This window comes from Nonomuraea dietziae, from assembly GCF_014195505.1.
Classification (GTDB): Bacteria; Actinomycetota; Actinomycetes; order Streptosporangiales; family Streptosporangiaceae; genus Nonomuraea; species Nonomuraea roseola.
Window position 1 is genome coordinate 7,866,404 of record NZ_JACIBV010000001.1, and the last position, 57,671, is coordinate 7,924,074.

Genomic DNA, 57,671 nt, shown 5'->3' on the forward strand with positions numbered 1-57,671 from the left:
ACGAGGTCCGCCGGCGGCGCCCGGCGGCTCGCCGAGGCGGGCGCCGTACCCGTGGTGGCGGACATGATGGACCGCGAGGCGCTGCTGGCCGCGCTCGACGGCCGGCAGGCGGACGCGGTCGTCCACGAGGCCACCGCGATCACCGGGCTGCCGCTGTTCCACCGGGCCCTCTACGCCACCGACGCCCTGCGCGACCGCGGCACCGCCCACCTCATCGAGGCGGCGAAGCTGGTGGGCGCGCACAGGTTCGTCACCCAGTCGTTCTTCCTGGGGTACGGCTACCGCGACCACGGCGAGGCCCCCGTCACCGAGGAGCGCCCCTTCGCCGAGCTCGGCCAGGGCGCCTTCGACCCTCACATGCGCTCGATGCGCGCCAACGAGGAGCAGGTGTTCGGCGCACCGGGCATCGAGGGGATCTCCCTGCGCTACGGGATGTTCTACGGTCCCGAGGCGTCGACCAGGAAGCTCATGGACATGACCAGGAAGCGGATGCTTCCCGTTCCTGACCCTGCGGGCACCGTCTCGCTCATCCACATCGAGGACGCCGCCTCCGCCACGGTGGCCGCCCTCGAACGCGGCGTGGCAGGCCGGGCGTACAACGTCGCCGACGACCATCCCGTCCGTTTCGACGACTACGTCAGGGCCCTCGCGGCGGCGGCCGGCGCGCCCGCTCCGCTACGGTTGCCCAGCGCCCTGCTGCGCCCGATGCCGTACATGTACGCGCTGATGGTGGGCACGCGCATCCGGCTGAGCTCCGAGCGGGCGAAGCGCGAGCTGGGATGGGCGCCCGCCTACCCCTCCTACCGCGAAGGGCTCGCGTTCGCGACGTAGCCGCATGTGTTCATCTCTCCGTGACGGGAGCGCGCCCGGCATTCGATCGCGGGATGCCTGGCGCGCCCAGCGGTGCCGTCCGCGTACTTCGCGATCGTTTCGGTCAGGTCGCCCTCGCGCTGCACGATCCCGCGCAGGCGCCGACGCGCCCCATGACGGCCCGCCGTCCGGGTGGGCTCGGCGAAGATGGAAAACTGGGTTGTCATGGACATCTGCCGCAGGAACAACGTAACGGTGACCGGCCGCTCCGACGGGCCGGTGGTCGTGCTGGCACACGGATTCGGCTGTGACCAGAACATGTGGCGCCTGATCGTCCCCGCCTTGACCGAGCGCTACCGGGTGGTGCTCTTCGACTACGTGGGCTCCGGCGGTTCGGAGCTGTCGGCGTGGAGCGAGGACCGCTACGCGTCGCTGGACGGCTACGCCCAGGACGTGGTGGATGTCTGCGACGAGCTGGATCTTGAGCGGGCCGTGTTCGTGGGCCACTCGGTCAGCGCCATGATCGGTGTGCTGGCCGCGCAGGCCGCCCCGGAGCGGATCGGGGCGCTGGTGATGGTGACCCCCTCACCGTGCTACATCGACGACGACGGCTACCTCGGCGGGTTCACCGCACACGACATCGACGAGCTGCTGGCCGCGCTGGAAGCGAACTACCTGGGCTGGTCATCCACGATGGCCCCGGTCATCATGGGCAACCCCGAGCGCCCCGAGCTGGGGGAGGAGCTGACCAACAGTTTCTGCGCGACCGATCCCGACATCGCGCGGGTCTTCGCCCGCACGACGTTCCTGTCCGACAGCCGTCAGGACCTGAAGAGCGTGCACGTGCCGACGCTGGTGCTGGAATGCGTCCAGGACGTCATCGCCCCGCGCGAGGTCGGCGCGTTCGTGCACGCCGCGATCCCCTCCTCCCGCCTGGTCAGCTTGGACGCCACGGGTCACTGCCCTCAGCTGAGCGCGCCGGAGGCCACCGCGCGGGCCATCCTGGACTTCCTGGAGTCCCTGTGATGTGCCGGACGGGGCAGGACCCCGAATCGTCCGAGACCGAGGACGAGGCCGACACGGACGCGCTGTTCATCGCGCTGCTGGAGGACAGCGCCGAGGAGCTGTACGAGTCGGCGCCCTGCGGGTATCTGTCCACGCTGATGGACGGCACCATCGCCAAGATCAATGCCACGCTGCTGCGCTGGCTGGGCATGGAGCGCGAGGCGGTCGTGGGGCGTAGACGTTTCACCGACCTGCTCACTGTCGGCGGCAAGCTGTACCACGAGACCCACTTCGCGCCGCTGCTGCGGATGAAGGGCGAGCTCAGCGGCATCGCCCTGGAGATGAAGACCGCCGACGGCGGCCGGCTGCCCGTGCTGGTCTCCTCCACCGTCAAGCACAGCGGTGAAGGCGAGCCGCTGCTGATCCGCACCACCGTCTTCGACGCCTCCGACCGCCGCACCTACGAAGAGGAACTCCTGCATCGCAAGCGGGAGGCGGAACAGGCCAGGGCGGAAGCCGAGCAGGCACGCGCGGAGGCGGAAGAGGCGCGGCGGCAGGCCGAGGCCGACCGCGTCCGGCTGGCCGACGCCCTGGCCGTGCTGCAGCAGTCGCTGCTGCCGGCATCGCTGCCGGCCGCGCCGGGGCTGGAAACGGCCGTCTACTACCACACGGCCTCCCCCGACCGGCTGGGCGGCGACTTCTACGACCTGTTCCCCATCGACGGCGCCCGCTGGGGCTTCTTCCTCGGCGACGTGTGCGGCAAGGGTCCCGAGGCCGCGGCCCTGACCTCCCTGGTCCGCTACACCCTGCGCGCCGCCGCCCTCCACGACCCTGAGCCGGCTACCGCCCTGGCCACGCTGAACGCCGTCCTGCACGAGCGGTACGCCGCCAGCGGCGACGTCCGCTACTGCACCGCCATCTTCGGCGTCGTCGACACCGGCTCCCGCCCTGGCCACGCCACTGTCCGCCTCGCTTCCGGCGGGCATCCCTCGGCCCTGATCCTGCGGGCAGGCGGCCACGCCGAGTTCCTGCCCACCCCCGGCGGCCTGCTCGTCGGTATCCTGCCCAGCGCGCCCGCCACCACCGCCGAGACCGTCCTCGAGCCCGGAGACACCCTCCTGCTCTACACCGACGGCCTGACCGAGGCGCGCACCGGGCCCACCCACAACAGCCTGTACGGCGAGGACGCCCTGCACGCCTTCGCCACCGCGCATGCTCCCTGCACCCCCCAGGAGGCGATCGGAGCGCTGAGCGAGTTGCTGGACAGCTTCGGCGACGGTCTCGACGACGACACCGCCCTGCTCGCCCTCGGCGTTCCCGCCGTTCCTCCGCACCCTCTCCCGGCAACGAAACACGACCGATGAGCTCGCTGACCATCACCGACAGAGACGCCGCCGCCGGACCCGTCGTGGAGGTCACCGGCGACCTCGACTACACCCACGCCGCCGCCCTGCGCCGACAGGTCGAGCGCCTCACGCTCCGACCAGGCCAGTGCCTGGTCATCGACCTGGCCGGCCTGAGGTTCTGCGACTCCAGCGGTATCACCGCACTGCTCGCGGCCCGCCAGCACGCCCTGGCCGCCGGCGCCGACATCGCTCTGGCCGCCGTTCCCGCCAACACCCTGCGCATCCTGACCGTCATCGGCCTCGACCGGATCTTCACCCTCCACCCCGCCGCCAGCACCGCCTGACCGTCATCCCGCGCACCCCACGGAAGCGAAGGTCGCGGCTGCTAGCATCGATATATCCAAATATTTAGATGGATGTATGGAGGCGCGCGATGTCCAAGGTGCTGGTGGTCGGGGCGGGGGCGCTCGGGCAGGTCTTCGGCTCCTGGCTGGCCGAGGGGGGAGCCGAGGTCAGCTTCCTGGTGCGGCAGGGCAGGGAGGGCTGGGCCGAGGACGGGGTGGAGCTGTTCCGGCTGAGGAAGGGCCGGCCGGCGGTCGGGAGGCGGCTGGTGCCGCACCAGGTGACCAGCCGGCCGCCGCGAGAAGCGTGGGACATGGTGTGGCTCTGCGTCGACTCTCCCGCGCTGCGCGGAGACTGGACGCGTGAGCTGCGCGCGGCGGCCGGTGCGGCGACCGTGGTCACCATCGGCCAGGACCCGCACGACCTGGACACCCTGGCCGGGGTCTGGCCGCGGGAGTCGATCGTCCAGGTGACGCCGACACTGCTCGCCTATCAGGCGCCGCTGAAGGCGGAGGCGCCAGGCCAGGGCGTGGCCTACTGGGTGCCGCCCGGCTCGGCGATGGGGGTCGCGGGGGCGCGCGCCCCGCAGATCATCGACGCGCTGCGGCGCGGCGGCGCGCGGGTGAGGCGGGTGCGCAAGGCCGGGTCCGGCGAGGTCACCGCCGCCAGGATGGTTCCTTACATCGCCGCGATCGAGAGCGCGGGCTGGTCGTTGCGGGCCGTACGGAGGCGGTTGGGAGGTGCGGCGGCGGCCAGCCGCGAGGCGGTCGCCGTGACGGCGGCTCAGCACGGAGGGCGCCCTCCGTTGTCCGTGCCGGCCCTGGGCCGTGGGAATGGCCCTGCGCGCGCTGCCGTTGCTGACCCCCTTCGACCTGCAGCGCTATCTGGAAGCGCACTTCACCAAGGTCGGCGCGCAGACCCGGCTGATGCTGGACGGCTGGATCACCGAGGGCGCCGCCCGCGCGCTCCCCGTGACCCACCTCGCCGCCCTTCGCGGCTCCCTTCCCGAAGGAGCGCCGGCGTGAGCGGCCCGGTGGCGGCTCGGGACGTTCTCGCCCTCTTCTCGCAGACCAGGCCGCTGTTCACCGCGCTGGGCGACGAGCGCAGGCAGGAGATCATCGTCTTCCTCCTGGAGTCGACCGATCCGCGCAGCGTCGGAGAGATCGCCGCCCACCTGAACCTGTCCCAGCCCGCGGCCTCCCACCACCTGAAGATCCTGCGCGACGCGAGGCTCGTGACGGTACGGCGCAGCGGCACCCAGCGCCTGTACGCCCTCAACGCCGCGGACTACCCGCAGCTGCTGACGCCGATGCGCGACCTCGTCACGCTGATCGTCTCGTGCGCCATGGCATCACCTCCGCAATGACGCGCTGAAGGGGATCTGGTAAGCCAGCGTTCCATGGTTACCCGAGACGAAGGAAAGTTTCTAGAGGGTAGCCACTAGGGAAAATTTCTTCCCCGAACTTATTGACCTTGGGCCTGACCAATCGCAAAGCTCTTGGCATGACGGTCACTGTCCGCGCGTTCGCCCCCGGTGACGAGCACTCTCTGATCGAATCCTGGAACCGGAGCCTGCCGGCCGACCCCACGACCGCGGCGTGGTTTCGCGACTGCGTCCTGCTCGACCCCAACTTCGAGCCTGAAGGCCTGCGCGTGGCCGTGGCGGAGGGCCGCGTGGTGGGGTGCGCCTACGCCGTCCGCCGGTTGACGCCGCTCGCGCCGGGCACGGACCTGGAGCCCGAGGCCGGCTGGATCCCTTTCTTCTTCGTCGCGCCGGACCACCGGGGTGGCGGGCTCGGACGGCGCCTGCTCACCGAGGCGCTGGAGTTCCTGCGGGCCAGGGGCAGGACGCGTGTCGACTTCGCCTCCTACACGCCCAACTACGTGCTGCCCGGCGCAGATCCCGAGCTCTACCCCGACGGGTTCGCCCTGCTGACCGATCTCGGGTTCGCCACCCTCTACTCGCCGGTCGCGATGGACCGCACGCTGGTCGGCTACCTGACACCGCACGACGTGCACGAGCTGCGCGCCAAGCGGGAGAGCGAGGGGTACGGCTTCCGCAGCCCGGCCGACGGTGAACTGCCCGAGCTGATCAGGTTCGCGGCCGACGAGTTCAACCCCGACTGGGGCGAGGCGATCCGCCACCACAGGGACCCCACCCGCATGGTCATCGCCAAGAAGCGGGACCGGCTGGTGGGGTTCGCGCTGTATGCCGCCTACCGCGGCATCCCCGAGCGGTTCGGCCCCTTCGGCGTGGACGAGGGCGAGCGGGGCACCGGGCTCGGCAAGATCCTGCTCCACCTCACGATGACGAGGATGCGGGCCGAGGGCCTGCACTCCTCGTGGTTCCTCTGGACCGGAGTGGCCAGCCCCGCAGGACACCTGTACGCCAGGGCGGGATACCAGGTCACCCGCCGCTTCCACGTCATGAGGTGGACGGCATGACACATGGCCGCCGGACTCCGCACAACCGAGCCGCAAGCGGTCCCAAGTGATCCGCAGTTCGGCCGCGATGAACTCTCTCGTGTCCCTACGAAAGAGAAGGAGTCATGCGATGTCGCGTTCTTCCAGGGTCGGCAGGCGGCTCACGGCCGTCGTGCTCGGCGTCCTCGCCGCCGGCGTGATCGGCGGTGCCACCGCCGCTCCGGCCCAGGCGCAGGACATGGAGTGGGTGTGGGACTGGTGCTTCGACTGGGAGGGCGGCGGCTACGGCATGTGCTGGCGTCACCTCTGAGGCGGGCTCAGAAGTAGCGCGGAGTGAGGTCCGTCGTCGGCCACGACGTGATGCCCATGGCGGCGTCGTACAGCTCGTCCAGCAGCGCGTCGTAGTCGGCGGCGCCCTCCTCCTCCCGCCGGTTGAACGTCGCGCAGTAGGTGACTCCGTTGTGCATGCGGGACAGGATCGCGAACGTGCCGGGCAGCGAGCCGGTGTGCCAGGTGTTGAGGCCTGAGCCCATGGTGCGCACCCACCAGCCGCCCGCGTACCACGAGCCGTGCTGGTTGAGGCCGGTCTCGGGCTTGGCCAGCAGTTTGGCGACCGAGGCGGAGCTCAGCACGCCGCCACCGCCCGTGAAGATCGTGGAGAGTCTGACCAGGTCGACCGCCGAGGCCAGCCAGCCTCCCGCCGAGTCGAGGTTGGCGTAGTTGGCGCCGCCGTACGGGTGGGGGACCACGGCGCCCGAGTCGTCCAGCACCGTCTTGGCCGTGTACTTCGAGTGGTAGGGCAGGCCCTCCTCGACGCTCCTGCTCAGCCGCATCCTGGTGATGCCGACAGGGGCGAGCACCTTCTGCTTGACGTACGACTCGTAGCTCTGGCCCGAGACCTTCTCGATGATCCGGCCCAGCAGCAGGAAGTTGTAGTTGTTGTACGACATGCGGGTGCCGGGGGCGAAGTCGAGCGGCCGCTGGGTGGCGTACGTGAGGATGTGAGCGTGCGTGATGGGCAGCGGCACGTCCAGGGTCGCCGAGATGGCGTGGTCGGAGAACAGGTAGTCGCGCTTGGACACCTCCTTGTCCCAGCCGCCGAGGTTCTGCATCAGGCGCAGGACGGTCACCTTGGCGAGGCGCGCGTCGGCCGCGGCCGACAGGCCGAGCAGCGTGGTCACGGAGGCGCCGAGCGAGAGCTTGCCGTCCTGGACGAGTCGCATGATCGCGGCGCTGGTGATGTGCTTGCTCAGGCTGGCGATCCGGAACAGCGAGGTCGGCTGCACCAGTGCGAGGCCGGCGGTGTTCCCCCGCCAGATGAGAGGCCCAGCGGTGGGGGAGGCGCTCGGGCTGGGGCTCGGGCTGACGCTGGGGCTCGGGGTCGCGGTGGGCGTCGGCGTCGGAGACGGGCTGGGCGAGGGAGCGCGGGTGAAGGAGTAGTGCCCGTAGCCGCGGGCCAGCACGATCTTGCCGTTCCTCGAGACCGCGAGCTGGGCGCAGCTGATCGAGCGCGCCTGGACGAAGGTCTTCAGCATGGTGTCGAGGCGGGCGAGCTGGGCGGGAACGATGCCCGTGGTGGTCAGCTCGCTCGCGGCCGCCGCCGGACGCAGGCCGAGGGTGAGAGCGGGTACGGCTCCCGCGCTCGCTGTGAGAAGGTTCCTGCGGCTGATCCTCGTCACTGCTGACTCCCTAGTTCCAGATATGTCAGGCAGCACCGTATATTACGGACATCTCGTAGGTGGGGTTTGTGGTCGAATAATGGTGGCGTCCCCGAAAGCCACCGACTTGGATGTCCCTATGGAGCTGCGGCGGTTGCGGTACTTCCGCGCGGTGGCCGAGGAGGCCAACCTCACCAGGGCGGCGGAGTGGCTCGGCATCCGCGCGACCTCGCTCAGCTCGCAGATCATCGCGTTGGAGCGCGAGCTCGGCGCCGCGCTGTTTCGGCGGACACCCGCAGGGATGGAGCTCACGGCGGCGGGGAGAGCGCTGTTCGCCCACGCCACAGGGGTGCTGGAGGCGGCGGAGTCGGCCGAGCGCGCCGTGCGCGACGCCGCGGACGACGAGCGGGCGCTGCGCATCGGTGTGACGCCCGGCAGTCCGCCATGGGCGGTGCGGGCGTTGTGGCGGGGCGCGAACGTGGAGGCGCGTGACCTCTCCGTGGCACGCCAGCTCACCTCGCTGCGCGCGGGGGAGCTGGACGGCGGGTTGCTCGTGCTTCCCGCCGACACGTCAGGGCTCGGCTCCGCGCTGGTCAGCGAGGCGCGGCTGGGCGTGCTCGTGTCCCGCGACCACCCCTTGGCGGCTCGGCCCCGCGCGAGCTGGGCCGACCTGGACGGCCAGGAGCTGTTGTGGTTCGACAGGCGGCTGGCTCCCGGCTACCACGAGGCGGTGCTGAGCGCGTGCCGCCAGGCGGGCTGGCGGCCCGTCCGGGTGCGGGAGGGCGCCGCCAGGCACGGCCTGCTCGCGGCCGAGCTGTCGCACGGGGGCGCTCTGGTGGCTCTTCGCCCCCGGTGGGACATGCGCGAGGGTGACGGGCTGACGTGGCTCCCGCTGTGCGGCGGCCCGTCGGTCCGGCACGCGCTGGTCTGGGATCCCGCGCGGGAGCACGCTGGTCGCCTCCATGATCTGGCCGCCCACCTGGCACGTGAGGCGCCGCCTCACGGTCATGAGGAGACACCTCGTGGACGGGGATGACAGCCCCGCCTAGCTTGCCTGACATGGCACTTTCTCACTGGGGATTCATCTACATGGCCGACGGCTGCGACCCCGATCGCGACGTCTCGATCATCGAGACCGGCGCCAGCAGCACCGTTCTGGTCGGGATCGGACGGCACGACCAGCTCGTGGAGGCGGCCGTCAGGCTGGTCGCCGACGGCGCCCAGCTCGTGGAGCTGTGCGGGGCCTTCGGCCCGACCTGGACGGCGCGCGTGATCGAGGCGGTGGGCGGCGCCGTACCGGTGGGAGCGGTCGGTTACGGCCCCGAAGCGGTCGACCAGCTGCACGCGATCTTCTCCTGACGACCGAGGGTCAGCGCACCTCCTTGCGGACCACGCGCAGGACGCCCGCGGCCATCGGCAGGACGATGCAGAGGAGCACGGACACGGCCAGCCGAGTCGCGTCGCCACCGGTCAGTGCGCCGTCCATCAGGGGACCGGTGGTGGCGCCCAGGTCGAACCACTCGGCCAGGAAACTGCCGGTGGGACCGGACCGTCCGACGGCGCTCCACAACACCGGCGCCGCCAGGCAGATCACGATCGCGGCCGGGGCGTTGAGGAGCAACATGCCCAGGGCGAGCCCCTGTGCGACCACGAGCACACCCGTGACGGCCCACCCCAGCAGGGCCAGGGGGTCGGCATCCCAGACGGCGGGGACGTCCTGCACGTCGGCGACCACAGCCGTCACGGGCACCGCGACCAGCACCGCGAACAGGCTCGCCACCACTGCCGTGATCAACGGGGGCAGGCACTTGGCCAGCAGCACCCGACGGCGTCGGGGTTCGAGCGCGAACGTGGTCAGGACGGTGCGATGACTCCACTCACCCGTCACGGAGAGGATGCCGAGCACGGGGAGCAACGTCCCGTACCCGATCCCCGCGGTGGTGGCCAGGACGTCCAGCCGCGGACCCGAGGTGAGGCCGCGACCGACGATGGAGGCGAGGGTCAGCGCGATCAGGACGGCGGTCATGATCTTGCCGCTGCGGGTGTCGAAGAGCTTGCGTGTCTCGGCCCGCAGCAGCCGGTGGAACGGGGTCGGGATCGTGGGGTGGGTCATGCCGTGCTCCGTCCGGAATGCGCGGTGAGGTCGAGGAAGGCCTGTTCGAGACCGCGGCCCCCGCTGAGCTCGCCGACGGTGCCCTGCGCGAGGACGCGTCCGCGGCCGATCATCACGATGCGGTCGGCGACCTGCTCCACCTCGTGCAGGAGGTGCGAGCTGAGCAGCACCGAGCAACCCGAGCCCGCGAGGTCGCGCAGCAGCCCGCGCATCCACTGGATGCCGTGGGGGTCGAGTCCGTTGGCGGGCTCGTCAAGGACGAGCGCCTCAGGCCGGCCGAGGAGGGCGTGACCGAGGCCGAGCCGCTGCCTCATGCCGAGCGAGTAGCCGCCGACGGTCTGCCGTCCCTGCCTGGCGGTGAGCCCGACCAGGTCGAGGATGTCGTCGACGCGTGACCTCGGCAGGCCGAGGACGATCGCGCCGAGGGTCAGGATCTCCCGCCCCGTGCGGCCCGGATGCTGGGCGCCGGCGTCGAGCAGCGTGCCGACCCGGTAGGCGGGGCGGTCCAGCTGTCCGTACGGCCGGCCGAGCACGGTGGCCGAGCCCGAGGTGGGACGGGACAGGCCGGTCAGGATACGCATGGCCGTCGACTTGCCCGCGCCGTTGGGGCCGAGGAAGCCGGTGACGGATCCCGGTTCGACGGTGAAGGACACGTCGTCGAGCGCCTTCACCTCTTTGTAGACCTTGCTGACGTTGTTGAACTCGATCACGCATCAAGTCCAGCGGACGCGCGGCCGAGCGTCATCGCCCCCAGGTAGCGCGCTGCCGCCTGCGATGTAGACCTGCGGCCAGGCAGGTGTCGACCTGGGTCGCTGAGCGCGGCTGCCCGCGGTACCTAGGCTGAGGGCGTGCACGATCCCACGGAGTACCAGCCGCCCTTGGACCGGCTCGGCATGGCGCTGCGCTACCTGTTCGCCGCGCTGCCATTGCTGTTCTACGGCATCCTCCTGGTCTCGATGACCGACCGCGCCCCCTCCGCCCTGGACGTGCCGAGGTCGCTGCTGCTCGACATGGGGCTCGGAGCGATCGCCCTGGTCCTGATGCGATGGCGGCGCCGGTGGCCATGGCAGGTCGCCCTGGCCACGGCCCTGCTGACCGTCATCTCCTTCACCGCGACCGCTCCGGCGTGCGTCGCGTACGGGTCCCTGTGCACGCATCGCCGGTGGCGGCAGCTGGTGCCGGTCGCGGTCGTGTTCTGGCTGTGCCTGGTGGCCTCCACCAGGTGGCAGGGCACCGGCCAGCTGACCGTCTTCTACGGGGTCGTCGGGGCCCTCGCGCTGGGAGGGTTGACCGTCCTCGGCCTCTACCTGCGCGGACGCCGTGACCTTGCCGCCTCGCAGCGAGCGGCGGAGCGGACCGCGCACCTCCAGCGCGTCGAGCAGGCGCAGATGGCCGAGCGGCTCGCGATCGCGCAGGAGATGCACGACGTTCTCGCCCACCGGATCTCCCTGCTGTCGATGCTCGCCGGCGGCCTGGCGTACAGGAAGGACCTCACCGCCGAGCAGACCCGGGAGGTGGCGTCGGCGATCCAGGAGAACGCGCACCAGTCGCTGAACGAACTGCGCGCCGTCCTCGGCACGCTCAGGCGCGACAGCGTCGCGGAGGCCCCGCAGCCGACCCTGGCCCACCTGGACGCCCTGTTGGACGAGGTGCGCGCGGCCGGACAGCAGGTCGAGGTGGACGACGCGATTCACGACAGGGACCTGCTTCCTGCCCAGACCGCGCGGCACACCTACCGGATCGTGCAGGAGGCCCTGACCAACGCCCGCAAGCACGCGCCGGGCAGCACGGTGACGGCCGAGCTGCGCGGGCGGCCGGGTGGCGGCCTGCGGATCACGGTGAGCAACCCCGTGCCCGCGGGGACGCCCGCGGGTCCCGGCGGCAAGCTGGGGCTGGTCGGCCTGGCCGAACGCGCCAGGATGGCCGGCGGCACCTTGAGCCATGCCGTCAGGAACGGACGCTTCGTCCTCGACGCCCGGCTGCCGTGGAAGGCTTGACACCGTGACTCGACTGGTGCTCGTGGATGACGACCCGATGGTGCGGACAGGGCTGCGCCTGATCCTCGGTGGCGATCCAGGCCTCGAGATCGTCGGCGAAGCGGGCGACGGCCTGCGGGCCATGGCGGTGGTGCGCGACCTCAGGCCCGACGTCGTGCTGATGGACATCAGGATGCCCGTCCAGGACGGGCTGACCACCACGGAGCTGATGCTGGCCAGGCCGCATCCGCCCAGGATCCTCATCCTCACCACCTTCGACGCCGACGACATGGTGCTGCGCGCCCTCGAGCTCGGCGCGAGCGGCTTCCTGCTCAAGGACACCCCGCCGCCGAAGATGATCGAGGCGGTCCACGCCGTGGCGAACGGCGAGCCGGTGCTGTCCCCCAGCGTCGTCCACCAGGTGATCGCCGCGGCCACCGGCAGGCACGAGCCGCGGCGCCCCGAAGCGCGGCGGGAGCTGGCCAGGCTCACCGAACGCGAGCGCGAGGTCGCGATCGAGGTGGCCAGGGGCAGCTCGAACGCCGAGATCGCCGAACGTCTGCACATGAGCGTCGCGACGGTGAAGGCGAACGTGACGCGGATCTTCGCCAAGCTGGAGACCGACAACCGCGTCCACGTCGCCATGAGGGTGCGCGACGCGGGCCTGCTGTGAACGGGCGCAGGGGCCGGCAGCGAGGCGGCGGGTCAGACGCGAGCTCGGAGCCGCCCGCGCAGCGGCGGCGGCTGGCGCGGAGGTCAGGGTCGATGCCGGGTGGCCGAGGACGCACGCGCGCCGCGGCCCAGCACGGGGACGAGCACGGCCGCGACCGCCAGATGCATGAGGGACAGCATGACCTTGGCCCCCGTCGTGGCTCCGGCGCCGAGTATCGGCACGAAGGACAGCACAAGGACCGCGACGGCCAGCACCGTCCAGACGAGCCCGGCGCGACGCGGCGCGCGGCGTTCCAGTACGGCGAGCACTCCCCAGCCGAGCAGCGACAGGATCAGCGTGAAGCCGGCCACCATCGGCAGGCCGACGACCATGGGCGGCCGGCCGTCGCGCTGATCGACCGTGAGGTCGATGCCCAAGGCGAGGGCGAGGAGCCAGAGCAGGCTGGTGGCCAGGACGGCGCCCGCCACCGCGACGGGTCGTGACCGGCGGCGTCCGAGTCGGGCGCCGCCGGTGGTGGTGGCCATGTCGGCCATGGGGTCCTCCTTCAGTGGCGGATAACTGATCCTCAAATGTAGGAGGGAAGCTGAAGATGACGAATGCTTCACAGTCGCAGATTCATACGTCATCGTCTTCTGCTAGCGTCGCCGCATGGATGTGCTCAGCGATGTGATCGCCATCATGCGCTCCGGGCGGCCCCGCTCGGCAAGGGTCGCGTGGCACGGTCCGTGGGGGCAGCGCTTCCCCTCGGTGCCGGGCTCGGCCGGGTTCCAGGTCGTCCTGCAGGGGTCCTGCTGGCTCATCCCGCCGACCGGCGACCCTGTCGCGCTCGGCGTGGGCGACGTGGTGTTCTTCCCTCACGGCCACGGTTACGGCCTGGCCGACAGCCCTGCGGCGTCGCTGGCCGAGCCCGCCTGCGACCCGATGGAGGACACCGAGCTGTTCGTCTCCGACCTCGTCGGGCGGAGCGGGCCCGTCACGGTGACACTGTGCGGCGGCTACCAGCTCGACCCCGCCAGGGCCCACCCTCTCCTGCGCGACCTGCCCGAGGTCATCCACCTGCCCGCCAGGGTCGGCCGGCACCCCGAGCTGCGCGCGGCGGTCGACCTGCTCGGCGCCGAGGTCGACCGTCCAGGCCTGGGCGCCGACACCCTCGTGCTCGCCCTGCTGGACATGCTGCTGGTGTACATCCTGCGCGCCTGGTTCGCCGACCGGCCCGCGGGGAGCCAGGCCGCCGGCTGGTCGGCCGCCCTGGCCGACCCTGCGGTCAACGCCGCCCTGCACGCCATCCACCAGGACCCCGCCCAGCCCTGGACGGTCCAGACCCTCGCCGACCGGGCGCGCCTGTCGCGGGCCGCCTTCTCCAAGCGCTTCACCGCCCTGGCAGGCCAGCCGCCCCTCACCTACCTGACCTGGTGGCGCCTGGCCGTCGCGGCGCGGATGCTGCGAGAGTCCGACGCCCAGCTCGGCGAGGTCGCCACGCGCGTCGGCTACACCTCCGAGTTCGCCTTCGCCAACGCCTTCAAGCGCGAGTACGGTCTCGCGCCGGGCCGGTACCGCCGTCAGGGCGGAGAGGCGGCCTCCGCCTCCGCCGCGACGTAGGTCATGCGGGCGGCGCTAGATCGACGAGCGGTTGACCGAGCGTGGCAGCAGTGCGAGCAGGACGACCAGCGCGGCGGCCACCGGCACCCCCCAGAAGAGCACCTCGGGGACGGCGGCGGCCGTCGCCTCGGCGGTCTGGGCGCCGCTGCCCTGCAGTTCCCTGGTCAGCAGGCTGCCGAAGCTCGCCACGCCGAGCGACATGCCGAGGCCGCGCACCGACAGCGTGGCGGAGGTGACGGCCGCGAGATCGGCGGGCGAGGCGGCGTTCTGCGCGACGACCACCAGGTTCTGCATCAGGAGCCCGAACCCGACGCCCAGCACGCCGAGTTCGAGGGCGAGCACGGCGTAGGCGGTCCCCGGTCCGATCTGGCTGACCAGCGCGAAGCCCAGCACCACGACGAGCGAGCCGGCGACGAGCGAGGACTTGTACCCGCCGCTCCTGCCGACGCGGGCGCCGGCGAGGAACGACACCGCCATGAAGGTGACGACGTACGGGTTGAGCGCGAGGCCCGCCTGCGTGGCGCCCATGCCGTACGCGCCCTGCAGATAGGTGGGCAGGTAGACGACCGAGCCGCCGAGCAGCGCACCGAGGAGCACGGTGGCGGGCAGGGCGACCCGCAGCGCGGGGTCGGCGAACAGCCTCGGCGGAAGCAGCGGGTTGACCGCCCGCCGCTCCCACCACACGAAAGCCGTCAGAAGGACGGCGAAGGCGCCGACCAGCCCGAGGATCACGGCCGAGGTCCACGCGTGGGCGCGACCGCCCCACTCGGCCACCAGCAGCAGGCTCACCGTCGCCCCGACGAGCAGCACGGACCCCGTGACGTCGACCCTGCCGCCCCCTCCTGCCCTCGGCAGCCGCAGCGCGAACGCGACCATGGCGATGCTGAGCAGGCCGAGCGGCAGGTTGATGTAGAAGATCCAGCGCCAGCCCACGGCGTCGGTGATCGCCCCGCCGGCCAGCGGCCCGCCCACGCTGGCGACGGCGAAGACACCGCCGGTGAGGCCCTGCACCCTGCCGCGCAGGCGCTGCGGGTAGAGCTCGGACAGCGCGATCGTGGGCAGGACGAACAGCGCGCCCGCGCCGATGCCCTGCAGCGTCCTGGCGGCGATCAGCTGGGGTGTCGACTGCGCCAGGCCGCACAGCACGGAGCCCGCGATGAAGACGGCGACCGCGGTGACGAAGACGGCGCGCCGTCCGAATCTGTCGCTGAAGCGGCCGTAGAGCGCGCCGGTGGTGGTCGAGGCCAGCACGTAGGAGGTCACGATCCAGCCGATGGCGTCCATGCCGCCCAGGTCGGCGGCGATGTCGGGCAGCGCGATGGCCACCACCGTCTGGTCCAGGACCGACAGCAGCATGCCGATCAGGAGCCCGGCCGTGGCCAGCGGAACCCGGCTCGCGCCGGCCGGGGCGTCGGATGCGGTCTGGACGGACTGCGTGGACACGACGCTCAACCCCCGGCCCTGGCGAACGGGTGGGGCAGGGCGAAGTCGGCGCTGAGCAGGTCCTGGTCGATGACCGCCGCCGCGACGGTGCCGCCCGCCGCGGCGGCGACGACGGCGGCCATCGGCATCGGCACGGTCGCCCTTCGCGCCATGTCGCCTGCCGCGTAGACGCCCGGCACGCTGGTCTGGCCGAACTCGTTCACCTCCACGCAGCCGTCGGAGAAGGCCCTGCAGCCCAGCCGGGCGGCCAGACCTGAGCGCTGGCGTGGCGCGTTGACGACGAAGACCGCCTCCCTGTCCAGCGGCGGGCCGCTCTCGAACACGATCTGCTCGAGGCGGTCGCCCGTCGCCTCCAGCCGGGCGACGGGCTCGCATCGCACCGTGACGCCGTTCGATTCGAGCGTCGCGCGCGAGGCCGGATCGAGCGCTCCGCCGTCCGTGCAGAGCGCGACGTCGGAGGCGAAGCGGCTCAGCTGCAGCGCCAGCCGTACACGGGGTGGCTCGGAGCCCATCACCGCGACGGCCTTGCCGGTGCACTCGTAGCCATGGCAGTAGGGGCAGTGGAAGGCGGAGCGGCCCCACAGCGGGCCGGCTCCGCGCGGGCCTGGCAGCTCGTCGGCCAGTCCGGTGGCGAGCAGGAGCCGCCGCGCGACGGCGGTGTCGCCGCCTGACAGAGACAGGCGGAAGCCGCCCCGATCGGCGAAGTCCACGGCGGTGACGGCTTCCTCGCGCACCTGGACGCCCGGGTAGGCCGCCAGCTCGGCGCGGCCGAGTTCGCGCAGCTCGGCGGGTGGGGTCCCGTCGCGAGTGAGGAAGTTGTGGACCGCCCCGGCGGGGGCGTTGCGGCCCTCGCCCGCGTCGATCAGGAGCGTCGTGCGGTGGGCCCTGCCCAGGGTCAGGGCCGCCGACATCCCCGCGGGGCCCGCGCCGACGATGGCGACATCGAACAGGCATGCGTTGCTTGACATGAGAGAGAGTCTGCAAGTTAATGTCAACATGAAGTCAAGTGGTTCCATGCGCATCGGGGAGCTGGCCGAGCGGTTCGGTCTCGCGCCGCACGTGCTGCGCCACTGGGAGTCCATGGGCCTGCTCACCCCCGCCACCAGGGTGAGCGGTCGCCGCCAGTACACCAGCGACCACTTCGTCAGGGTCATGACGATCCTGCGCGCCAAGTCGGCGGGGATGAGCCTGGAGCAGATCAGGGAGGTCCTCGGCGTCCCCGGGCAGAGAGAGCGCAGGGAGATCCTCCAGCGGCACCACGCCGAGCTGGAGCGGCGGCTGCACGAGATCACGGCGTCCAAGGCGCTGATCGAGCACATCATGCAGTGCCAGGCCGACGACTTCACCCAGTGCCCCGGCTACCGGCGGCTGGCCGAGAGCGAGGCCGGTGGCTGGAACCTCCACGAGAACGTGTGCGTGGTGGAGGACCGGCCTGTCTGACGGGAATCGCCGCGACCCGATGGCATGATCCTTGAGGTGGCACAGCGGCGGAAGTTCATGGTCGTGCTGGAGCACGCGGCGCTCGTGACCGGGTTGATCGTGCTCTACTACCTGATCCCGATCGGCGACGGGTCCGACCTTCCGAGGGTCGGCCTGGGAGTGGCTCTCTTCCTCCTGGGCGTGGCCGTCCTGGTCTGGGTGTTCGCCCGCCACACCCTCGCCGTGGCGCGCAGGGACAGGCAGGCTCGGCTGGGGGTGCTGCTGTACCTGCTGTACACCGCGACCTCCTTCTTCGCCCTGAGCTACTACGCGGTCGCCGGGATCGACGGCGACCAGTTCGCGGACCTGCACACCCGCACCGACGCGCTGTACTTCACGGTCGCGACCATCGCCACGGTCGGATTCGGAGACGTGCACGCCGTCGGCCAGCTGGCCCGCGCCCTCGTCACCGTGCAGATGGTCTTCGACCTCGTCATCATCGCGGCGCTGGTGGGCGCCTACCGGCTGACATTCGCCCACAGGAGCGAGCGCTGAAGGCCCACCACCACGCGGTGTGTACGGTTCTCGCATGCGGTTCGGGGTGCTCGGTCCACTGACGGTGTGGGACGCCGAGGGGAATGCGGTCAGGATCTCCGAGGCGAAGGTCAGGGCGCTCCTCGCCGACCTGCTGGTGCACGAGGGACGGCCGGTCTCCGCCGACCGGCTCATCGACGACCTGTGGGGCCAGGAGCCGCCGGGCAACCCCGCCAACGCCCTCCAGGCCAAGGTCTCCCAGCTGCGCAGGGCTCTCGGCCGCGACAGGGTGGTCTACCAGGCGCCCGGCTACCGGCTCCGCCTCGACGAGCAGGGCGACGAGGTGGACGCGCTCCTGTTCCAGAGCCTGGCGGGCAGGGCCCGCCTGGCCGGCGACCCCAGGGCGAGGGTCGCGCTGCTCACCGAGGCGCTCGAGCTGTGGCGCGGGCCGGCGTTCGCCGAGTTCGCCGACGAGGAGTTCGTGCGGACGGCCGCGCAGCGCCTGGCCGACCAGCGCCTGGCCGTCCTGGAGGAGCAGGCCGAGGCCAGGCTGGAGTCGGGTGACCGTACCCTGCTCGTGGGGGAGCTCGCGGACCTGGTGGCGCGCCATCCGCTGAGGGAGCGGCTGCGCGCCGTCCAGATCCGCGCCCTCTACCTGGCGGGTCGCCAGAGCGAGGCGCTGGCCTCGTACGCGGAGCTGCGGGAGCGCCTGGCCGAGGAGCTGGGCCTCGATCCGAGTCCTGAGCTGGCCGAGCTCCACCAGGCGATCCTGCGCCAGGACGTGACACCGCCCGCGTTCACCGGAGGGCAGGCGGACGCCGGCCCGTCGCAGCGGCCCCGGTCGAATCTCCCCGCCGCGCTCACCGCGCTGGTCGGCCGCGACCGGTCCATGGACGAGATCGGCCGGCTCCTCGGCACCGCGCGCCTGGTCACCCTCACAGGCTCGGGCGGGGTCGGCAAGACACGGCTCGCCGTGGAGAGCGCCGCCAGGCTCGCGGCCCACGTGCCCGACGGGGTGTGGCTGGTCGAACTGGCGGGGCAGGGCGGCGACCTGGCGGACCTGGCGCAGCTGGTCGCCGCCGTGCTCGGTGTCAGGGACGACGTGCCCTCGGGCCCGCAGCGGCTCGGCGTCGCTCCCGCGCCCGCAGAACGGCTCGCCGCCGCCCTGCGCGACCGCAGCGTCCTGCTCGTCCTCGACAACTGCGAACACGTCGTCGAAGCCGCCGCCGAACTCGCGCGGCTGCTGTTGCGCGCCGCGCCGGGACTGCGTGTCCTTGCTACCAGCCAGGAGCCGCTGGGCCTGGCGGGCGAGGCGGTCTTCCTGGTGGAGCCGCTCGAGGCGGCCGACGCCGTACGGCTGTTCGCCCAGCGCGCCGCCGCGGCGGCCCCGGGCTTCTCGCTCGACGGCGCCACCCGCGAGACCCTGGAGGCGGTGGCGGAGATCTGCCGCCGCCTCGACGGCATTCCGCTCGCCCTCGAACTGGCGGCGACCAGGGTGCGCGCGCTGGGGGTGCGGGAGCTGGCGGCCCGCCTCGACGACCGGTTCAGGCTGCTGACCTCGGGACAGCGCGGAGCGCCCGCGCGGCAGCAGACGTTGCGCGCGATGATCGACTGGAGCTGGGAGCTGCTCGGCGAGCGGGAACGCGTCGTGCTGCGCCGTCTGGCCGTGCACAGCGACGGCTGCGCCCTGGACGCCGCGGAGGCGGTGTGCGCGGGTGACGGCGTGTTCCCCGAGGAGGTGCTCGACCTGGTCACCCGCCTGGTCGACCGCTCCCTCGTCGTCGTGGTCGACGGGCCCGCAGGTCCCCGCTACCGGCTGCTGGAGTCCGTGGCGGCGTACGCGATGGAGCGCCTGCGCGAGGCGGAGGACGTCGCCGAGGTCAGGGAGCGGCACCTACGCCACTACCTGGATCTCGCGGAGCGGGCGGATCCCCACCTTCGCGGCGCCCCGCAACGGGAGTGGCTCGGCAGGCTCGACGCCGAGGCCGCCAACCTGCGCTCGGCGCTCGACGAGGCGACCCGGCGCGCAGCCGAAGCGGGGACGCCCGCGCCCGAGGCGGTACGGCTGGCCACCGCTCTCGCCTGGTGGTGGCTGCTGCGCGGACGGCTGAACGAGGCGGGTCGCGCCCTGTCCGGCGTGCTCGCCGTCGCTCCGGGCGCCGCCGAGCTCCACGTGCTCCGCGACGCCTTCGCCCTGCTGACAGGCGACAGGTCCAGCACGGGGGAGTGCCCTGAAGCGGCGATCGAGGACCCAGGGCGGCGCGGCCTGGCCGTGTGGATCTACGCGTACGGTCTGTTCAACGCCGGTGATCTCGCCGCCGCCGAGGAGGCCAACGCCCGCGCCCTCGACCTCTTCGCCGTCGCGGGCGACCGGTGGGGCAGCGCCGCCGCTCTGGGGCTGCGCGCCATGCAGGCGCTGATGCGCGGCGACCTCGACGGCATCGCCGGCGACGGCGTGCGCAGTGCGCGGCTCTTCCGAGAGCTCGGCGACCGCTGGGGAGAGCTGCAGACCGTCTCGCCGCTCGCCGCGCTCGCCGAGATCAAGGGCGACTACGAGGAGGCCGCGCGCCTGCAGAGAGAGGGGCTGCGCATCGCGCAGGAGCTGGGCCTCGAGACGGAGGTGTCGGCGCGCTACTCGGGGCTCGGCAGGCTCGCGCTGCTCGCCCACGAGTGGGACAGGGCCCGTGAGCTGCATGAGCGGGCGCGGCGGCTGGCCGTCGAGCAGGGCTACAAGTACGGCGAGGTCCACTCGGAGATGGGGCTCGCGCTGGGGGCGCGCCGCTCGGGCGACCTCGACGAGGCCGAGGCGCGGCTGCTGCGCCTGCGCGACGCGGCGGTGTCCTCGCGTGTGGGCGAGCATCTGCTGCTCGCGGAGCTCGGCTTCGTCGCCGAACAGCGGGGAGACAGGGCGGGGGCGACGGCCCACCATCTCCTCGGGCTGCGGATCGCCCGTTCCATCGAGGAGCCGCGCGCCATGGCCCTCTCTCTCGAGGGCCTGGCGGGGGCGGCGGCGCTCGCGGGGGACGCCGACGGCGGCGGGTGCGCGGCCCTGCTGCTCGGCGCGGCGCAGGCCGCGCGCCTGAGCGTGGACGCCCCGCTGCCGCGCGCCGAGCGCGGCGACGTCGACAGGATCACGGCGGCGGCGAAGGCCGCCCTGGGACAGGCGGCCTTCGCCGAGGCCTTCCGGCGGGGCGCGACCCTGTCACCCGAGGAGGCCGCGCTCATCGCCACGAAGGTGCTGCCGCCCACGCCCTCCTCGGCGGAGGACGTCTGACGGGCGCGACCGGTCACGCGGCGGCCGGGCTGAGCGTCTCGGCCCTGCGGACGGCGTCCAGCGTGGGGTAGTCGGTGTATCCGCTCTCCCCGCCGACGTACATCAGGCCCGTGTCACGCACCGGGTTGAGCGGCGCGCCCGTCCGCAGCCGCTCGACCAGGTCGGGGTTTGCCAGGAACGCGCGGCCGAGCGAGATCAGGTCGGCTCCCGCGGCCAGGAGCCGCTCGCCCTCCCTCCTGCCGCCGTCGGCGGGCAGGGGTCCCGGCCACGGCAGCATCGGGTTGGCGATCAGCGTGCCCTGCCAGCGCCTGCGCAGGTCGTGGAAGAGCGGCTGGCCGGGGTCGGCGAAGACGACATGCAGGTAGGCCATGCCGACGTCCGCCAGCGCGTCGAGCAGCGCCGGATAGATGGCGCCGGTGTCGCCCTCCTCGATGCCGTTGACGGTGAGCCCTGGGGCGATGCGCAGTCCGACCCGCTCGGGGCCGACCGCGTCGGCGACGGCCTTGACCACCTCCACCGCGAACCGGATGCGGCCCGCCACCGAGCCGCCGTAGGCGTCGGTGCGGTGGTTGGTGCCCCCCGCGAGGAACTGGTGGATGAGGTAGCCGTTGGCGCCGTGCACCTCCACCCCGGCGAAGCCCGCGTCGACGGCGTTGCGGGCGGCGGCGGCGAAGTCGGCCACGGTGGCGTGGATCTCGTCGATGGTCATCTCCCTCGGCACGACGGCCGGCTGGTGCCCGCTCGGGGTGAAGATCGTGTCGGGGAGCGGGACCGGTGAGGGCGCGACCGGCACCAGTCCGCTGTTGTCGGGGTGGCCCACCCGCCCGCCGTGCTGCAGCTGCAGGAACATCCGGCCACCGGCGGCGCGCACCGCGTCGGTCACCTGCCGCCACCCGGCCACGTGCGCCCGGTCGTGGATCGCGGTGATGTTGGGATAGGTCTGCCCCACGGCGTTCGGGGTGGACGCCTCCGCGATGATCAACCCGGCCGAGGCCCGCTGGGCGTAGTAGGTGGCCATGATCGGCTGCGGGACGCCGTCGGCTGCGGCGCGGTTGCGGGTCATCGGCGCCATCACCAGGCGGTTGGGAAGGCGGAGGTCGCCGAGGCTCGCGGGTTCGAACAGGCGGGACGTCACCGGTGCGTTCGCGGTGGTGGCCTCGTCGGCGTACGTCGTCATGATCTGCTCCCTGCTGCGTGGTTTCGCTGACAGGGACGACTGTGCTCTCAGGCGCTTCGGAGGCGCTGACGGTCGGCTGACGCGCGGCACGAGGCGGGCGTCAGCCCCTTGCGCCCCGGGGCTGACACGCGTCACGTAGCGGGCGTCAGCCCTTGCGCACCGGCAGGCGAGCAGGGCGGATGATGATGCTGCCCGACGTCCACCGCACGTCCTCGGCCGCTCCCGCGAGCGTGAGACCGGGCAGCCGCCGGACGAGGACGCAGAGGATCTCCTGCAGCTCCATGCGCGCCAGGTTCGCGCCCAGGCAGTAGTGCGGGCCACGGCCGAAGGCGAGGTGCTGGGCCGTCTCGCGTCGCAGGTCCATGGTGTGCGGGTCGGGGAAGACCGAGGGGTCGAAGTTGGCTCCCGCGAAGGAGGCGATCACTCCCTCGCCCTTTCCGCACCGTGCCCGAAGGCAGCTCGACGTCCTCGGTGGCCACCCTGAGCAGCGGGCTGTCGCCGGGCTGCTCCATCCTGAGCAGCTCCTCCACCGCGCCGGGCACCAGCTCGGGCCGGGCGGCCAGGCGGGCGTAGCCGTCGCGGGGGTCGAGCAGCCTGAGCACCGCCCTCCCCAGCACCGATCCGGTCGTCTCGTGCCCCGCGAGGAACAGTCCCAGCGCGTTGCGCACGAGCTCGTCCTCGTTCAGCCGGTCCTCACCGTCGCGGGCGTGGATCATCGCGGCCAGCAGGCCGTCCCCCGGATCCTCCCGATGCTCGGCGATCACCTCGGCCATGTAGGCGTAGAACTCCATGGCCGCGGTGAGCTTGTCCTCCTCCGACAGGCTGGAGGTGGACAGCATCGCGTCCGACCAGGCCCGAACCCGTACGGAGTCGATTCCCGGCACGCCCATGACGTCGCAGATGACCTGGATGGGCAGGGGGAAGGCGAAGTCGTGCAGGAACTCGAACTCCTCCCCAAGCCCCTCGATGAGCTCGGCGGTGAGCTCGCGCAGCCTGGGCCGCCAGCCGTTGACCACACGCGGCGTGAACACCCCCGACAGCAGCCTGCGCAGCCGGGTGTGATCGGGCGGGTCCATGCTGGTGAGGGTCCCGGGGGAGTCGGCGATGGTGAACCCGGGAAACATCCGGGGCGCGCCAGGGCGGCTGAGGTCGCGGCTGAACCGCGGGTCGCTCAACACGGCCACGGCGTCCTCGTGGGTCGTGGTGAGGTACGCCGTGTCCCCGCTGGGCAGCAGCACCTTGCCGAGGGGCTCCTTGGCCCGCCGCTCGGCGTACGTCTGCGCAGGGACTCCCCGTGGACCGGGTACGAACGGGTAGCGCTCAAAGTCGGCCATGAACCGGACGCTATCCACTGATCCACCGACGTGACAGGCCTGAGGCGCGGCTAGATCTCCCTGAGCGCGGGAAGCAGCGAGCCCTTCGCCCAGTCGAAGAACGGCTGCTGCTGGTCGGCTCCGATCTGCACCAGCGCCACATGCGTGTACCCGGCGTCGGCGAACTTCCGCACCGCCTGGACGACGGCGTCCACGTCGTCACCGCAGGGCACGCTCTCGGCCACGTCCTCGGGCCGTACCGTGCTCGCCGCGGCCGCGAAGTTCACCGGGCCCGGCAGCTCCGCCATGACCTTCCACCCGCCCACGCCCGACCAGCGCCACAGCCGGTGGGCGCGCTCCTTGGCGGCCTCGGCGTCGGTGTCGTAGGCGATGGGCAGCTGGCCGTAGACCGGCTTGCCCGTACCGCCCGCGGCGTTGAACTGCTGGACCACCTCGGGCATCGGCTCGTTGACCACCAGCAGGTCGCCGAGTTCGGCGGCGATCGCGGCCGAGCGCCCGCCGGAGGCCGCGATGCCGATCGGGACCTGCTCGTCGGGCCGGTCGTAGAGCTTGGCGGAGTCGACGTTGAAGTACTCGCCGTGGTAGGTGACGTAGTCCCCGCCGAACAGCTCCTTGATGATCTCGATCGCCTCGCGGAACATCTCGTGCCGCGTGTCGGCGGGCGGCCAGCCCTCACCGATCACGTGCTCGTTCAGGTTCTCACCCGCGCCCAGGCCGAGCGTGAAGCGGCCGCCGCTCAGCGCCCCCATCGTGGCGGCCTTCTGCGCGACCACGGCAGGGTGGTAACGCATGATCGGGCAGGTGACGTACGTCATGAGCGGGATCCGCTGCGTCGCGTGCGCGACCGCGCCGAGCACCGACCACGCGTAGGGCGAGTGCCCCATCTCCTCGATCCAGGGGAAGTAGTGGTCGGAGATCACCGCGAAGTCGAAGCCGAGTTGCTCGGCGGTGACGGCGTAGTCCACGAGCTGCCGGGGGGGAGTCTGCTCGGACATCAGGGTGTATCCAATGTGCACCATGAAGTCGTGGTTTCCTGGCTTCGGCAAGGATAAGTACCGAACACCGAAGATCAATGATGATCGGCGCAGGCCGTGTGCTCTCCGCTCGGTGTGATGCAGGGTGGGGACATGTCGGTCGCGGACTTTCGCAGGTGGGTGAGCCGTCCATGGGCGGGGGACGCCGCGCTCGCCGTGGTGGTGCTGGCGGCGGAGCTCGGCTCGGCCTCATGGGGTCTCAGCGTCAGGGTCGTGCTGATCGCGGTGGGCGGGGCGGGGCTGATGCTCCTGCGGCGCCGCTACCCGGTCGTCGTGGCCGTGCTGGTCGGCGTGCTCTATGTGGTGGGCGCCCAGCCGCCCCTGTACGACGCGCCGGTCAGCGCCATGATGATCGCGCTCTACAGCGCGGGCCGCCACACCCCGGCGCTCACCTCGGTCGCCGTGGCGGCGGCGGCCGTGACTATCAGCCTGGCGCTCAACGGGGTGGTCATGGGGGCGCCTCTGTCGATGACGCTGCCCCTGGCGCTGTCGCCCGCGATGCCCGTGGCGGCCGGGCACCTCGTCCGGCTGCGGAAGGAGCTGACCGCGCGAAGGGAGCAGCAGGCGGCCGAGCACGCGGTACGCGAGGAGCGCCGGCGCATCGCGCGGGAACTGCACGACGTGATCGCCCACCACGTCAGCGTGGTCGGCCTCTACATGGGTGTGGCCAGGAGGACGATCCCGATCGACGGGGAACGCGCCCAGCGGGCCCTGCTCACAGGGGAGGAGACGGCGCGCAGGGCGATGACCGAGATGCGTCACCTGCTCGACGTGCTGCGCACCGACGGCGAGTCGGTGGAGAACCAGGCGGGCGTCGGGGTGGCGAGGCTGCCGGCGCTGGTCGAGGAGTCGGGCAACGCGGCGCTGGAGGTCACCGGCGAGGCGGTCGAGCTGCCGACGACCGTGGACCACGCCGTCTACCGGATCGTCCAGGAGGCGCTCACCAACACGCGCAAGCACGCGGTGGGCGCCAGCTCCCGCGTACGGCTGGCCTACCTGCCCGGCCTGGTCGAAGTGGAGGTCACCGACGACGGCCAGGCGCGCCAGAGCGGCGGCGTGGGGCTCGGTCTCGCGGGGATGGCCGAACGGGTGTCGCTGTGCGGAGGCCGGCTGCGCGCCGGCCCCTCGCCCGCGGGAGGCTTCGTGGTGCACGCCCAGATCCCCCTGCAGGAGAAGACGTGATCAAGGTACTGCTCGTGGACGACCACGCGCTGGTCAGGGCGGGGCTGCGCCTGCTGCTCGAGACCGAGGACGGACTGACCGCCGTGGGCGAGGCCGTCGACGGGCTCGACGCGGTACGGCAGAGCCACGCCCTGCGCCCCGACGTGGTGCTGATGGACCTCCACCTGCCCGGCATGGACGGCGTGGCCGCCACGGAGCGGATCGTCGCCGAGCTGCCCCAGGTCAGGGTGCTGGCGCTGAGCACGTTCGACCTGGAGGAACACGTGGTGGCGGCGCTGAGGGCCGGCGCGTCGGGCTTCCTGCCCAAGGACGCCTCGCCCGAGGAGCTGATCGAGGGCATCAGGATCGTGCACAGGGGCGAGGCGACGGTGGCGCCCCGGCTGTTGCTCGGCCTGATCGGCACCTTCGTCCGCCCGACCCGCCCCCGTGCGGTCGAGGTCCCCGCCGAGCTGTCCGGGCTGAACGAGCGCGAGAGGCAGGTGCTCGAACTCATCGCGCGCGGACTGTCCAACGGGCAGATCGCCGAGGAGGTCGGTCTCTCGGTCTCGACGGTGAAGAACCGCGTGAGCGACGTCTTCGCCAAGCTCGGAGTCCGTGACAGAGCTCAGGCGGTGATCGCCGCCTACGAGGCCGGCCTGGTCACCCCGGGCGAGCGGGGCCGCTGACCCTCGTCCCCCACACGCCGGTCGCTGTTTCCACCGCCGTGGCGGAGGGGGCGGGAGCGGACGAAGAGCCCACCCGGGGGCGAGGCGTGGGCTCTCGTCGTGCCGGCCGCCCGGTCACCGGCCAGGCACGTCACGCCGGGCTGGTTGTGGCGCGGGGGCCGGAGAATCCCCGGCTCCTACTTGCAGCTGTGGAAGCCGGAGTTGTAGCCGTCACGGAACCCGTTCCACCAGGCGCCGCTGCCTTGGACGTTCAGGTCGTGGGGCTTCTTGGCCTTGCAGTCGGCCCTTCCATCGGTGAACCCCGCGTTGTAGCCCTTGTTGTACTGCTTCTTCTTCTTGGGCTTCGGCGGCAGGGCCGTCGTGACGGTCGTGGTCTCCGATCCGGCCTGGGCGATGGCCGTGGTGCCGAAGCCCGCCGCGCCCTGGGTCACCGTGCTCGCCTGCGCGGCCGCGACCGGTCCGAAGGCGAGAGCGGTGAGGAGTGCTGAGCCGACTAGCAGACGTCGAGTGCCAGGCATTCCCTTCTCCTTTCTCTTCTGCCGGGGCGGCCCGTGGCGATGATCGGCCGGCGAGCTCGCGCTCCGACGTTCCCTGCCATCATCGGAAACGGACTGTCACGCGGCCGCCATGATCGCGTGACGCCTGCGTGACCGGCGTCCTCACCCGCCGGCGGGCTGGAGCTGCGCCACCAGCTCGCACAGCCGTGGCGTCGGCCGCAGCCCGAGCTCGCACTGAAGGCGCTGTGCGTAGCGTGTGAAGTGGCGCAGCGCCTCGACCTGGTTGCCTTCGGCGAGGTGCGCCTGGATGAGCGCGGCGCAGGCGCTCTCACGCAGCGGCTCGGCGTGCAGGGCGGCGCTCGCGGCCGCGACGGCGTCGGCGTGGCGGCGGGCCCTGACGAAGTCGGCGGCCAGCGCCTCCAGGGCGTGCAGGCGTTGCTCGTGCCACTCCTCCGCCGTGGCGAGGACCCAGTCGTCGTACCAGCCAGGCAGCAATCCCGACGACAGCACGGAGACGGCCGAGGGGCTCAGGTCCTCGTCAGGGGTCGGCGCGGTGCGATCGAGGATCCGCAACGCCAGGGAGCGGGCGTGATCGATGTCCACGTCGGTGTCGGGCGAGAGCCGGATCTCGGTGACACCGACGTCGAGCATGCGCCGCCCCGCCCCGTTCAGGCGGGCCAGCGCCGATCGCAGGCTCGCGTACGCGCGCCGCTCCGACGCCTCGGGCCAGAGAGTTCCCGCGATGAGGTTCCTGGGAACGCTCTGGCGGCACAGGGCGACGAACGCCAGGAGGCGTTCCGAACCACTTGGCAGGGTGACCTGGTCGTCCCCTGCCTGGAGCCGGAAGCCGCCCAGGAGATCGACACGCAGAGGAGACCGGTAGCTGCTCTCCATAATCCTCCCGTCCCCGCACTATCCGGGAACAGCGTCACGCGGTGGGCAGCCCTTCCAACCATCCCTATTGTCCGTTATGTACCCTCCGAATGTCGAGGGAGGCGCTCGTAGGACCGGCTGTGGCGGCTCAGCCGCGCGCGTCCAGGAGGGCGTTGAGCTCTGGGTAGGGGAGGGCGCCGTCCAGCGCGGTGTAGGTGCCGGAGCGGAGGAGCTCCTCGGTCGCGCGCCTGGCGACGCCGTAGGCGGCCTCGGCGACGGCTGAGCCGAGGCTGATCCTGGCCACCCCCTGGGCGGCGAGCGCCGCCACGTCAGGCGCGCCGAAGCCGGCGAGCACGTTGAGGGGCGCGCCGACCTTGTCCGCCAGGGTCGCGAGGGCGGGAAGATCGAGCAGGCCGGGCACGAACACGCCGTCCGCTCCGGCCTCGACGTAGGCGGTCGCGCGCTCCAGCGTCTCACCGAGGTCGGCGCTCCCGCCGAGGTAGGTGTCGACGCGGGCGTTGAGGAACATCGGGATCCCGGCCTCGTCGGCGGCGGCCCGGGCGGCGGCCAGCCGTGCGGCCTGATCCTCGATCGTGCGCAGCGGGGCGGCGCCGGTGCGGTCGGCGTCCTCCAGGTTGACGCCCACGGCGCCGGCGGCCAGCACCTCCCGCACGGTCCGCCCGACCCCCTCGGCGTCCTGCGCGTAGCCGCCCTCGATGTCGGCGCTGACCGGCACGGTGACGCCCGCGGCGACCCTGGCGACCAGGTCGCGGGCGGCGGCGGCCCCCAGGCGGTCGCCGTCGGGCGAGCCGAGGCTCCAGGCGACGCCCGCGCTGGTCGTGGCGACGGCGGACGCGCCGGCGGCGGCGACGACCATGGCGCTGGCGGCGTCCCATGCGTTGGCGAGCAGCAGCGGCCGCCCGGGGACGTGCAGCGAACGGAACAGCAGTGCTCGGTCACGTTGTGTGCTCATGAGGAGAGACTCCATCAGCTGGTGACGCCCCGGCCAAACGTTTTAGGCAGGGCTGAAACGTGGCGAGGGTGCGGAAGGCGGCGGTGATCGCCCCATCGCCGGAGCCATTCGTGATTGCCGCCTTTTGGAGAAGAAAAATTGGACGGGGCCATGACTGTGGAATGTCGAGAGGAATTCGGTAAGGAGTCATGGTTGTTTTCGCACATGGATTTCGGTCCGCAGCGGAAAGTGGTCCTACCGTGCGGAAAGGGACCGAAACGATCTGCAGGGCCCGCGGCGGCGCTTCCTTGACAGCCGGTGATTTCCAGGAGTCGATGTCGCGGCCGGACGAAGGCGCCAGGACAACGATCTTGGGTGGGCCGATTTCACCTCCGCAGGCGGGAGGGGGCAATTCCGCTTGTTCGCCTGCACAGAGGGGTCCTGTATCAGCCTGTCCGAATCTCTGGTTTAGTCGCGACGCATACTCAGGCGCACTATCACCCCGGAGGGGTTCTGTGAAGCCCCTGAGTCGGACGTGTCAGCAGAGTTGCGGACTGCGGTAATCACCGTTGACGCCGCCCGTAAGGACTGGATATAAGAGGTCTGACCGCAAACCGCCAATACTTGGGCAAGACGTACTAAGTCGTACGGGATTCAATTCAAAGAGTTCTTTGCAGCTTTTGCCGAGGAGCCCCCGCACCATGGCGATGAAGCATCTCTGTCTTGCGCGACCTATGCCCTGTACGTTCTTTCTGACCGCGGACGGCACCCGCCCAGGCCGGGGAGGTGCGCAGCCATCACGGGTCAGCTGACCGCGGCTCCGCGCGACCCCCACCCGGTCTCCGCGCGCCGCACCCGCACCCTGTTCTGCCTCCCCTTCGCCGGCGGGGGCGCAAGCGCCTACACCCCGCTGCAGCGCGACCTCGCGAGCCTGGAGGTGGTGCCGCTGCAACTGCCCGGCAGGGAGAACCGCCTGTCCGAGCCACCCGCGTTCACCGTCCACGAGGTCGCCGACGAGATCGCTCCCGCCACGGACACCCCCTACGCCCTGTACGGCCACAGCATGGGCGCGCGCCTGGCCTTCGAGGTGGTCAGGGAGCTGCGCCGCCGCGGACTGCCGCAGCCCACGCGCCTGTACGTGGGAGGCGCGCACCCGCCGCACCTCAGGGTGCCGCTGGCCGCCACCGCCGACCTGCCCGACGACGCCTTCATCGACCAGCTGGTACGGCGAGCAGGCGCCATGGCCGAGCTGAGGGAGGAGCCCGAGCTCCGCGAGCTGATGCTGCCCCTGCTCCGGTCGGACCTCGCCTGGATCAAGCGCTACCGCTACACGCCCGAGCCCCCTCTGGACACCTCCATAGTCGCCTTCGCGGGCGTCGACGACGGGGAGGTGGGCCCTTCCGACATGCTGGGCTGGGCCCGGCACACCGCCCGTGACTTCGGGCTGAGAACCCTGCGCGGCGGCCACCTGTTCGTCAAGGACACGCACGAGGAGCTGGCCCGCCTGATCACCGCCGACCTGGCCGGCGAGGTCGGCGCGCCCGAGCAGGACGAGGTCCACCTCTGGCTGGGCGAGAGCGCGGCGGGCGTGGAGGAGGTGCTGCGCCGCTACGGCGGCGGAGTGCGGGCGAGCGCCTGCGACGCCGACGGGCTGACCCTGGTCGCCGTGACCGCGTCACACGCGGCGGGCGTGGCCGTGGGCCCGGCCGCCGCGACGCCCGACGCCGTCGACCTGTCCGTGCTCGACGTCACCGAGCGTGACCAGATCGAGGACGCGGCGGAGGAGGACAGGCACTGGCTGGCGCAGCGCGCCGTGACCGCCAGGCGAGCCCTGGTCGCGGGCGCGGGCCATGGCGCCGCGATCGAGCCCTTCCCCGACCTCGGCGACCCAGGACCCTGGCAGGTCCAGGGCTGGCAGGTGCTCCACCTGCCGCTGCACACCTCGCGGGGCGAGGCTCGGGGAGCCGTGGCCGTGCCGTACGGCGGGGCGAGGCTCACGCTCTTCACGCTGAAGGACCGGACCAGGTGATCGAAGTGAAGGCGAGTCCGCTGCTGCACGACCTGGTCACCGCCCAGGCCCGCCGTACCCCCGACGCCGTCGCGATCAGGCAGTGGAACGAGCGCCTGACCTACCGCGAGCTGATCGGCGCCGCCAACGCGCTGGCCCACCGCCTGCGCGAGGAGGGGGTGGGGCCCGAGGTCCGCGTCGGCGTCTGCGCCAGGCGCACACCCGGCCTGCTCGTGTCGGTGCTCGGCGTGCTGCTGGCAGGCGGCGCGTACGTGCCGCTCGACCCTTCGCACCCCACGGCGCGGCTCCTCACGATCATCGAGGACGCCGGGATCGACGTGGTCGTCGCCGACGAGAGCGGCGAGAAGAAGCTGGCGGCCGCGCCCGTCAGGCTTCTGCTGCCGGACGGGCGCGAGGAGCCCGAACCGCCCGCGCGCCACACCCATCAGGCCGGCGCGGCGTACGTGCTCTACACCTCCGGCTCGACGGGCCGGCCCAAGGGCGTCGTGGTGAGCCACGCGTCGGTGGTCGCGTTCGTCACGATGGCGGGAGGGCGGTTCGACCTCTGCGCGGGATGCCGCTCCATCGGCTTCGCCGCCCTCGGGTTCGACGTGTCCGTGCTCGACGTCTTCGCCCCGTTGGCCGAGGGCGGGTCGGTCATGCTGGTCCCCGACGAGGACAGGGTGGACCCGGCCCGCCTCCAGCGCTTCCTCGAAGGCCATGAGGTCACCTGGGGCACCATCCCGCCCGCGCTGCTGCCGCTCCTGGACCCCGGCAGGCTGCCCTCCCTCACCGACCTGCTCACCGCGGGCGAGCCCGCGGGTCCCGAGCAGGTGGCCCGCTGGTCCAGGCCGGGCCTGCGCCGCTTCCACAACTGGTACGGCCCGACCGAGACGACCGTGTGCGTGGTCGGCACGGAGCTCGAGGGCGAATGGGACAGGCCGCTGCCGATCGGCCACGCCCTTCCCGGCTGCACCGCGCACGTCCTCGACGACGAGCTCGAGCCCTGCCCTCCCGGCGTTCCTGGCGAGCTCTACATCGGCGGCCCCCAACTGGCCCGCGGCTACCTGGACAGGCCCGCCCTGTCGGCCGAGCGCTTCGTCCCCGACCCCTACGGAGCGCCCGGCGCCCGCCTGTACAGGACAGGAGACAGGGTCGTGCTCGGCGACGACGGCGCGATCGGCTTCCTCGGCAGGGTCGACCGCCAGGTCAAGGTCCAGGGGCAGCGGGTGGAGATCGGCGAGATCGAGTCCGTGCTGCGCGCGCACCCGGCGATCCGCCACGCCGTCGTCGACCTGGACACCGGCGCGGGCGGGCTGAAGGAGTTGACCGCCTACCTGGCGCCCGAGGACGCCCCCGATGTGGCGGACCTGCGGGCCTACTGCCTCCAGACGCTTCCCTCCTACATGGTCCCCACCAGGGTGGTCCGCCTGCCGGTGCTGCCGATCACGGTGAGCGGGAAGATCGACATGGCGGCGCTGCGCGCGCACGAGGCGTCCCCCGCGCAGGCGGCGGGCAGACGGCCGGAGAGCGTGGAGGAAAGGGCCGTCGCGGCCGTGTGGGCCACGACGTTCGAGACGGGGGAGCCTGGCGCCGACGACGACTTCTTCGCCGCGGGCGGCCACTCCCTGCTGGCCATGCGTCTCACGGCGGGGCTGCGGGAGCGGCTGCGCAGGGAGATCGCCGTCGAGGACGTCCTGTCGGGCCGCACGGTGGCGGGCATCGCCGCCCGCGCCGCGGCCGCCGCGCCGCTGCTCGACCCGCCCGCCGTGGCGCCCGCCGCGTTGTCGGCGCTCCAGCGGCGGATGTGGTTCGTCGAACGGCTGGCCCAGGGCACACCCGTCCACAACATCGCGATGGCGCAGCGGCTGTCGGGCAGGCTCGACGTCGACGCGCTGCGCGCCGCCCTCGCCGAGGTCGCCCGCCGCCACGAGGTGCTGCGCTGGCGCGTGCCGCAGTCGGGCGGGGTCCCGGCCGTCGCCGTGGACCCGCCGGGCGAGGTGCCGCTTCCCGTGGAGCAGGTCACCGAGGAGGGGTTGCGCGAGAGGCTGCAGGCCGAGGCGGCCTCCCCGTTCGACCTGGCGAAGGGGCCGCTCTGGCGGGCGCTCCTGCTGCGCATCGCCGACGACGAGCACGTGCTGGCCCTCACCGCCCACCACCTCGTCTTCGACGGCTGGTCGCAGTCGGTGCTCTACGAGGACCTCGGCCGCGCCTACCGGGGCGAGCCGCTCGCCGCGCTGCCCGCCTCCTTCGGCGGCTACGTCGCATGGCTCGCGGAGAAGGAGGCCGCCGCCGACCTCGACTGGTGGAGCGCGCGGCTCGACGGCGCCCCCACCGTGCTCGACCTGCCGAGGGACCATCCGCGCCCCGCCGTGCAGACCTTCGAGGGCGCGGGCGTCACGGCCGAGGCGGACGTCTCGACCAGCGCCGCCGTCAGGGCGCTCGCCGCGCGCCTGGGGGCCACGCCGTACGCGGTCATGCTCGCGGCCTTCGGACAGGCGTTACGGCGGCTGACAGGCCGGCACGACCTGATCGTCGGCACCCCCGTCGCCGACCGCCGCGACCCCGCGCTGGAGCCGATGGCCGGATGCCTGGTGCAGATGCTGCCGGTGCGGCTGCGGATCGAGGACGACGAGGCATTCGCCGCGCACGTCGCGAGCTGCCAGTCGACGCTGTCCGAGGCGCTCGCCCACCTCGACGTGCGCCTCGAACGGCTGGTGGACAGGCTCGGTCCTGGACGCGACCTGTCGCGCAACCCGCTGATCCAGGTGCTGTTCAACATGTACGACTTCACCGAGCCGCGGCTGAGCCTGCCGGGGGTGAGCGCCACCCCGCTGCCTCCCGGTCTGCCGGGATCGCTGTTCGACCTCACCCTGTACGTCGGAGAGCGGCAGGGCAGGCACGTCCTGCAGGCCGTCTACAACCCCAGGCTGTTCGCCGCCGAACGGATCGAGGCGCTGCTGGAGGGCTACCTCAGCCTCCTCGGCGACCTGGTCGCCGCCCCCGAGCGCCCGGTACGGCACGCCGCGCTCCGCCCCGCCGGCACCGCCCTGCCCGACGGGAGGGCGCCGCTTCCCGGCTGGGACGGCCCCGGCCTCGTCGAGACCGTCCTGAAGCGGGCGAAGGCCCATCCCGAACGCGTGGCGGTGAGCGGCGAAGGAGGCGAGCTGTCCTACGCCGACCTGGCCGAGATCGTCAGGACGACGGCCGCGACCGTGCGGCAGGGGCAGACGGTCGCGGTCCTGGCCGCCAGGCGCTGCGAGCTGCCCGCGCTGCTGCTGGGCGTGCTGGCCGGCGGGGCCCGCTGGGCGGTGCTCGACGCCGCCCATCCCTCCGCGAGGCTGGCCGCCCAGGCGCGGTCGGCCGGCGCCCAGGCCCTGCTCGCCTGTCCCGGAGTCACCGTTCCGCAGGAGCTGTCCTGGCTCCCCCGCCCAGGCGGCGAGGGCCACGACGGCGCGGCGGTGCCGTACGAGCAGCAGGGGTATCTGTCCTTCACCTCGGGCTCCACGGGGGAGCCCAAGCCGGTCCGCGCGGGAGAGCGGCCGCTGGCCCGCTTCCTCGCCTGGTACCCCACCGCGCTCGACCTGACGGAGGACGACACCTTCGCCCTGCTGGCAGGCCTCGCCCACGACCCGCTGCTGCGTGACGCCTTCACCCCGCTCGTCCTCGGCGCCCGCCTGTGCGTGCCAGGCCACGACCTCGTCCGCGACCCGGCCAAGCTCGCGGCGTGGCTGCGCGACCACGCCGTCACCGTCGTCCACCTGACCCCGCAGCTGGCCACGCTCATCGCCGCCGCCGGGGTGGCCTTACCCGACCTACGGCTGGTGGTGTTCGGCGGGGACAGGCTGACCTGGGCCGACGTCGCCAGGTTCGCGCAAGTCGCGCCACGGGCCAGGATGGTCAACTCCTACGGCACCACCGAGACGCCGCAGACCCAGGCGATGCACCTCGTCGGCGAGCCCGGGGGCGACAGCGGCGACCCCGTGCCCGTCGGCCACGGCGTCGACGGCGCCGAGCTGCTCGTGCTCGGCGCGGACGGCGCCCCCGCCGCGGTCGGCGAGCTGGGGGAGGTCGTGATCAGGAGCCGCAGGCTGGCCGAGGGGTACCTCGACGAGCGGCTCACCGAGGAGCGCTTCGCCGTGGAGGCCGACGGCGTCACCGGCCGCTACCGGACGGGAGACCTCGGCAGGTACGAGCCCGACGGCGGCGTGGTGCTCGCGGGCAGGAGCGACGGCCAGGTCAAGATCCGCGGCTACCGGGTCGAGCTGGGCGAGATCGAGCACGCGCTGCTGGCCCATCCCGGCGTGCGGGCCGCCGTCGCCGTGGCCGTCGACCAGCGGGCGGGGCCCGCGCTTCGGGCGTACGCGGTGCCGGAGAGCGCGGCCACGCACGCGGGCGAGTTACAGCGGCATCTGAGAAGCAGCCTGCCCGACTACGCGCTCCCCGCCGACCTGATCCTGCTGCCCGCGCTACCCCTGACCCCCAACGGGAAAGTCGACAGGGCCGCGCTGCCCGCCCCCGCTTCCCGGCCCGCGGCCCCGCGGGGGAGAGGAGCCCGCCACCGGCACCGAACGGCTGATCGCGGGCGTCTGGCGGGAGGTCCTCGGCCTGCCGAGGGTCTCCGCCGGCGAGAACTTCTTCGAGATCGGCGGGCACTCGCTCGCCACCGCCCAGGTCCAGGCCCGTCTCACCGCCTCACTCGGCAGGGACGTCCCCATCGTCGATCTGTTCCGCTTCCCGACCGTCCGCGCGCTCGCCGCCCACCTCGATGGCGAGCGCCGTACGGCCGGACCGGAGCGTGCCGCCCGACGCATCGCGGCGCGCCAGGCACGACCGTCATCTCGCAGGCCTTACCAGGCCAGACAGGAGAACAAGGAATGACCGGTCCGGCGTACCACGAACCAGAGCAGGCCGTCGAGCCGATCGCGGTCATCGGGATCGCTTGCCGCCTCCCAGGCGCCGAGGACGTGCCCGCGTTCTGGCGCAACCTGGTCGACGGAGTGGAGTCCGTCAAGTTCTACACCCGTGAGGAGCAGGAGGCGCTCGGCGTCCCCGACTACCTGCTCGACGACCCGACCTTCGTGCGGGCGGCCTCGGTGGCCGAGGACTACGGCGCGCTCGACGCCGCCTTCTTCGGGATGTCGCCGCGAGAGGCCGAGCTGCGCGATCCGCAGCAGCGGATGTTCCTCGAGCTGTCCAACACCGCTCTGGAGGACGCGGGCTACGACCCCTCCCGCTACCAGGGCGAGGTCGGGGTCTACGGCACCATCGGCTCGGACGAGTACCAATGGATGTACATCAGGCCGAACCGCAAGGTGTTCGCCTCCGTGGGCAGCCTGGCGGTCTTCACCGGCAACCACCCCGACTACCTGGCGACCCTGGTCTCCTACAAGCTCGATCTGCGCGGGCCCAGCGTGACGATGCACACGGCCTGCTCCTCCTCCCTTGTCGCCATCCACGTGGCGTGCGAGGCGCTGCGCGCGGGTGAGTGCGACATGGCGCTGACCGGCGGCGTCTCGCTGGAGATGCCCGCCGAGTGGGGCTACCAGTACCACCAGGACGGCATCTACGCCGCCGACGGGCACTGCAGGGCCTTCGACGCCGGAGCGGCGGGGACGATCTGGGGCGGAGGCGGCGGCGTCGCCGTGCTCAAGCGGCTGTCCGACGCCATCGCCGACGGCGACCACATCCGCGCCGTCGTCGCGGGCAACGCGATCAACAACGACGGGGCGACCAAGGTGGGCTTCTCGGCGCCCAGCGCCGAAGGCCAGGCCGCCGCGGTCTCGCTCGCGCTCGGCGTCGCCCAGGTCGACCCGCGCACCGTCACCTACGTGGAGGCCCACGGCACCGGCACCTCCCTCGGCGACCCGATCGAGGTGGCCGCCCTGTCCAACGTGTTCGGCAGCGGCACCGACGAGGCCGGCTGGTGCGGCATCGGCTCGGTGAAGACCAACATCGGCCACCTCGGCCCCGCCGCGGGCATCGCGGGCTTCATCAAGACCGTCCTGGCGCTCGAACACGGCATGATCCCGCCGACGATCAACTTCGAGAAGCCCAACCCGCGCATCGACTTCGGCACCAACCCCTTCTACGTCGCCTCCTCGCTGACCAAGTGGGAGACCGACGGCTTCCCCCGCCGCGCGGGCGTCAGCTCCTTCGGCATCGGCGGCACCAACGCCCACGTCGTGATGGAGCAGGCGCCGCCCGCCCCCGTGCCCACGACGCAGCCGCGCCCCGCCCACCTGCTGCAGGTGTCGGCCCGCACCTCCAGCGCGCTGGAGGCCGCCGTGCGCAGGCTGGCCGACCGCCTCGACGGGGCCGAGATCGACCTGGCGGACGTGGCGTTCACGCTGCGCAAGGGGCGGCGCGAGATGACCCATCGCGCCGCGGTGGTCGCCACCGACGCCGCCGACGCCGTCGCCGCGCTGACCGACCCACGCCGCCTGGTCAAGGGCAAGGCGGGCAAGCCGCGCGTGGCATGGCTGTTCTCGGGCCAGGGCGCGCAGTACGCGGGCATGGGCGCGCAGCTGTACCGCACCGAGCCCGTCTTCGCGGCCGCCGTCGACGAGTGCGCCGAGATCCTGCGCGACGAGCTGGGCCTGGACATCAGGACGCTGCTGTTCCCCGAGGACGGCGAGCGCGAGCGGGCCGACGAGCGGCTGCGTCAGACCTCGCTCACCCAGCCCGCGCTGTTCACCGTCGAATGGGCGCTGGCGAGCCTGTGGCGCTCGTGGGGCGTGGAGCCGGCCGCGATGGTCGGCCACAGCATCGGCGAGTACGTCGCCGCCACCTTCGCGGGCGTCTTCGATCTGCCCGACGCCCTGCGCCTGGTCGCGGCCAGGGGCAGGCTGATGCAGAGCATGCCGGAAGGCTCCATGCTCGCCGTCAGGATGGAGGAGGACGAGGTGCGCGGGCAGCTGCCCGACGGCCTGTCCATCGCCACCGTCAACGGGCCTGGCAGCTGCGTGGTGGCCGGGCCGACCACGCTGGTCGAGGAGTTCTCCGCCCGTCTCGAGGAGGCGGGCGTCGGGCGCACCATGCTGCGCACCTCCCACGCCTTCCACTCGCCGATGATGGACCCCATTCTCGGCGAGTTCCACGACGTCGTCGCCAGGGCGGCGCGTCACGCGCCGAGCCGGCCGTTCCTGTCCAACGTCTCCGGCACCTGGATCACCGCCGAGGAGGCGGTCGACCCCGCCTACTGGACGCGCCACCTGCGGGAGGCCGTCAGGTTCGGCGACTGCGTGGCCACGCTCGCCGCCGAAGGGGAGTGGCGGCTGGTCGAGTGCGGCCCCGGCAGGCAGCTGGCCGGTCTGGCCAGGACCCAGCTGCCGCGCACCGGGCCCGCGCCGCTGGCCAGCCTGCCCGGCCCCGCCGACCCCAAGCAGGACCTCGAGGTGCTCTACGCCGCGGCGGGCACGCTGTGGACCTCGGGCGTCCAGCTCGACGCCGACGCCCTCGGCGAGCCCGCCCGCAGAGTGCCGCTGCCCGGCTACCCCTACGAGCGCACCCACCACTGGGTCCAGACGACCATCGACCCCGAGCTGGTCTACCCGCGCTCGCCGCGCGCGGGCGCGCTCGCCCCCGAGGAGTGGTACTCGGTCCCCGCGTGGCGGCAGGCCCCCGTCGCCCTCACCGCGACCACCACCGCCACCACCCCCGCGACCACGGCCGCGTGGAGCGGGCGCTGCCTCGTCTTCGCCGGCCCCGCCGCCGAGCCGATGGTGGCCGCGCTGCGGACGGCGGGCGCCGACGTGGTGTCCGTGATCAGGGGCGAGAGCTACGGCGTGGCCGCCGACGGCATGATCACGATCAGGCCGGGACGGCGCGAGGACTACGAGGCGCTGCTGGCCGAGACCGGGGTCCCCGCACGGGTGGTCCACGCCTGGGCCCTCGACGGCGAGCCCGCCGACGGCGTCCGGCAGACGCTGGCCGCCCAGGACGCGGGCTTCCACAGCCTGCTCGACCTGGTCCAGGCTCTCGCCCAGGCCGAACGCGAGCACGACGTCCACCTCGACGTCGTCACCGCGGGCACGCAGAGCGTCACGGGCCACGACCTCCACAGGCCCGAGCACGCCACGGTGGCCGGCATCGCCAAGGTCGTCCCCCTGGAGGCGCGCTGGCTGTCGGTGCGTCACATCGACCTCGAGGACGTCGTCTACGACCCCGCCCCCCTGCTGGCCGAGCTGACCGCCGCTCCTGAGGAGCCCGAGGAGGGCGTGCCGCCGTCCCCCGTGGCCCTGCGGGCGGGGCGCCGCTGGGTGCGCGGCTACCAGCAGGTGCCCGTGGCCCCGCTCGACGGCGAGCCCGCGGGCCTGCGCGAGGAGGGCGTCTACGTCATCACCGGAGGGCTCGGCGGCATCGGCCTGACCCTGGCCGAGGACCTGGCCGCCAAGGTCAGGGCCAGGCTCGTGCTGATCAGCAGGTCGGGGCTGCCGCCACGTGACGGATGGGACGCGCTCGAAGGCGCCGACGACCGCACGGGCCGCGCCGTCCGCGCCGTCCGCAGGATGGAGTCGGCGGGCGCGGAGGTGCTCGTCATGGCCGCCGACGTCACCGACCCCGCGAGCCTGCGCGAGGTCAGGACGGCGGCTCTCGGCAGGTTCGGCCGCGTCGACGGCATCGTGCACGCCGCGGGGCTGCCGGGCGGCGGCATGGCCGAGGTGAAGGAGCGCGAGGCCGCCGACCTCGTCATGGCGCCCAAGCTGGCGGGCACGCTCGCGCTGCGCGAGGTCTTCGGCGACCTCGACCTGGACTTCGTGCTGCTGTGCTCGTCGGTGACGGCCGTCGCGGGCGGCTTCGGCCAGGTGGACTACTGCGCCGCCAACAACTTCATGGACGCCTACGCCCACACCTGGCCTGGCCGGGTGCTGTCGGTGAACTGGGGCGCCTGGCTGGAGGTCGGCATGGCGGCCGAGGTCGCCGCCCCCGTCGCCTTCCGCGCGCTGCAGCGAGGCGACAGGGTCACCCCGTTCGACCATCCCGTCCTGTCCCACAGGCACGAGACCCCTGGCCGCACCCCCTGGTACGGCGGGACCGTCGCCCCCGACACCCACTGGATGCTGGACGAGCACCGCATGGCGCAGGTGCCCGTCATGCCTGGCACCGTCTACCTGGACACCGCCCGCGCCGCCTTCCAGGACGCCGTGCCGAGCCCCGGCCCCCGGCTACGAGGTCGAGCTGCGCGACGTGGCCTTCGTCGCGCCCATGCCCGTGGCCGACGGCGGCGCCGCCGAGCTGCGCGTGCACCTGACCCCCAGCGGCGACGGCATGGACTTCGAGGTGGTCAGCGTCGTCGGCGGGCGATCGCGCCAGCACGCCAGAGGGGCGGCGAGCTGGATCCGCGGCGGCCAGGAGCACGCCGCCGAGCTGGCAGAGGTGCGCGCCCGCTGCTCCCACGCCAGCAGCGACGACATCGCCCACGTGTTCTCCTCCGCCTCGGGCCTGCTGTCCTTCGGCCCCAGGTGGACCAGCCTGCGCTCGGTCTACCTCGGGCAGAACGAGGCGCTGGCCAGGCTGGAGGCGGGCCCCGAGGTGGCGGCCGAGATCGACGGGTTCGGCTTCCACCCCGCGCTGCTGGACGAGGCGACCGCGTTCCTGGGCGCCAGGAACGACCACAGCTTCCTGCCGATCGGCTACGGCAGGATCGTGGTGCACGCACCCGTCCCAGGACGGGTGTGGAGCCACGCCATCCAGCGCGACACGGGCAGCGCCGAGATCGTCGCCGTCGACTTCACCCTCTACGACGACGACGGCGGCAAGATCCTGACGATCTCCGACTTCGTGCTCCGCAGGATCGACAGGGACTCGGTCGCCCAGACGGTCGGCGAGGGCGCGAAGGAGAGCGTCGAGGACCGCGCCGTCGCCGAGGAGTCCGCCGCCGCCGGCATGGCGGTCGACCTCGACGGGGCCAAGGCGGGCATCTCGCCCGCCGACGGCGCCGACGCCTTCCGCAGGCTCCTGGCCGTCGGGCTCGGCACCCAGGTGGTGGTCAACGCCACCCCGCTGCCCGAGTTCGTCGCCGGGGTGCGCGAGCTGACCCAGGACACCGTCGCCGAGGAGCTGGACGGCGCGGCGGCCGCCGACGGCGCCCACGCGCTGGACGAGGACCACGTCGCGCCGCGCAACGAGCTGGAGAGCACGCTGGCGGGCCTGTGGGGCGAGGTGCTCGGCGCCAGGCAGGTCAGCGTCGAGCAGGACTTCTTCGAACTGGGCGGCAACTCTCTCGTCGCGGTCCAGCTCATCGCGCTCATCAGGAAGAAGATCGGCGTCAGGCTGCCCATGCGCAGCCTCTTCCAGGTGCCGACGGTGGCGGGCATGGCCTCGCTGGTGGAGGAGCTGCGCGGCCAGCAACCGGTCAAGCAGGTGGCCCTGACCAGGCTGCCCAGGCAGGAAAGGGCGTGACATGCGCGACGGCGAGTACAAGGTCGTGGTCAACGACGAGGAGCAGTACTCCATCTGGTTCGCGGGCAGGACGGTGCCCGACGGCTGGCGGGAGGCCGGCTTCGCCGGCGACAAGCAGCAGTGCCTGGACCACATCGAGCAGGTCTGGACCGACATGCGGCCGCGCAGCCTGCGTGAGGCCATGGGGCGGTAGGAGGAACGACAGGTGAGCGGCTCTTACGTCTTTCCCGCCTCCTACGCGCAGGAACGTCTGTGGTTCCTGTCCAGGTTCGACCCCGACGTGCCTGTGCACCACGTCAACATCGTGATCGACCTGCCGGAGGGCGCCGATCACGACAGGTGCGCCAGGGCGCTGGGGGAGATGGTCAGGCGGCACGAGACGCTGCGCACGGCCCTGGCCGTCGAGGACGGGAGCCTCGTCCAGGTGGTCATGGCCGAGCTGCCGGTCACCCTCGCCCACACCGACCTCAGCGGCCTGCCCTCCGAGCAGGCCGAGAGGGAGTTCGACGCGCTGGCGGGCGCGGACGCCAGGCTCCCCTTCCAGCTGGACCAGGCGCCGCTGTGGCGGGCGCGCATGGTCCGGCTGGCCGAGGGCGACCAGCGCCTGGTGTTCGTCGTCCACCACGCCGTCTTCGACGCCAGCTCGGGGCCGACCTTCGTCAACGAGCTGCTGGAGATCGAGGCCGCGCTGGCGCAGGGGCGGCCGCACGGGCTGCCCGACCTGGCCGTCCAGTACGCCGACTACGCGGTGTGGCAGCGCGAGCACCTGGCCCAGGGCGTGCTGGCCGAGCAGATCGGTTACTGGCGAGAGAGGCTGGCGGGGCTGCCACGGGATCTGGGCCTGCCCACGGACAGGCCCCGGCCCGCCGTCCGCGGCCATGAGGGGGCCGAGTACCACCTGAGCCTGCCCGCCGAGCTGGTGGACGACCTGGAGGCGCTGGCCAGGCGGCGCGGCGCGACGCTGTTCATGGTGCTGCTCGCGGGGTTCAAGGCGCTGCTGGCCCGCCACGCCGACCAGTACGACGTCGCGGTGGGCTCGCCGGTGGTGGGCAGGGACCTGCCCGAGGTCGAGCCGCTGATCGGCATGTTCATCAACACGCTGGTGCTGCGGACCGATCTCGGCGGCGACCCCTCCTTCGGCGAGCTGCTCGAGCGGGTGAGGACGACCGTGCTCGAGGCGCTCGACCACGCGGAGGCGCCCTTCGACCGGCTGGTCGAGGCGCTCCAGCCGGAACGCGACCCCAGCCGCACCCCCCTCTTCCAGGTGGGCTTCAACCTGTTGCCGCTGGAGGTCAGGGGGCGCTTCCCCAACGGCACGGCCCAGCTCGACCTGAGCATGGACGTCGTCAGGTCGAGTGAGGGCGCCGGGCTCTGGCTCGAGTACAGCACCGAGCTGTTCGACGAGGAGAGCGTCGCCCGCCTGGCCGGCGCCTACCGGCTCCTGCTCGCCGCCGCGGCCGCCGATCCCGGGCTGCGGCTGTCGGAGCTGCCGCTCATGTCGGACGAGCAGCGCGGGCGGATGCTCGACGAATGGACGGCGACCGCCGCCCCGTACCCGGGGCTGCCGCTGCACGACCTGGTCGCCGAGCAGGCCAAGCGCACACCCGACGCGATCGCCGTGAAGACCATGGAGGGCGAGGAGCTCACCTACGCCGAGCTGGTCACCAGAGCGGAGGACCTCGCCAGGCTGCTGGCCGCGCGTGGCGTGGGCGTCGAGTCGTGCGTCGCGCTGTGCCTGCCGCGCGACGCCGACCTCATCGTCGCGCTGCTCGCCGTGCTGCGGGCGGGCGCGCACTACCTGCCTCTCGACCCCGCCTATCCCGCGGAACGGCTCGCCTACCTCCTGTCGGACTCGGGCGCCGCCCTGCTGCTGACCCACTCCTCCCTCCTCGACCGCCTGCCCGGCACGCGGCCGGAGGAGCTCCTGCTCGACCGGCGCCCGCCCGCGCCTGAGGGGCCGCTGCCCACCGTCACCCAGGACCACCTGGCCTACCTGATCTACACCTCGGGCTCGACGGGCCGTCCCAAGGGTGTGGAGGTGCCGCATCGCGGCGTGGTCAACCTGGTCACCGACGTCGTCCGCACCCTCGGGGGCGGCAGCGCGCTGCTGATGACCTCGCTGTCGTTCGACATCGCCGCACTGGAGATCTTCACTCCGCTGCTGTCCGGCGGCACGCTGGTGATCGCGCCGGAGGACGCCGCGCGCACACCGAAGCAGGTCAGGGCCGCGGCGGCCGAGGTGGACCTGGTCCAGCTGACCCCCTCGGTGGCGGGGCTGGCGCTGCCCGAGCTGCCGCCCGGCCTGCCGCGCGTCATCTGCGGAGGCGAACCGCTGCCCGCCGACCTGGCCGCCGGCATCCTGCGGGTCGCGGGGGAGCTGTGGAACTTCTACGGCCCCACCGAGACCACGATCTGGTCGACCGCCTACCGGGTACCGCACGACGCGACCACCATGCTCATCGGAGGGCCGGTGGCCAACACCACCGCCTACGTGGTCGACGGCCACCTGCGCCCCGTGCCCGTGGGAGTGCCGGGCGAGCTGCTGCTCGGCGGCGCGGGCGTGACGCGCGGCTACCACGGCCGCCCCGGGCTGACCGCCGAGCGGTTCGTGCCCGACCCGTTCGGCACGGCGGGCGGCCGCCTCTACCGCACGGGCGACCTCGTCAGATGGCGGCCCGAAGGGACGCTGGAGTACCTGGGCCGCCTGGACGACCAGGTGAAGGTCCGCGGCGTGCGGATCGAGCCCGACGAGATCGCCGCCGTGCTCGCCGAGCACCCCTCGGTACGGCGGGCGGTGGTGACGGTGCGCGACGACGCCCCCGGCGGGCGCGGCCTGGTCGGCTACCTCGACTGGACAGGACAGGAGGGGCCCGCCGGCATGACCGGCGAACTGCGCGCGCACCTGCGCTCCAGGCTGCCGGAGGCGATGATCCCCGCCGCCTTCGTGGCGGTGGACGCCTTCCCGGTGATGCCCAGCGGCAAGCTCGACAGGGCGGCCCTCCCGCCGCCGCGGGCCGTCGAGAGCGCCGAGCGGGTCGAGCCGCGCACCCCTGCCGAGAAGCGCCTGTGCGCGATCTGGGCCGAGCTGCTCGGCAGGGACCACGTGGGCGTGCGCGACGACTTCTTCGCCTCGGGCGGGCACTCGCTGCTGGCCGTCCGCCTGGTCGGCCGCGTCTTCGAGGAGTTCGGCGTGGATCTGCCGCTGCGCCGCTGCTTCGAGGCGACCACCGTCGAGGCGCAGGCGCTGGCCGTGGCCGAACTGGGCCCAGGCGAGGCCGAACCGCTCGAGCCGCCGCCCATCCCGCGCAGGACCGACCCGTCGGCGCCCGCGCCCCTGTCGGACGCCCAGCGCCGCCTGTGGATCATCGACAGCCTCGACCCCGGCAACCCCGCCTACACGCTCTCGTGGGCGTACGGGATCAGGGGGCCGCTCGACCCCGCCGCCATGGCCGCGGCCTTCGACGCCCTGGTGGACAGGCACCCCGTCCTCGGCCACGTCGTCACGGTCCTGGACGGCGAGCCCTGGCAGCACCCCGGCCCCTCACGGCCCAGGCTGACCGTCACCGAGCTGACCGCGCGGGAGGCGGACTCGGTCGAGCTCGCGGAGGCGGCCTTCCGCTTCGACCTGACCACGGGACCGCTGGTCCGCGCCCTGCTCATGAGGGTGGCCGAGGACGAGCACCGGCTGGTGCTGACCCTCCACCACCTCCTCGCCGACCGCTGGTCGGTGGCCATCCTGCTCAACGAGCTGCTGGAGCTGTACGCGGGGCAGCGCCCGCCCGAGCCTGGGGTCGGCTACGCCGACTACGTCGAGTGGCGGCGCGAGCAGCCCGCGGGCGACGACCTCGCCTACTGGCGCGAGGCGCTCGCAGACCTGCCCGACGTCCTCGACCTGCCCGCCGACAGGCCGAGGCCGCCGCTGCGGACCCACGAGGGGGCGCGGCTGCTGTTCGAGCTGGACCGCGACCTCGCCGACGGCCTGCGCGCGCTGGCCGCCGAGCAGCGGGCCACCCCGTTCATGGCGCTCGTGGCGGGGCTGCAGGCGTTGCTGTCGCGCTACACGGGACGGCAGGACATCCCGCTCGGCACGCCCATGTCGGTCAGACCGCACCCCTCCCTCGACGGGACGGTCGGCCTGTTCCTCAACACGCTGGTCCTGCGCGGCGACCTGTCGGGCGAGCCGAGCTTCACCGAGCTGCTGCGCCGCACCCGCGACACGGTCCTCGGCGCCTTCGAGCACGCGGGACTGCCCTTCGAGGTGCTGGTGGACGAGCTGGACGTCAGGCGGGACCTGTCGCGCAACCCCCTGTTCCAGGTCATGCTCGCCTACCAGAACACCCCCGACCTGCCGGGCGACGGCCACGGCCTGAGGCTGGAACGCCGCGACGTCCGCCCCGGCACGGCCATGTTCGACCTCGGGTTCGTCGTCGAGGAGCGGGCGGACGGATCGCTGCTGTGCGTCCTCGACTACGCCACCGACCTGTTCGACGACGACAGGATGCGGCGCCTGGCCGAGCACTTCCGCGCGCTGCTGGCGGCCGCGGTCGCCGACCCGGCGGCCCCCGTCGCCGACGCCGCTCTGCTCACCCCGGGCGAGCTGGCCATTATCGAGTCGGCCAACCACACGGCCGCCGAGCAGCCCCGCGCCGCCCTGCACGAGCTCGTGGCCGCCCAGGTCGCGCGCGCCCCGCACGCGCCCGCGCTGAGCTTCGACGGGGCCGGGTGGAGCACCTACGAGGAGTTCGCCGCCAGGGTGAACCGGCTGGCCAGGAGGTTGCGCGCGCACGGGGCCGGGTGCGACCAGGTCGTCGGTGTGTGCCTGGAGCGCGGGACCGACCTGGTGGTCGCCGTCCACGCCGTCCTCGCGGCGGGCGCGGCCTACCTGCCGCTCGAGCCCGACCATCCCCGCGAGCGGCTGGCCTTCATGACGGCCGACGCCGGCGCGCGGCTGGTGATCTCGACAGGCCGGTCGTCGGGCTCGCTGCCCGACGACGTCGTCCACGTGCTGCTCGACCGCGACGCCGACGTCATCGGCGCCGAGGACCCCGCCCCGCCCGACGTCGCCGTCCCCGCCGACGCCCTCGCCTACGTGATCTACACCTCGGGCTCGACGGGCAGGCCGAAGGGCGTCGGCGTCTCCCACCGCGCGATCGTCAACAGGCTGCTCTGGATGCAGGACACCTTCGGGCTGACCGGGGCCGACCGCGTGCTGCACAAGACGCCCTTCTCCTTCGACGTGTCGGTGTGGGAGCTGTTCTGGCCCTTCATGACCGGCGCGGGCCTGGCCGTCGCCAGGCCCGGCGGGCACGCCGACCCCGCCTACCTGGCGGGTCTGATCGAGGCCGAGGGCGTCACCACCGCGCACTTCGTGCCGTCCATGCTGGACGCCTTCCTGGAGGAGCCGCGGCTGCCAGGGACGCTGCGCAGGGTCGTCTGCTCGGGAGAGGCGCTGAGCGCCGACCTGGCTGACCGGTTCCACGACCGCCTGCCCTCCGCCGGGCTGCACAACCTGTACGGCCCGACCGAGGCGGCGGTGGACGTCTCCTGGCACGCCTGCGGACCTGGCGAACGCGTGGTCCCCATCGGGCGGCCCATCGCCAACACCCGCCTGGAGATCCTCGACGACCGGCTGAACCGCGTGCCTGTCGGGGTGCCTGGCACGCTGTGGATCGGCGGCGTCCAGCTCGCCCGAGGCTACGCCGGCAGGCCGGGGCTGACCGCCGAGCGGTTCGTCCCCGACCCCTACGGCCAGGAGGGCGCCCGCCTGTACGACACGGGCGACCTGGCCAGGTGGCGGCCCGACGGCGAGATCGAGTATCTCGGCAGGTCCGACTTCCAGGTCAAGATCCGCGGCATGCGGGTGGAGCTGGGCGAGATCGAGGCGGCCATGGCGGGGCTGCCAGGCGTGCGAGCGGCGGCGGCCCACGCGGTCGAGGACGGCGCCGGCCTGCGCCTGGTCGGCTACGTGGTGCCGGAAGGCGAAGCGGACCGGCACGGCTGGCGTGAGCGGCTGGCGGGCCTGCTGCCCGACCACATGATCCCCACCAGCTGGGTGCTGATGGACGCGCTGCCCCTCACCCGCAGCGGCAAGCTCGACAGGAAGGCGCTGCCCCGCCCGCTGAGCCAGGCGGCGGCCGCGCACACCGAACCCGAGGGGCCCGCCGAGCTCGCCGTCGCCGCCGCGTGGCAGGAGGTGCTCGGGCTCGAGCGGGTCTCGGCCCACGACAACTTCTTCGCCGTCGGCGGCGACTCCATCCGCAGCCTGAAAGTGGTCGCCCGCCTGCGGGCGGCGGGCTATGCCGTACGGCTGGAGCAGCTGTTCCTCCACCAGACGCTCGGCGAACTGGCCGCGCGCCTGACCGTGGCGGAGGCGGCGCCGCCACCCGAGACGCAGGTCGCGGCCTTCGGGCTGCTCAACCCCGAGGACTTGGCGCTGATGCTGGAAGGTGAGGCGGAATGACGGTCACGACGGGGGCGGCAAGCGGCCTGGAGGACGCCTATCCTCTGGCCACGCTGCAGGCTGGGATGCTCTACCACAGCGCCTACGAACCCGGCGCGCTCACCTACCACGACTTGACCACCGTCACGCTGCGCGGACACTTCGACAGGGAGTCGTTCGAGGCCGCGCTCGCCGAGCTGGCGGCCAGGCATCCGGTGCTGCGCACCTCGATGGATCTCACCAGGTTCAGCGAGCCTGTGCAGCTGGTGCACCGCTCGGCGGTCATCCCGCTGGAGGTCACCGATCTGTCCTGCGACCCCGAGGCGGGCGAGCGGGTCAAGGAGTGGTCGGAGGGGGAGAAGCGACGCCCGTTCGACTGGTCGACGCCGCCCCTGGCCAGGTGCCATGTGCACCTGCTCGCCGACGGTCACTTCGCCTTCAGCCTCAGCTTCCACCACGCCATCCTCGACGGGTGGAGTGTGGCGGCGCTGATCACCGAGCTGTTCCGCCGCTACCACGCTCACCTCTCCCACGACCCGCTCCCCGTGACGGCGCCGTCGGTCGGCTTCAGGGAGCTGGTCGCGGCCGAACGCGCGGCCCTCGCTTCGGAGGCGTCGCAGGAGTTCTGGCGCGAGCGGGTGACCGACGCGCCGGAGACCCGCATCCCCCGCCTGCGCGGCCACGGCGGGGAGGGCGAGAGCCTCGTCGAGGTGCTGCGCGAGCCGGTGCCGCCGGCGCTGCTGGCCGAGCTGGAGCAGGCGGCCAGGTCCCTGCGGGTGCCGCTGCGCACCGTGCTGCTGGCCGTCCACCTGCGCGTGCTGGCGCTGGTGACCGGCGCGCCCGAGGTGATGACGGGGCTGGTCACCCACGGCCGTCCGGAGAGCGAGGCCGGCGAGGAGGTGCTCGGGCTGTTCCTGAACACCGTGCCGCTGCGCATCGACGTCACGGCGCCCAGCTGGGCGGCGCTGGTGCGCAGGGTGTTCGACGCCGAGGTGGCGCTGATGCCGCACCGGCGCTACCCGCTGTTCGAGATCCAGCGCGCCTCGGGCCGCTCGCCGCTGCTCGACGTGCTGTTCGACTTCCGCGACTTCCACGTCTACCGGGGGATGCCCGGCATCGAGGTGGTGGACCAGGAGTTCTTCGAGCAGACCGACCTGCCGTTCGCGACGAGCTTCACCCGCGCGAGGGAGCACGGGGAGTTCGAGCTGGCGATCGCCTACGACAGGAACCAGTTCGGCGCCGAGCAGGTCGCCGCGATCAGGGACCACTACCTGACCGCGCTGCGCCAGGGCCGTCGACACCGGCGCCGATCCCCGGCCCTCCGGCCCCTACCTGGAGCGGGACGCGGCCTCGATCGAGCGGTGGAACGACACCGCCCTGCCGTACGACGCCGCGTCGCTGCACGAGATCGTCGCCGCGCAGGCGCTGCGCACGCCCACCGCGCCGGCCGTCTGCTACGACGGCGTCTGGCTCACCTACCGGCAGCTGGCGGCTCGCGCCCGCGCCGTCTCCGACCTGCTGGTCGCGGCGGGGACGGTCCAGGGCGACGTGGTGGGCGTGTGCATGGACCGCGGCCCCGACCTGCTGCCCGCGCTGCTGGGCGTGCTCGGCGCGGGCGCGGCCTACCTGCCGCTGGAGCCCTCGCTGCCCGCCGACCGGCTCGCCTACATGATCGAGGAGGCGGGAGCGCGGACGGTGCTCGCGGACGCCGGCACCGCGGCCCTGCTGCCCGACGGCGTCGCCCTGCGCGTGGACGGCCCCGCCGCAGGCCCCGCGGGCCCGCTGCCCGAGGTCCATCCCGACGCCCTCGCCTACGTCATCTTCACCTCGGGCTCGACAGGACGGCCGAAGGGCGTCGGGGTCTCGCACAGGGCGATCGTCAACCGCCTGCGCTGGATGCAGCAGACCTTCCCGCTCACCCACGCCGACAGGGTCGTCCAGAAGACGCCCATCGGCTTCGACGTGTCGGTGTGGGAGCTGTTCTGGCCGCTGATGGCCGGCGCGGGCCTGGTCGTGGCGCGGCCGGACGGGCACAAGGACAGCGCCTACCTGGCCTCGCTGATCACCTCGCAGCGGATCACCACCCTGCACTTCGTCCCCTCGATGCTGGCCGTCTTCCTGGAGGAGCCCCTGCTGCCCGAGACGATGCGGCGGGTGATCTGCTCGGGCGAGGCGCTCGGCGCCGACCTGGCCGGCCGCTTCCTCGAGCGCCTCCCCCAGACCGAGCTGCACAACCTGTACGGCCCGACCGAGGCGGCGGTGGACGTCTCCTGGCACGCCTGCGCGCCGGGCGAGCCGTCGGTGCCCATCGGCGGGCCGATCACCAACACCCGCATGGAGGTCCTGGACGCGCGCGGCGAGCGCGTGCCGATCGGCACGCCAGGTGAGCTGTGCCTGGGCGGTGTCCAGCTGGCCCGCGGCTACGTCAACAGGCCCGCCCTGACGGCCGAGCGGTTCGTGCCCGACCCCTACGGCCCGCCCGGCTCGCGCCTGTACCGCACGGGCGACGTGGCCAGATGGCTGCCGGGCGGCGAGGTGGAGTACCTCGGCAGATCCGACTTCCAGGTCAAGATCCGCGGCCAGCGCGTCGAGCTCGGTGAGATCGAGGCCGTCCTCGCCGCGCAGCCGGAGGTCCGCGCGGCGGTGGTGACGCTGAGGCAGGAGCGGCTGGTCGGCTACGTGGTCCTCGACCCCGACTCGGAGATCGACGGGGCCGCGCTCGCCGTACGGCTACGCGGGCGGCTGCCCGAGCACATGGTGCCGGGCGCATGGGTGGTGCTGGAGAGCCTGCCCGTCACGGCCAACGGCAAGCTCGACAGAGCCGCCCTGCCCGCCCCGGGGGAGCAGGAGAGGGAGCGGTACGTTCCGCCGCGCGATCCCTTCGAGGCGCGCCTGGCCGTGCTGTGGGAGGAGACGCTGGGGGTGCGCGCCGTCAGCGTCCACGACGACTTCTTCGCCCTCGGCGGCCACTCGCTGCTGGCGCTCCGCCTGACGATGCGGCTGCGCAAGGAGCTGGGCAGGGACGTGGCGCTGTCGTCCGTGCTCACCGCGCCCACCGTCGCGCTGCTGGCCGCCGAGCTGCGCCGTCCGCAGGACAACGACGGCGCTCCCGAGCGGATCGTGCCGCTGAGGCCCGCCGGTGACCGTACGCCGATCTTCCTGTTCCACGCTCTCGGCGGGCAGGTCTTCCGCTACCTGCCGCTCACCCGGCACCTGGGCGCCGACCAGCCCGTCTACGCGATCCAGGCCGCCGGGCTCGCCTCGGGCGAGGAGCCGCACGCCACGCTGGAGGAGATGGTCGACGACTACGTCGCGCACCTGCTCAAGATCCGGCCCCACGGCCCCTACGTGCTCGGCGGGTTCTGCATCGGCGGCAACATCGCCCTGGAGAGCGCCAGGCGGCTGCGGGCCATGGGCGAGCAGGTGCCGCTGGTCGTGCTCTTCTACTCCGACGCCGACGAGCCCGTCCTGCGCGCCTCCCTGGAGGACGACGCGGTCCTGCTCATGCACGCCCTGGCCGGCGGGCCCGTGCAGGTCGAGCTGGAGGACCTGCACAGGATGGACCCCGAGGAGCGGCTCCTCACCGTCATCGACGCCGCGGCCCGCGCCGACACGCTGCAGCCCGACACCGCGGACCTGAACCAGGCCCGCCGCTTCGTGAAGGTCTTCCGCGCCAACGCCCACGCCGTGGGCCACTACCGGCACGACCCCTACGACGGCGACGTGCTGCTGTTCTCGCCGGCCGAGAACGGCGCCGCCCCCGGCGACATGGGCTGGAGCTCGGTGATCACCGGCAGGCTGCGCATCTCGCCGATCCTCGGCGACCGCTTCACCGTTCTGTACGAGCCCCTGGTCGCCGACGCGGCCGCCGAACTGAGGAGCAGCATCGACCATGGCCTCACCGACGGCTGAGCCCGCCACCCTGTGGCGCAACCCCGACTTCATGAAGCTGTGGGCGGGGGAGAGCTTCTCGCTGATCGGCACCCAGGTGACCGTGCTGGCGATGCCCATCGTGGCCTTCCTGCTGCTGAACGCCTCCGTCGCGGAGATGGGCGTACTCGGCGCGCTGGCCAGGCTGCCGATGGTGCTGTTCTTCGTCGTCGGCGTCTGGGTCGACAGGATGCGCCGCCGTCCGGTTTTGATCTGGAGCGACGCCGCGCGCGCGCTCATGCTCGCCACCGTGCCGCTGCTGTTCCTGATGGACCTGCTGACGCTGTGGTGGCTGTACGTCGTGGTCTTCGTCATGGGCGTCCTCGGCGTGCTGTTCGAGATCGCCTACCGCTCCTACCTGCCGGTGCTGGTGCCGCCCGAGCACCTCGGCGAGGGCAACAGCAAGCTGCAGCTCAGCGACTCCCTCTCCAAGGCGATCGGGCCGAGCCTCGCGGGCGTGCTGGTCGCGGCCCGCTCGGCGCCGCTGGTCATCCTCATCGACGTGGCCAGCTACGTCGCCTCCGCCCTGTGCCTGCTGTCGATCAAGAAGAAGGAGGAGGCGCCGCAGCCCGACAGCGGCGGCTCCATGCTCGGCGCCATCCGGCAGGGATTCAGCTGGGTGATGACCCAGCCCCAGGTCAGGCCGCTGGCCATCGCCACCGCCGTCTACTCCTTCTTCGACATCGGCATCCTGCAGACGCTCTACTTCCCCTACGTCGTCGACGGCGTCGGCGTGCCCGCGGCGTGGGTGGGCGGGGTGCTGGCCGTCGGCGGCATCGGGGCGCTCATCGGGGCGTGGCTGTCGGTCAGGCTGATGAAGGGCATCGGCCCAGGGCCGACCATGCTGTGGTCCACCGTGGTGGGCAACAGCGCGCTGCTCCTGGTGCCGCTGGCCGGAGGGCCCCTGTGGCTGGCGCTGACGATGCTGGGTGTGGCGCAGTTGCTGGTCGGGCTGTGCGCGCAGGTGTTCATGGTCAACAACATCACCGTGCTGCAGACCTCGACGCCGAGGGAGCTGACCGGCAGGGTCATCGCGACGATCTGGGCGATGGGGCTGGTGCCCGCGCCCCTGGGCGCCCTGGTGGCGGGGCTGCTCGGTCAGGCGGTGGGGATGCGGCCCGTCGTGCTGGTCGCGGCGCTGATCGGCGCGCTGGTGCCGATGGCCGTCCTCGCCCTGTCGCCGATCCCCAAGATGCGCACGCTGCCCGAGGCGCCCGTCAGCGCCTGAGCCCCAGGAGTCGAGTTCGTCAGGAGTTGAGCTCGGCCAGCCAGCCGAGCTGCTCGATCCGATCGTCCATGGTCGGGGCGTTGAGCCCGACGATCAGCCTGGTGGCGCCCGCCTTGCGGTAGGCGCCCATCAGCTCCCTCACCCGGTCGGGCGTGCCGCACAGGGTCAGCGCGTCGATCAGGTCGTCGGGCAGTTCCTCCACGGCCTCGCCCATGTCGCCTTCGAGATAGGCGTCCTGCACCCTGGCGGCGGCCGAGCCGAAGCCGAGGCGGTGCGCGAGCCTGTTGTAGAAGTTGACGCCCTTGGTCCCCATGCCGCCGAGATACAGCGCCACCATCGGTCTGACCATGTCGCGGGCGTAGTCGGCGTCGTCGTCGACCATGGCCATGACCATCGGCGACACCTCCACCCGCGCCGCGTCGCGGCCCGCGCGTGCCGCCCCCGCTCGCAGGTGCGCGAGCGTGTCGGCCAGGTGCTCGGGAGGGAAGTGGATGGGCAGCCAGCCGTCGGCGACCTCGCCGGCCAGTTCCACCGCCTTCGGGCCCATCGCGGCCAGGTGGACGGGCAGCGGCTGCCTGACGGGCCCGATCGTCATCGTCAGCGCCTTGCCCCTGCTGTCGGGTAACGGCAGCACGATGCTCGGGCCCTCGTGCTCGACGGGCCGCTGCTCGAGCGCGGTCCGCACGACGGCGACGTAGTCGCGCAGATGGGCCAGCGGGCGCTCGTAGCGCTGACCGTGCCAGCCCTCCGACACCTGCGGGCCGGAGGCGCCGAGGCCGAGCAGGAACCTGCCGCCGGAGACCCTGTCGACGGTGGCCGCGGCCATCGCGGTGGCGACCGCCGTACGGCTGGACATCTGGATCACTCCGGTGCCCAGCGCGATGCGCTCGGTGCCGGCCGCCAGCCAGGCCAGGGTCGTGGCGGGATCGACGCCGTAGCCCTCGGAGGCCCACGCCGAGTCGTAGCCGAGTCTCTCGGCCTCCTGCACCAGCATGAGCTGGGCGTTCGGGTCGGCCGCCGCCGGGCCGAGAGTGCCGATGCTCAATCCCAGACGCACAGCCGCCTCCTGTCACCAGATGCCGTGATCACATCATCGTCGAGGAGCCCGCGGGAGACCAGATCAACGAGCCACCGGATCAGCGCATGCCCTGCTCCACCGAGCGCCGCGCCGCCTGCCTGCTGTCGGCAGTGGCCTTCTGGGCGGTCCGCCGTTCGGAGCGCCGCCTGGCGGTGACGCGTCGCCGCGTCACCGGCCAGGACGAGCGGATCAACCCTTGAGACCTGAGCGGGAGATGCCCTCGATGACCCAGCGCTGGGCGACCAGGTAGAGCACGATCACCGGAAGGCTGGCGATCACGGCTCCGGCCATGAGCAGGTCGTAGCGGATGTTGTTGGCGCCCTGGAAGTTCCCCAGGCCCGCGGGAAGGGTCAGGGCCTCGGGGCTCAGCAGCACGTAGATCGGCCACAGGAAGTCGTTCCAGTTGGTGAGGAAGGACAGCAGGAACAGCGTCACCAGCGCGGGCCTGGCCAGCGGGAGCGCGATCGAGGTGAAGATCTGCCACCGGTTGCATCCGTCGAGCTCGGCCGCCTCCTCCAGCTCACCCGGCAGGGTGAGGAAGAACTGCCGAAGGAAGAACACCCCGAAGGCGCCCGCCGCGGCGGGGACGATGACGGCGGGCAGGCTGTCCACCCAGGCCAGCTCGTTGACGATCAGGAAGTTGGGGATCAGCAGCACCACCGGCGGGACGAACAGCGTCGCCACGATCACGGTGAAGATCGTGTTGCGGAAGCGGAAGCGCAGCCTGGCCAGCGCGTAGGCGGCGGGGGCGGCGGTGGCCAGCACGAGCGCCGCGTGCCCCGTCGCGGCGATCAGGCTGTTGGCGAACCAGGTCATGATGGGGCTGTCCGCGCTGCCCAGGATCTCCCTGTAGGCGTCGGTCGTCGCGGGGTCGGGGATCCACTGAGGTGTCGTGGACCCTGCCATCTCGCGCGTCTTGAACGAGGTCGACAGCATGTAGACCAACGGGCTCAGATAGAGCGCGGCCATCACCGCGAGCACGAGGTGGAGCAGGGCCCGCCGTACTCGCCGCAGGTCGGTTCTCATGGCGTCCGCCTGTCTCTGAAGGCGCCGAACACCAGGGCGCTGGCCAGCATGAGGAAGGCGGCAAGGACGAAGCTCATCGCCGAGGCGGTTCCCATGTCGAACTGGCGCAGGCCGGTCTCGGCGATCAGGTAGATCGCGGTCTTGGTCTGGTCGGCGGGCGCGCCCGCGGTGATCAGGTAGGACTGACCGAACATGTTGGCCGAGGCCAGGATGGTCGCGTTGACCACGAACACCGTGACGGGCCGCAGTCCCGGCAGGGTGACCGCCGTGAAGCGGTGCCAGGCGCTCGCGCCGTCGACCATCGCGGCCTCGTGCAGTTCGCGGGGGATGTCCTGGAGCCCGGCCAGGAAGATGACCGCGTTCAGCCCGAGGGTCCACCAGACGGTGACGCCGACCAGCGCGATCCATACGGGCGGCACGTCCGTGGTCCACTGCACGTCCAGGCCGAGATAGTGGTTGACCAGGCCGATGTTGCCGTCGAGCAGGTACCTCCAGACGAACCCCACGACGGCCACGCCCAGCACGTACGGCGCGAAGTAGACCGCGCGGTAGACGTTGCGCCCCCTGAACCTGCCGTTCATCAGCAGCGCGACCGCCAGGGGCAGCACGATGAGGATGGGCACGGAGGCCACCGTGAAGATGCCGGTGGCCCGCATCGCCGTCCAGAAGCGCGAGCCGTCCACGCTGCCCGGATCGAACAGGTCCGCGTAGTTGCCCAGCCCCACGAAGGGCTTGGCGGGCAGGTTGATGTCCCACTCGTGCAGGCTGGTCCAGAAGCCGAAGCCGATCGGCACCACCATGAAGACCGCGAACAGCGCCAGATAGGGAGCAAGGAACGCGTAGGGCGTCCACCAGCGCATCCGGCCGACGGACGGCGCCGGTACGGCGCGCCGTACCGGCCCCTCGGTCCTTGTCAGCAGGCTCACCTGGTGTACTTCCGCTTGTTCTCGGCCAGCAGCTTGTCCGCGGTCGCCACACCGTCCTTCAGCGCCTCGGCCGGGCCGGCCTCCTTCAGCACGGCCTTGGCCACGGCCAGCTCCAGCGCCTTCGACTGGACGTCGCCGACGCCGGGCAGCGCGGGCAGGAAGTGGAAGGCGTCCAGGTCGGAGGCCAGCCTGATCTGCGGGAGGTCGGCGATCGCGGCGTCCTGGCGGGCGGAGTTACGGGCCGGGATCATGCCGGCCTTGGCCCACTCGGTCGACTGGCGGCTCATGTGGTCGACGAAGAACTTGGCCGCCTGCACCTTGTTCGGGTCCTTGCCCGCCTGGGAGGTCAGCACGAAGTTGTGCGAGGCGCTCCACACGGCGGCGCTCGCGCCGATGGTGGGCACGGGGGACAGGCCCCACTTCAGGTTGGGCGCGTTGGTCTTGAGGTCGTTGATCTGCCAGATGCCGTCCCAGGTGAAGCTGACCTTGTCGTTCTTGAACGCGGCGTACTGGGTGTCGATCGCCACCTTGGCGGGGCTGTATCCCCTGTCGATCTGCTCGACCATCCACGTCAGCGCCTCGACCCCCTGCTCGGAGCCCCACAGCGCCTTCGCGCCGTCCTCGCTGTAGAGCTCGCCGCCGTGCTGCCAGAGCAGGCTCATGAACATCAGGTGCGCCGGCCACTTGCTGGGCATCCAGAACGGGTCGGCCACCCCCGCCTTCTTCAGCTCGGCCAGCGCGGCCTCGTAGGAAACCTTGTCGGAGGGGGCCTCCTTGAGCCCGATCTTGTCCAGGTGCCCCGCGTTCCAGTAGTCGCCCAGGCTGTGCACGTCCAGCGGGATGCCGTAACGCTTGTCGCCGAAGACCCCCGCGCCCCACACGGCCGGGATGAAGTCGCTCTCGCTCAGCTCCAGCGCGCCGACCACGTCGTCGAGCGCGATCAGCACCTGCCTGGCGGCGAACGTGCCGATCCAGTCGTTGTGGATGACCGCGACGTCGGGTCCCTTGCCCGCGGCGATGGCGGTGGGCATCGCCGGATAGAGGTCCTCCCAGCGGCGGGTGATGTTGCGCACCTCGATCCGTCCAGCGAACTCCTTGTTGAAGGCCGCGAGCATCGTGCGCATGTGCGGGCCGTCGCCGCCGGTGAAGCCGTTCCAGAAGTCCAGTGTCACTTTCGGACCGCTGTACTCGCCGCCGGAGAACGTCGGCGCGGGCGCCGCGGGGGCGGAGGAGCCGGAGCCGAGCTTGGTGCCGCCGCCGCACGCGGACGCCGCGACCGTGAGGCCGGCCAGGCCGAGGAACGAGCGTCGGGACAGGGGAGTGGTCATGTCTTACTCCTGGGGGGCGAAGCGGATCATGGTCCATGAGACGGGCGGGAGGGTGAGGGTGGCGTCACGGCCGTCCATCCGCAGCCCGGTGCCGGGGCGGGGGGCGACCCTGTCGGGGTCGGCGGCGGAGTTGACGGCCGACAGGTCGTCGTCGGCCAGCTCGAGGTGTTCGGCGGGCAGCAGTCCTTGCGGCAGGGCGACGCGCAGCTCGCACGGGCCCCGCCTGTCGCGGTTGACCACGAACAGCGTGATCTCGCCCGTGTCGTCGAGCGTGGCGGTGGCCCAGATCGCGGGTGCCTCGCCGTACTTGTCGGTGGAGACGGAGGTGCACTCGGGCTCCACCCGCAGCACCTGTCCTCGGGCGTTCCTGGCGGTCAGCGCGAACGGGTGGAAGATGCTCTGCCGCCAGGCGGGGCCGCCGGGCTCCGTCATGATCGGGGCGATCACGTTGGCCAGCTGGGCCTGGCAGGCGACGCCCACCCTGTCGGCGTTGCGCAGCAGCGTGATGAGCAGGCTGCCGACCACCACGGCGTCGGTCACGTCGTAGACGTTCTCGATCAGCCGCGGATGCTCGGCCCACTCCAGGGACGCCTCACCTCCGAAGCGGCTCTGGTACCAGACGTTCCACTCGTCGAAGGAGAGCTTGATCTTCCTGCGGCTGCGCAGTTTCGCGCCCACGTGGTCGGCGGTGGCGGCGATCGAGCGGATCATGTGCTCCATGTCGGCGCCGCTGGCCAGGAAGGAGTCGACGTCGCCGTCGGCGGGGTCGTAGTAGGCGTGCAGCGAGATGTAGTCGACCAGGTCGTAGGCCGACTCCAGAACCTCCGCCTCCCACTGGCCGAACGTCGGCATGCCGCTGTTGGAGCTGCCGCAGGCCACCAGCGACACCCCCGGGTCGAGGCGGCGCAGCGCCCTGGCGGTCTCGGCGGCGAGCCTGCCGTACTCGCGGGCGGTCTTGTGGCCCATCTGCCAGG

General features: G+C 72.4%; 41 protein-coding genes and 3 pseudogenes (2 of these 44 running past the window's edge). 26 read left to right on the top strand and 18 right to left on the bottom strand.

The window, feature by feature from the left end; all coding sequences use genetic code 11:
* The 7 genes from FHR33_RS37475 to FHR33_RS37505 form a co-directional block, all read left to right on the top strand.
* Window positions 1–831, top strand: partial view of an NAD-dependent epimerase/dehydratase family protein gene (locus tag FHR33_RS37475; RefSeq protein ID WP_183658216.1) — the 3' portion only. It extends 90 nt beyond the left edge of the window; the window shows 831 of its 921 coding nt (coding positions 91–921); its start codon lies off the left edge, out of view; its stop codon occupies window positions 829–831.
* Between the two features lie 204 nt (window positions 832–1,035).
* Window positions 1,036–1,836: an alpha/beta fold hydrolase gene (locus FHR33_RS37480; RefSeq protein WP_183660528.1), complete on the top strand. Its 801-nt coding sequence runs from the start codon at window positions 1,036–1,038 to the stop codon at window positions 1,834–1,836.
* Window positions 1,836–3,179 (top strand): PP2C family protein-serine/threonine phosphatase, encoded by a 1,344-nt coding sequence (locus FHR33_RS37485; RefSeq protein ID WP_183660529.1) that lies wholly within the window; start codon window positions 1,836–1,838, stop codon window positions 3,177–3,179. The genes FHR33_RS37480 and FHR33_RS37485 overlap by 1 nt, the downstream gene beginning before the upstream one ends.
* Window positions 3,176–3,505: an STAS domain-containing protein gene (locus FHR33_RS37490; RefSeq protein WP_183658219.1), complete on the top strand. Its 330-nt coding sequence runs from the start codon at window positions 3,176–3,178 to the stop codon at window positions 3,503–3,505. Before FHR33_RS37485 ends, FHR33_RS37490 begins: the two co-directional genes overlap by 4 nt.
* A gap of 89 nt (window positions 3,506–3,594) precedes the next feature.
* Entirely contained in the window at window positions 3,595–4,869 is a 1,275-nt protein-coding gene (locus FHR33_RS37495) for a metalloregulator ArsR/SmtB family transcription factor (protein WP_183658221.1), read from the top strand.
* 137 nt (window positions 4,870–5,006) lie between these two features.
* Window positions 5,007–5,948 carry a GNAT family N-acetyltransferase gene (locus tag FHR33_RS37500; RefSeq protein ID WP_183658224.1) on the top strand — a complete coding sequence of 314 codons (942 nt, stop codon included), beginning with the start codon at window positions 5,007–5,009 and terminating at the stop codon, window positions 5,946–5,948.
* 109 nt (window positions 5,949–6,057) lie between these two features.
* Window positions 6,058–6,237: a hypothetical protein gene (locus FHR33_RS37505; RefSeq protein WP_183658227.1), complete on the top strand. Its 180-nt coding sequence runs from the start codon at window positions 6,058–6,060 to the stop codon at window positions 6,235–6,237.
* 7 nt (window positions 6,238–6,244) lie between these two features.
* On the opposite strand, the gene FHR33_RS37510 is transcribed toward FHR33_RS37505, so the two are convergent.
* Window positions 6,245–7,606 (bottom strand): serine hydrolase domain-containing protein, encoded by a 1,362-nt coding sequence (locus tag FHR33_RS37510; RefSeq protein ID WP_183658229.1) that lies wholly within the window; start codon window positions 7,604–7,606, stop codon window positions 6,245–6,247.
* A 118-nt stretch (window positions 7,607–7,724) separates the two neighbouring features.
* Between FHR33_RS37510 and FHR33_RS52145 the strand changes: the two genes are divergently transcribed.
* Together FHR33_RS52145 and FHR33_RS37520 are read left to right on the top strand one after the other, a co-directional pair.
* Window positions 7,725–8,621, top strand: a complete 897-nt coding sequence (locus FHR33_RS52145) for a LysR family transcriptional regulator (RefSeq protein ID WP_183658231.1) — start codon at window positions 7,725–7,727, stop codon at window positions 8,619–8,621.
* A 23-nt stretch (window positions 8,622–8,644) separates the two neighbouring features.
* Window positions 8,645–8,944 (top strand): DUF6506 family protein, encoded by a 300-nt coding sequence (locus tag FHR33_RS37520; protein ID WP_183658233.1) that lies wholly within the window; start codon window positions 8,645–8,647, stop codon window positions 8,942–8,944.
* A gap of 10 nt (window positions 8,945–8,954) precedes the next feature.
* Here FHR33_RS37520 and FHR33_RS37525 read toward each other — a convergent pair whose 3' ends face one another.
* Both FHR33_RS37525 and FHR33_RS37530 read right to left on the bottom strand, forming a co-directional pair.
* Window positions 8,955–9,698 carry an ABC transporter permease gene (locus tag FHR33_RS37525; RefSeq protein ID WP_183658235.1) on the bottom strand — a complete coding sequence of 248 codons (744 nt, stop codon included), beginning with the start codon at window positions 9,696–9,698 and terminating at the stop codon, window positions 8,955–8,957.
* Window positions 9,695–10,408, bottom strand: coding sequence for an ABC transporter ATP-binding protein (locus tag FHR33_RS37530; RefSeq protein ID WP_183658237.1), 714 nt, complete (start codon window positions 10,406–10,408; stop codon window positions 9,695–9,697). Before FHR33_RS37530 ends, FHR33_RS37525 begins: the two co-directional genes overlap by 4 nt.
* A gap of 138 nt (window positions 10,409–10,546) precedes the next feature.
* On the opposite strand from FHR33_RS37530, the gene FHR33_RS52955 reads away from it, so the two are divergent.
* Complete coding sequence (locus FHR33_RS52955) at window positions 10,547–11,695, top strand: sensor histidine kinase (protein WP_183658240.1); 1,149 nt, start codon at window positions 10,547–10,549, stop codon at window positions 11,693–11,695.
* Between the two features lie 4 nt (window positions 11,696–11,699).
* Window positions 11,700–12,347, top strand: coding sequence for a response regulator (locus FHR33_RS37540; RefSeq protein ID WP_312895896.1), 648 nt, complete (start codon window positions 11,700–11,702; stop codon window positions 12,345–12,347).
* Window positions 12,348–12,430: 83 nt separating this feature from the next.
* On the opposite strand, the gene FHR33_RS37545 is transcribed toward FHR33_RS37540, so the two are convergent.
* Window positions 12,431–12,880: a DUF6069 family protein gene (locus FHR33_RS37545; RefSeq protein ID WP_183658245.1), complete on the bottom strand. Its 450-nt coding sequence runs from the start codon at window positions 12,878–12,880 to the stop codon at window positions 12,431–12,433.
* A 115-nt stretch (window positions 12,881–12,995) separates the two neighbouring features.
* Here FHR33_RS37545 and FHR33_RS37550 point away from each other — a divergent pair, with 115 nt between their 5' ends.
* Complete coding sequence (locus tag FHR33_RS37550) at window positions 12,996–13,946, top strand: AraC family transcriptional regulator (RefSeq protein ID WP_183658247.1); 951 nt, start codon at window positions 12,996–12,998, stop codon at window positions 13,944–13,946.
* A 15-nt stretch (window positions 13,947–13,961) separates the two neighbouring features.
* On the opposite strand, the gene FHR33_RS37555 is transcribed toward FHR33_RS37550, so the two are convergent.
* Together FHR33_RS37555 and FHR33_RS37560 are read right to left on the bottom strand one after the other, a co-directional pair.
* The gene (locus tag FHR33_RS37555; RefSeq protein ID WP_183658249.1) at window positions 13,962–15,389 is read right to left on the bottom strand and encodes an MDR family MFS transporter; all 1,428 of its coding nucleotides are present in this window, start codon (window positions 15,387–15,389) and stop codon (window positions 13,962–13,964) included.
* A 5-nt stretch (window positions 15,390–15,394) separates the two neighbouring features.
* Window positions 15,395–16,357, bottom strand: coding sequence for an NAD(P)/FAD-dependent oxidoreductase (locus tag FHR33_RS37560; protein ID WP_246452303.1), 963 nt, complete (start codon window positions 16,355–16,357; stop codon window positions 15,395–15,397).
* A gap of 28 nt (window positions 16,358–16,385) precedes the next feature.
* Here FHR33_RS37560 and FHR33_RS37565 point away from each other — a divergent pair, with 28 nt between their 5' ends.
* Genes FHR33_RS37565 through FHR33_RS37575 form a run of 3 tightly spaced genes read left to right on the top strand, consistent with a single transcriptional unit; the run spans window position 16,386 to window position 20,616 of the window.
* A complete protein-coding gene (locus tag FHR33_RS37565; RefSeq protein WP_246452304.1) occupies window positions 16,386–16,829 on the top strand; it encodes a helix-turn-helix domain-containing protein in 444 nt (147 codons plus the stop codon).
* Between the two features lie 36 nt (window positions 16,830–16,865).
* Window positions 16,866–17,363, top strand: coding sequence for an ion channel (locus tag FHR33_RS37570; protein WP_221241410.1), 498 nt, complete (start codon window positions 16,866–16,868; stop codon window positions 17,361–17,363).
* A 34-nt stretch (window positions 17,364–17,397) separates the two neighbouring features.
* Window positions 17,398–20,616, top strand: a complete 3,219-nt coding sequence (locus tag FHR33_RS37575; RefSeq protein WP_183658253.1) for an AfsR/SARP family transcriptional regulator — start codon at window positions 17,398–17,400, stop codon at window positions 20,614–20,616.
* A gap of 13 nt (window positions 20,617–20,629) precedes the next feature.
* Here the strand turns inward: FHR33_RS37575 and FHR33_RS37580 are convergent, their stop codons facing one another.
* The 4 genes and pseudogenes from FHR33_RS37580 to FHR33_RS37595 all read right to left on the bottom strand — a co-directional run bounded on the left by FHR33_RS37580 (window position 20,630) and on the right by FHR33_RS37595 (window position 24,146).
* On the bottom strand, window positions 20,630–21,793 hold the full coding sequence (locus FHR33_RS37580; protein ID WP_183658255.1) for an alkene reductase: 1,164 nt from the start codon (window positions 21,791–21,793) through the stop codon (window positions 20,630–20,632).
* A gap of 145 nt (window positions 21,794–21,938) precedes the next feature.
* Window positions 21,939–22,217, bottom strand: a complete 279-nt coding sequence (locus tag FHR33_RS53460) for a cytochrome P450 (protein WP_183658257.1) — start codon at window positions 22,215–22,217, stop codon at window positions 21,939–21,941.
* A 19-nt stretch (window positions 22,218–22,236) separates the two neighbouring features.
* Window positions 22,237–23,127: pseudogene (locus FHR33_RS50970) on the bottom strand (cytochrome P450); the annotation flags it as partial.
* A 50-nt stretch (window positions 23,128–23,177) separates the two neighbouring features.
* Complete coding sequence (locus FHR33_RS37595; RefSeq protein ID WP_183658263.1) at window positions 23,178–24,146, bottom strand: TIGR03557 family F420-dependent LLM class oxidoreductase; 969 nt, start codon at window positions 24,144–24,146, stop codon at window positions 23,178–23,180.
* Window positions 24,147–24,254: 108 nt separating this feature from the next.
* On the opposite strand from FHR33_RS37595, the gene FHR33_RS37600 reads away from it, so the two are divergent.
* A complete protein-coding gene (locus tag FHR33_RS37600; protein WP_183658266.1) occupies window positions 24,255–25,343 on the top strand; it encodes a sensor histidine kinase in 1,089 nt (362 codons plus the stop codon).
* Window positions 25,340–26,008 carry a response regulator gene (locus FHR33_RS37605; RefSeq protein WP_183658269.1) on the top strand — a complete coding sequence of 223 codons (669 nt, stop codon included), beginning with the start codon at window positions 25,340–25,342 and terminating at the stop codon, window positions 26,006–26,008. Before FHR33_RS37600 ends, FHR33_RS37605 begins: the two co-directional genes overlap by 4 nt.
* A 176-nt stretch (window positions 26,009–26,184) precedes the next feature.
* Here the strand turns inward: FHR33_RS37605 and FHR33_RS37610 are convergent, their stop codons facing one another.
* The 3 genes from FHR33_RS37610 to FHR33_RS37620 all read right to left on the bottom strand — a co-directional run bounded on the left by FHR33_RS37610 (window position 26,185) and on the right by FHR33_RS37620 (window position 28,351).
* On the bottom strand, window positions 26,185–26,526 hold the full coding sequence (locus tag FHR33_RS37610) for a hypothetical protein (protein ID WP_183658272.1): 342 nt from the start codon (window positions 26,524–26,526) through the stop codon (window positions 26,185–26,187).
* A 141-nt stretch (window positions 26,527–26,667) separates the two neighbouring features.
* Complete coding sequence (locus tag FHR33_RS37615) at window positions 26,668–27,399, bottom strand: AfsR/SARP family transcriptional regulator (RefSeq protein ID WP_183658274.1); 732 nt, start codon at window positions 27,397–27,399, stop codon at window positions 26,668–26,670.
* Between the two features lie 127 nt (window positions 27,400–27,526).
* Window positions 27,527–28,351: an isocitrate lyase/PEP mutase family protein gene (locus tag FHR33_RS37620; protein WP_183658277.1), complete on the bottom strand. Its 825-nt coding sequence runs from the start codon at window positions 28,349–28,351 to the stop codon at window positions 27,527–27,529.
* Between the two features lie 841 nt (window positions 28,352–29,192).
* Between FHR33_RS37620 and FHR33_RS49355 the strand changes: the two genes are divergently transcribed.
* The 8 genes and pseudogenes from FHR33_RS49355 to FHR33_RS37675 all read left to right on the top strand — a co-directional run bounded on the left by FHR33_RS49355 (window position 29,193) and on the right by FHR33_RS37675 (window position 52,339).
* Entirely contained in the window at window positions 29,193–30,359 is a 1,167-nt protein-coding gene (locus tag FHR33_RS49355) for a thioesterase II family protein (RefSeq protein WP_281388510.1), read from the top strand.
* Window positions 30,360–30,364: 5 nt separating this feature from the next.
* A pseudogene (locus tag FHR33_RS53675) lies at window positions 30,365–39,451 on the top strand (amino acid adenylation domain-containing protein); the annotation flags it as partial.
* A 157-nt stretch (window positions 39,452–39,608) separates the two neighbouring features.
* Window positions 39,609–40,742, top strand: coding sequence for a polyketide synthase dehydratase domain-containing protein (locus FHR33_RS50990; protein ID WP_376773305.1), 1,134 nt, complete (start codon window positions 39,609–39,611; stop codon window positions 40,740–40,742).
* Window position 40,743: 1 nt separating this feature from the next.
* Complete coding sequence (locus FHR33_RS50995; RefSeq protein WP_183658281.1) at window positions 40,744–40,935, top strand: MbtH family protein; 192 nt, start codon at window positions 40,744–40,746, stop codon at window positions 40,933–40,935.
* A gap of 12 nt (window positions 40,936–40,947) precedes the next feature.
* Complete coding sequence (locus FHR33_RS37655; protein WP_183658283.1) at window positions 40,948–47,202, top strand: non-ribosomal peptide synthetase; 6,255 nt, start codon at window positions 40,948–40,950, stop codon at window positions 47,200–47,202.
* A 65-nt stretch (window positions 47,203–47,267) separates the two neighbouring features.
* A pseudogene (locus FHR33_RS53465) lies at window positions 47,268–48,410 on the top strand (condensation domain-containing protein); the annotation flags it as partial.
* A gap of 196 nt (window positions 48,411–48,606) precedes the next feature.
* Window positions 48,607–51,093 carry an amino acid adenylation domain-containing protein gene (locus FHR33_RS37670; protein ID WP_246453456.1) on the top strand — a complete coding sequence of 829 codons (2,487 nt, stop codon included), beginning with the start codon at window positions 48,607–48,609 and terminating at the stop codon, window positions 51,091–51,093.
* Entirely contained in the window at window positions 51,074–52,339 is a 1,266-nt protein-coding gene (locus tag FHR33_RS37675; RefSeq protein ID WP_183658289.1) for an MFS transporter, read from the top strand. Before FHR33_RS37670 ends, FHR33_RS37675 begins: the two co-directional genes overlap by 20 nt.
* A 19-nt stretch (window positions 52,340–52,358) precedes the next feature.
* Here FHR33_RS37675 and FHR33_RS37680 read toward each other — a convergent pair whose 3' ends face one another.
* Entirely contained in the window at window positions 52,359–53,396 is a 1,038-nt protein-coding gene (locus FHR33_RS37680) for an LLM class F420-dependent oxidoreductase (protein ID WP_183658292.1), read from the bottom strand.
* Between the two features lie 86 nt (window positions 53,397–53,482).
* Here FHR33_RS37680 and FHR33_RS52155 point away from each other — a divergent pair, with 86 nt between their 5' ends.
* Window positions 53,483–53,617 (top strand): hypothetical protein, encoded by a 135-nt coding sequence (locus tag FHR33_RS52155; RefSeq protein ID WP_281388221.1) that lies wholly within the window; start codon window positions 53,483–53,485, stop codon window positions 53,615–53,617.
* Here the strand turns inward: FHR33_RS52155 and FHR33_RS37685 are convergent.
* The 4 genes in view from FHR33_RS37685 to arfA are tightly spaced (at most 3 nt apart) and all read right to left on the bottom strand, a layout consistent with a single transcriptional unit that may run on beyond the window.
* On the bottom strand, window positions 53,607–54,443 hold the full coding sequence (locus FHR33_RS37685; protein ID WP_183658296.1) for a carbohydrate ABC transporter permease: 837 nt from the start codon (window positions 54,441–54,443) through the stop codon (window positions 53,607–53,609). The two genes, FHR33_RS52155 and FHR33_RS37685, sit on opposite strands and share 11 nt — an antisense overlap.
* Complete coding sequence (locus FHR33_RS37690) at window positions 54,440–55,369, bottom strand: carbohydrate ABC transporter permease (RefSeq protein WP_221241413.1); 930 nt, start codon at window positions 55,367–55,369, stop codon at window positions 54,440–54,442. Before FHR33_RS37690 ends, FHR33_RS37685 begins: the two co-directional genes overlap by 4 nt.
* The gene (locus tag FHR33_RS37695) at window positions 55,366–56,697 is read right to left on the bottom strand and encodes an extracellular solute-binding protein (RefSeq protein ID WP_183658299.1); all 1,332 of its coding nucleotides are present in this window, start codon (window positions 56,695–56,697) and stop codon (window positions 55,366–55,368) included. Before FHR33_RS37695 ends, FHR33_RS37690 begins: the two co-directional genes overlap by 4 nt.
* 3 nt (window positions 56,698–56,700) lie before the next feature.
* On the bottom strand, window positions 56,701–57,671 hold the 3' portion of the coding sequence (gene arfA, locus FHR33_RS37700) for an arabinosylfuranosidase ArfA (protein ID WP_183658304.1). It continues 574 nt past the right edge of the window; the window shows 971 of its 1,545 coding nt (coding positions 575–1,545); its start codon lies beyond the right edge, outside the window; its stop codon occupies window positions 56,701–56,703.

Coding starts and splice junctions, on each gene's coding strand:
- FHR33_RS37675 (WP_183658289.1), top strand. CDS start 51,074: ATGGCCTCACCGACGGCTGAGCCCGCCACCCTGTGGCGCAACCCCGAC.
- FHR33_RS37600 (WP_183658266.1), top strand. CDS start 24,255: ATGTCGGTCGCGGACTTTCGCAGGTGGGTGAGCCGTCCATGGGCGGGG.
- FHR33_RS37695 (WP_183658299.1), bottom strand. CDS start 56,697: ATGACCACTCCCCTGTCCCGACGCTCGTTCCTCGGCCTGGCCGGCCTC.
- FHR33_RS37560 (WP_246452303.1), bottom strand. CDS start 16,357: ATGTCAAGCAACGCATGCCTGTTCGATGTCGCCATCGTCGGCGCGGGC.
- FHR33_RS37485 (WP_183660529.1), top strand. CDS start 1,836: ATGTGCCGGACGGGGCAGGACCCCGAATCGTCCGAGACCGAGGACGAG.
- FHR33_RS37685 (WP_183658296.1), bottom strand. CDS start 54,443: ATGAGAACCGACCTGCGGCGAGTACGGCGGGCCCTGCTCCACCTCGTG.
- FHR33_RS37545 (WP_183658245.1), bottom strand. CDS start 12,880: ATGGCCGACATGGCCACCACCACCGGCGGCGCCCGACTCGGACGCCGC.
- FHR33_RS37505 (WP_183658227.1), top strand. CDS start 6,058: ATGTCGCGTTCTTCCAGGGTCGGCAGGCGGCTCACGGCCGTCGTGCTC.
- FHR33_RS37565 (WP_246452304.1), top strand. CDS start 16,386: ATGAAGTCAAGTGGTTCCATGCGCATCGGGGAGCTGGCCGAGCGGTTC.
- FHR33_RS37620 (WP_183658277.1), bottom strand. CDS start 28,351: ATGAGCACACAACGTGACCGAGCACTGCTGTTCCGTTCGCTGCACGTC.
- FHR33_RS37480 (WP_183660528.1), top strand. CDS start 1,036: ATGGACATCTGCCGCAGGAACAACGTAACGGTGACCGGCCGCTCCGAC.
- FHR33_RS37495 (WP_183658221.1), top strand. CDS start 3,595: ATGTCCAAGGTGCTGGTGGTCGGGGCGGGGGCGCTCGGGCAGGTCTTC.
- FHR33_RS37500 (WP_183658224.1), top strand. CDS start 5,007: ATGACGGTCACTGTCCGCGCGTTCGCCCCCGGTGACGAGCACTCTCTG.
- FHR33_RS37490 (WP_183658219.1), top strand. CDS start 3,176: ATGAGCTCGCTGACCATCACCGACAGAGACGCCGCCGCCGGACCCGTC.
- FHR33_RS37610 (WP_183658272.1), bottom strand. CDS start 26,526: ATGCCTGGCACTCGACGTCTGCTAGTCGGCTCAGCACTCCTCACCGCT.
- FHR33_RS52155 (WP_281388221.1), top strand. CDS start 53,483: ATGCCCTGCTCCACCGAGCGCCGCGCCGCCTGCCTGCTGTCGGCAGTG.
- FHR33_RS37575 (WP_183658253.1), top strand. CDS start 17,398: ATGCGGTTCGGGGTGCTCGGTCCACTGACGGTGTGGGACGCCGAGGGG.
- FHR33_RS37595 (WP_183658263.1), bottom strand. CDS start 24,146: ATGGTGCACATTGGATACACCCTGATGTCCGAGCAGACTCCCCCCCGG.
- FHR33_RS50990 (WP_376773305.1), top strand. CDS start 39,609: ATGGACTTCGAGGTGGTCAGCGTCGTCGGCGGGCGATCGCGCCAGCAC.
- FHR33_RS37525 (WP_183658235.1), bottom strand. CDS start 9,698: ATGACCCACCCCACGATCCCGACCCCGTTCCACCGGCTGCTGCGGGCC.
- FHR33_RS52145 (WP_183658231.1), top strand. CDS start 7,725: ATGGAGCTGCGGCGGTTGCGGTACTTCCGCGCGGTGGCCGAGGAGGCC.
- FHR33_RS37520 (WP_183658233.1), top strand. CDS start 8,645: ATGGCACTTTCTCACTGGGGATTCATCTACATGGCCGACGGCTGCGAC.
- FHR33_RS50995 (WP_183658281.1), top strand. CDS start 40,744: ATGCGCGACGGCGAGTACAAGGTCGTGGTCAACGACGAGGAGCAGTAC.
- FHR33_RS37615 (WP_183658274.1), bottom strand. CDS start 27,399: ATGGAGAGCAGCTACCGGTCTCCTCTGCGTGTCGATCTCCTGGGCGGC.
- FHR33_RS37550 (WP_183658247.1), top strand. CDS start 12,996: ATGGATGTGCTCAGCGATGTGATCGCCATCATGCGCTCCGGGCGGCCC.
- FHR33_RS37580 (WP_183658255.1), bottom strand. CDS start 21,793: ATGACGACGTACGCCGACGAGGCCACCACCGCGAACGCACCGGTGACG.